The 55,620-nt window shown below is 66.4% G+C and carries 62 protein-coding genes (1 of these 62 running past the window's edge); 10 read left to right on the top strand and 52 right to left on the bottom strand.

All coding sequences use genetic code 11. The features are described 5' to 3' along the window. A protein-coding gene (locus JSQ98_RS14510; RefSeq protein ID WP_211650287.1) for an acyltransferase family protein crosses the window boundary here: on the top strand, positions 1-1,051 show its 3' portion. It extends 851 nt beyond the left edge of the window; only the last 1,051 of its 1,902 coding nucleotides appear in the window; its start codon lies beyond the left edge, outside the window; the stop codon is at positions 1,049-1,051. 103 nt (positions 1,052-1,154) lie between these two features. On the opposite strand, the gene rplQ is transcribed toward JSQ98_RS14510, so the two are convergent. The 40 genes from rplQ to rpoB all read right to left on the bottom strand — a co-directional run bounded on the left by rplQ (position 1,155) and on the right by rpoB (position 34,693). Continuing rightward, positions 1,155-1,637, bottom strand: coding sequence for a 50S ribosomal protein L17 (gene rplQ, locus JSQ98_RS14505; RefSeq protein ID WP_090147135.1), 483 nt, complete (start codon positions 1,635-1,637; stop codon positions 1,155-1,157). 45 nt (positions 1,638-1,682) lie between these two features. Then, positions 1,683-2,669 carry a DNA-directed RNA polymerase subunit alpha gene (locus JSQ98_RS14500; RefSeq protein ID WP_058594071.1) on the bottom strand — a complete coding sequence of 329 codons (987 nt, stop codon included), beginning with the start codon at positions 2,667-2,669 and terminating at the stop codon, positions 1,683-1,685. Between the two features lie 153 nt (positions 2,670-2,822). Further along, entirely contained in the window at positions 2,823-3,221 is a 399-nt protein-coding gene (gene rpsK / locus JSQ98_RS14495; RefSeq protein ID WP_010156423.1) for a 30S ribosomal protein S11, read from the bottom strand. 47 nt (positions 3,222-3,268) lie between these two features. Beyond that, a complete protein-coding gene (rpsM, locus tag JSQ98_RS14490) occupies positions 3,269-3,637 on the bottom strand; it encodes a 30S ribosomal protein S13 (RefSeq protein ID WP_090147134.1) in 369 nt (122 codons plus the stop codon). 221 nt (positions 3,638-3,858) lie between these two features. Next, on the bottom strand, positions 3,859-3,975 hold the full coding sequence (gene rpmJ, locus JSQ98_RS14485; protein WP_005050492.1) for a 50S ribosomal protein L36: 117 nt from the start codon (positions 3,973-3,975) through the stop codon (positions 3,859-3,861). Positions 3,976-4,044: 69 nt separating this feature from the next. Next, complete coding sequence (gene infA / locus JSQ98_RS14480) at positions 4,045-4,266, bottom strand: translation initiation factor IF-1 (RefSeq protein ID WP_010156420.1); 222 nt, start codon at positions 4,264-4,266, stop codon at positions 4,045-4,047. A gap of 192 nt (positions 4,267-4,458) precedes the next feature. Continuing rightward, positions 4,459-5,301: a type I methionyl aminopeptidase gene (gene map / locus JSQ98_RS14475; protein WP_211650285.1), complete on the bottom strand. Its 843-nt coding sequence runs from the start codon at positions 5,299-5,301 to the stop codon at positions 4,459-4,461. A gap of 3 nt (positions 5,302-5,304) precedes the next feature. Beyond that, on the bottom strand, positions 5,305-5,904 hold the full coding sequence (locus JSQ98_RS14470; protein ID WP_211650283.1) for an adenylate kinase: 600 nt from the start codon (positions 5,902-5,904) through the stop codon (positions 5,305-5,307). Further along, positions 5,901-7,226, bottom strand: a complete 1,326-nt coding sequence (secY, locus tag JSQ98_RS14465) for a preprotein translocase subunit SecY (RefSeq protein ID WP_090147129.1) — start codon at positions 7,224-7,226, stop codon at positions 5,901-5,903. Before secY ends, JSQ98_RS14470 begins: the two co-directional genes overlap by 4 nt. Positions 7,227-7,438: 212 nt before the next feature. Then, positions 7,439-7,900 (bottom strand): 50S ribosomal protein L15, encoded by a 462-nt coding sequence (gene rplO / locus JSQ98_RS14460; protein WP_090147125.1) that lies wholly within the window; start codon positions 7,898-7,900, stop codon positions 7,439-7,441. After that, complete coding sequence (gene rpmD / locus JSQ98_RS14455) at positions 7,897-8,085, bottom strand: 50S ribosomal protein L30 (protein WP_090147122.1); 189 nt, start codon at positions 8,083-8,085, stop codon at positions 7,897-7,899. The genes rplO and rpmD overlap by 4 nt, the downstream gene beginning before the upstream one ends. Continuing rightward, positions 8,085-8,795 (bottom strand): 30S ribosomal protein S5, encoded by a 711-nt coding sequence (rpsE, locus tag JSQ98_RS15185; RefSeq protein ID WP_090147120.1) that lies wholly within the window; start codon positions 8,793-8,795, stop codon positions 8,085-8,087. Before rpsE ends, rpmD begins: the two co-directional genes overlap by 1 nt. Next, on the bottom strand, positions 8,792-9,166 hold the full coding sequence (rplR, locus tag JSQ98_RS14445) for a 50S ribosomal protein L18 (protein ID WP_010156412.1): 375 nt from the start codon (positions 9,164-9,166) through the stop codon (positions 8,792-8,794). Before rplR ends, rpsE begins: the two co-directional genes overlap by 4 nt. A gap of 3 nt (positions 9,167-9,169) precedes the next feature. Beyond that, positions 9,170-9,706, bottom strand: coding sequence for a 50S ribosomal protein L6 (gene rplF / locus JSQ98_RS14440; RefSeq protein WP_090147118.1), 537 nt, complete (start codon positions 9,704-9,706; stop codon positions 9,170-9,172). Positions 9,707-9,712: 6 nt separating this feature from the next. Then, positions 9,713-10,111, bottom strand: a complete 399-nt coding sequence (gene rpsH, locus JSQ98_RS14435) for a 30S ribosomal protein S8 (RefSeq protein WP_010156409.1) — start codon at positions 10,109-10,111, stop codon at positions 9,713-9,715. A gap of 118 nt (positions 10,112-10,229) precedes the next feature. Continuing rightward, positions 10,230-10,799 (bottom strand): 50S ribosomal protein L5, encoded by a 570-nt coding sequence (gene rplE, locus JSQ98_RS14430; RefSeq protein ID WP_010156408.1) that lies wholly within the window; start codon positions 10,797-10,799, stop codon positions 10,230-10,232. Continuing rightward, positions 10,796-11,161, bottom strand: a complete 366-nt coding sequence (gene rplX / locus JSQ98_RS14425; RefSeq protein WP_090147116.1) for a 50S ribosomal protein L24 — start codon at positions 11,159-11,161, stop codon at positions 10,796-10,798. The genes rplE and rplX overlap by 4 nt, the downstream gene beginning before the upstream one ends. 4 nt (positions 11,162-11,165) lie before the next feature. Then, positions 11,166-11,534, bottom strand: coding sequence for a 50S ribosomal protein L14 (rplN, locus tag JSQ98_RS14420; protein ID WP_058594067.1), 369 nt, complete (start codon positions 11,532-11,534; stop codon positions 11,166-11,168). A gap of 32 nt (positions 11,535-11,566) precedes the next feature. Beyond that, positions 11,567-11,839 (bottom strand): 30S ribosomal protein S17, encoded by a 273-nt coding sequence (gene rpsQ, locus JSQ98_RS14415; RefSeq protein ID WP_010156405.1) that lies wholly within the window; start codon positions 11,837-11,839, stop codon positions 11,567-11,569. Between the two features lie 2 nt (positions 11,840-11,841). After that, on the bottom strand, positions 11,842-12,147 hold the full coding sequence (gene rpmC, locus JSQ98_RS14410; protein WP_010156404.1) for a 50S ribosomal protein L29: 306 nt from the start codon (positions 12,145-12,147) through the stop codon (positions 11,842-11,844). Further along, positions 12,147-12,566, bottom strand: a complete 420-nt coding sequence (rplP, locus tag JSQ98_RS14405; protein WP_090147114.1) for a 50S ribosomal protein L16 — start codon at positions 12,564-12,566, stop codon at positions 12,147-12,149. The genes rpmC and rplP overlap by 1 nt, the downstream gene beginning before the upstream one ends. 2 nt (positions 12,567-12,568) lie before the next feature. Then, positions 12,569-13,327, bottom strand: coding sequence for a 30S ribosomal protein S3 (gene rpsC, locus JSQ98_RS14400; protein WP_211650281.1), 759 nt, complete (start codon positions 13,325-13,327; stop codon positions 12,569-12,571). 2 nt (positions 13,328-13,329) lie between these two features. Further along, positions 13,330-13,710, bottom strand: a complete 381-nt coding sequence (rplV, locus tag JSQ98_RS14395; protein ID WP_090147112.1) for a 50S ribosomal protein L22 — start codon at positions 13,708-13,710, stop codon at positions 13,330-13,332. A 25-nt stretch (positions 13,711-13,735) separates the two neighbouring features. After that, positions 13,736-14,017 (bottom strand): 30S ribosomal protein S19, encoded by a 282-nt coding sequence (rpsS, locus tag JSQ98_RS14390; protein WP_010156398.1) that lies wholly within the window; start codon positions 14,015-14,017, stop codon positions 13,736-13,738. A gap of 24 nt (positions 14,018-14,041) precedes the next feature. After that, positions 14,042-14,878, bottom strand: coding sequence for a 50S ribosomal protein L2 (gene rplB / locus JSQ98_RS14385; protein ID WP_211650279.1), 837 nt, complete (start codon positions 14,876-14,878; stop codon positions 14,042-14,044). Between the two features lie 22 nt (positions 14,879-14,900). Continuing rightward, on the bottom strand, positions 14,901-15,200 hold the full coding sequence (rplW, locus tag JSQ98_RS14380; protein WP_010156396.1) for a 50S ribosomal protein L23: 300 nt from the start codon (positions 15,198-15,200) through the stop codon (positions 14,901-14,903). Next, complete coding sequence (rplD, locus tag JSQ98_RS14375) at positions 15,197-15,850, bottom strand: 50S ribosomal protein L4 (protein WP_010156395.1); 654 nt, start codon at positions 15,848-15,850, stop codon at positions 15,197-15,199. Before rplD ends, rplW begins: the two co-directional genes overlap by 4 nt. A 3-nt stretch (positions 15,851-15,853) precedes the next feature. Continuing rightward, the gene (gene rplC, locus JSQ98_RS14370) at positions 15,854-16,507 is read right to left on the bottom strand and encodes a 50S ribosomal protein L3 (protein WP_090147108.1); all 654 of its coding nucleotides are present in this window, start codon (positions 16,505-16,507) and stop codon (positions 15,854-15,856) included. A gap of 14 nt (positions 16,508-16,521) precedes the next feature. Continuing rightward, entirely contained in the window at positions 16,522-16,830 is a 309-nt protein-coding gene (rpsJ, locus tag JSQ98_RS14365) for a 30S ribosomal protein S10 (RefSeq protein WP_010156393.1), read from the bottom strand. Between the two features lie 363 nt (positions 16,831-17,193). After that, the gene (locus JSQ98_RS14360) at positions 17,194-18,216 is read right to left on the bottom strand and encodes an MraY family glycosyltransferase (protein WP_200329811.1); all 1,023 of its coding nucleotides are present in this window, start codon (positions 18,214-18,216) and stop codon (positions 17,194-17,196) included. Beyond that, on the bottom strand, positions 18,213-20,012 hold the full coding sequence (locus JSQ98_RS14355; protein WP_090147476.1) for an SDR family NAD(P)-dependent oxidoreductase: 1,800 nt from the start codon (positions 20,010-20,012) through the stop codon (positions 18,213-18,215). Before JSQ98_RS14355 ends, JSQ98_RS14360 begins: the two co-directional genes overlap by 4 nt. A 188-nt stretch (positions 20,013-20,200) precedes the next feature. After that, a complete protein-coding gene (tuf, locus tag JSQ98_RS14350; protein ID WP_090147100.1) occupies positions 20,201-21,394 on the bottom strand; it encodes an elongation factor Tu in 1,194 nt (397 codons plus the stop codon). Between the two features lie 162 nt (positions 21,395-21,556). Next, positions 21,557-23,671: an elongation factor G gene (fusA, locus tag JSQ98_RS14345; protein WP_090147097.1), complete on the bottom strand. Its 2,115-nt coding sequence runs from the start codon at positions 23,669-23,671 to the stop codon at positions 21,557-21,559. Between the two features lie 135 nt (positions 23,672-23,806). Continuing rightward, a complete protein-coding gene (gene rpsG / locus JSQ98_RS14340) occupies positions 23,807-24,277 on the bottom strand; it encodes a 30S ribosomal protein S7 (protein ID WP_010156386.1) in 471 nt (156 codons plus the stop codon). Next, positions 24,277-24,648 (bottom strand): 30S ribosomal protein S12, encoded by a 372-nt coding sequence (gene rpsL, locus JSQ98_RS14335; protein ID WP_010156385.1) that lies wholly within the window; start codon positions 24,646-24,648, stop codon positions 24,277-24,279. The genes rpsG and rpsL overlap by 1 nt, the downstream gene beginning before the upstream one ends. A 263-nt stretch (positions 24,649-24,911) precedes the next feature. Then, positions 24,912-25,547, bottom strand: coding sequence for a spermidine/putrescine ABC transporter substrate-binding protein (locus tag JSQ98_RS14330; protein ID WP_090147094.1), 636 nt, complete (start codon positions 25,545-25,547; stop codon positions 24,912-24,914). Positions 25,548-25,549: 2 nt separating this feature from the next. Further along, positions 25,550-26,032, bottom strand: coding sequence for a DUF6121 family protein (locus tag JSQ98_RS14325; protein WP_090147091.1), 483 nt, complete (start codon positions 26,030-26,032; stop codon positions 25,550-25,552). After that, the gene (locus tag JSQ98_RS14320; RefSeq protein ID WP_211650277.1) at positions 26,029-27,069 is read right to left on the bottom strand and encodes an ABC-2 family transporter permease; all 1,041 of its coding nucleotides are present in this window, start codon (positions 27,067-27,069) and stop codon (positions 26,029-26,031) included. Before JSQ98_RS14320 ends, JSQ98_RS14325 begins: the two co-directional genes overlap by 4 nt. 187 nt (positions 27,070-27,256) lie before the next feature. Then, positions 27,257-31,150: a DNA-directed RNA polymerase subunit beta' gene (gene rpoC, locus JSQ98_RS14315; RefSeq protein ID WP_090147087.1), complete on the bottom strand. Its 3,894-nt coding sequence runs from the start codon at positions 31,148-31,150 to the stop codon at positions 27,257-27,259. Between the two features lie 45 nt (positions 31,151-31,195). Beyond that, entirely contained in the window at positions 31,196-34,693 is a 3,498-nt protein-coding gene (rpoB, locus tag JSQ98_RS14310; RefSeq protein ID WP_200329817.1) for a DNA-directed RNA polymerase subunit beta, read from the bottom strand. A gap of 285 nt (positions 34,694-34,978) precedes the next feature. On the opposite strand from rpoB, the gene JSQ98_RS14305 reads away from it, so the two are divergent. The 4 genes from JSQ98_RS14305 to JSQ98_RS14290 are packed head-to-tail and all read left to right on the top strand — an operon-like array spanning position 34,979 to position 37,334. After that, positions 34,979-35,677 (top strand): phosphatase PAP2 family protein, encoded by a 699-nt coding sequence (locus tag JSQ98_RS14305; protein WP_211650275.1) that lies wholly within the window; start codon positions 34,979-34,981, stop codon positions 35,675-35,677. 46 nt (positions 35,678-35,723) lie between these two features. Next, the gene (locus JSQ98_RS14300; protein ID WP_200329821.1) at positions 35,724-36,011 is read left to right on the top strand and encodes a glutaredoxin domain-containing protein; all 288 of its coding nucleotides are present in this window, start codon (positions 35,724-35,726) and stop codon (positions 36,009-36,011) included. After that, positions 36,008-36,865 (top strand): spermidine synthase, encoded by an 858-nt coding sequence (locus tag JSQ98_RS14295; protein WP_346728803.1) that lies wholly within the window; start codon positions 36,008-36,010, stop codon positions 36,863-36,865. Before JSQ98_RS14300 ends, JSQ98_RS14295 begins: the two co-directional genes overlap by 4 nt. Before the next feature lie 4 nt (positions 36,866-36,869). Next, positions 36,870-37,334 carry a SprT-like domain-containing protein gene (locus JSQ98_RS14290; protein WP_211650273.1) on the top strand — a complete coding sequence of 155 codons (465 nt, stop codon included), beginning with the start codon at positions 36,870-36,872 and terminating at the stop codon, positions 37,332-37,334. A 33-nt stretch (positions 37,335-37,367) separates the two neighbouring features. Here the strand turns inward: JSQ98_RS14290 and JSQ98_RS14285 are convergent, their stop codons facing one another. After that, a complete protein-coding gene (locus tag JSQ98_RS14285; protein WP_090147474.1) occupies positions 37,368-37,943 on the bottom strand; it encodes an NUDIX hydrolase family protein in 576 nt (191 codons plus the stop codon). A gap of 116 nt (positions 37,944-38,059) precedes the next feature. Between JSQ98_RS14285 and JSQ98_RS14280 the strand changes: the two genes are divergently transcribed. Next, the gene (locus JSQ98_RS14280) at positions 38,060-38,896 is read left to right on the top strand and encodes a carbon-nitrogen family hydrolase (protein WP_211650271.1); all 837 of its coding nucleotides are present in this window, start codon (positions 38,060-38,062) and stop codon (positions 38,894-38,896) included. 20 nt (positions 38,897-38,916) lie between these two features. On the opposite strand, the gene JSQ98_RS14275 is transcribed toward JSQ98_RS14280, so the two are convergent. Beyond that, positions 38,917-40,248, bottom strand: coding sequence for a CapA family protein (locus JSQ98_RS14275; RefSeq protein WP_211650269.1), 1,332 nt, complete (start codon positions 40,246-40,248; stop codon positions 38,917-38,919). A 111-nt stretch (positions 40,249-40,359) separates the two neighbouring features. On the opposite strand from JSQ98_RS14275, the gene JSQ98_RS14270 reads away from it, so the two are divergent. After that, on the top strand, positions 40,360-41,157 hold the full coding sequence (locus JSQ98_RS14270) for a M15 family metallopeptidase (protein ID WP_211650267.1): 798 nt from the start codon (positions 40,360-40,362) through the stop codon (positions 41,155-41,157). After that, a complete protein-coding gene (locus JSQ98_RS14265) occupies positions 41,154-41,588 on the top strand; it encodes an NUDIX hydrolase (protein WP_346728802.1) in 435 nt (144 codons plus the stop codon). Before JSQ98_RS14270 ends, JSQ98_RS14265 begins: the two co-directional genes overlap by 4 nt. A 24-nt stretch (positions 41,589-41,612) precedes the next feature. Here the strand turns inward: JSQ98_RS14265 and JSQ98_RS14260 are convergent, their stop codons facing one another. From JSQ98_RS14260 to ectB, 6 genes are all read right to left on the bottom strand, one after another. Further along, complete coding sequence (locus tag JSQ98_RS14260) at positions 41,613-43,061, bottom strand: mycothione reductase (protein WP_090147066.1); 1,449 nt, start codon at positions 43,059-43,061, stop codon at positions 41,613-41,615. A gap of 62 nt (positions 43,062-43,123) precedes the next feature. After that, positions 43,124-44,038 (bottom strand): ABC transporter substrate-binding protein, encoded by a 915-nt coding sequence (locus tag JSQ98_RS14255; RefSeq protein ID WP_249290843.1) that lies wholly within the window; start codon positions 44,036-44,038, stop codon positions 43,124-43,126. 87 nt (positions 44,039-44,125) lie between these two features. Next, entirely contained in the window at positions 44,126-44,803 is a 678-nt protein-coding gene (locus JSQ98_RS14250; protein ID WP_090147062.1) for an ABC transporter permease subunit, read from the bottom strand. Next, positions 44,800-45,495: an ABC transporter permease subunit gene (locus JSQ98_RS14245; RefSeq protein ID WP_200329836.1), complete on the bottom strand. Its 696-nt coding sequence runs from the start codon at positions 45,493-45,495 to the stop codon at positions 44,800-44,802. Before JSQ98_RS14245 ends, JSQ98_RS14250 begins: the two co-directional genes overlap by 4 nt. After that, positions 45,492-46,304, bottom strand: a complete 813-nt coding sequence (locus tag JSQ98_RS14240) for an ABC transporter ATP-binding protein (RefSeq protein ID WP_211650265.1) — start codon at positions 46,302-46,304, stop codon at positions 45,492-45,494. Before JSQ98_RS14240 ends, JSQ98_RS14245 begins: the two co-directional genes overlap by 4 nt. Positions 46,305-46,457: 153 nt before the next feature. After that, the gene (gene ectB / locus JSQ98_RS14235) at positions 46,458-47,723 is read right to left on the bottom strand and encodes a diaminobutyrate--2-oxoglutarate transaminase (RefSeq protein ID WP_211650264.1); all 1,266 of its coding nucleotides are present in this window, start codon (positions 47,721-47,723) and stop codon (positions 46,458-46,460) included. A 471-nt stretch (positions 47,724-48,194) separates the two neighbouring features. On the opposite strand from ectB, the gene JSQ98_RS14230 reads away from it, so the two are divergent. Further along, positions 48,195-49,310, top strand: coding sequence for an AI-2E family transporter (locus JSQ98_RS14230; RefSeq protein WP_211650263.1), 1,116 nt, complete (start codon positions 48,195-48,197; stop codon positions 49,308-49,310). Between the two features lie 145 nt (positions 49,311-49,455). After that, the gene (locus JSQ98_RS14225) at positions 49,456-49,809 is read left to right on the top strand and encodes a DUF7882 family protein (RefSeq protein WP_090147053.1); all 354 of its coding nucleotides are present in this window, start codon (positions 49,456-49,458) and stop codon (positions 49,807-49,809) included. A 38-nt stretch (positions 49,810-49,847) separates the two neighbouring features. On the opposite strand, the gene JSQ98_RS15465 is transcribed toward JSQ98_RS14225, so the two are convergent. The 4 genes from JSQ98_RS15465 to JSQ98_RS14205 form a co-directional block, all read right to left on the bottom strand. Continuing rightward, on the bottom strand, positions 49,848-52,433 hold the full coding sequence (locus JSQ98_RS15465) for a LuxR C-terminal-related transcriptional regulator (RefSeq protein WP_211650262.1): 2,586 nt from the start codon (positions 52,431-52,433) through the stop codon (positions 49,848-49,850). 459 nt (positions 52,434-52,892) lie between these two features. Then, positions 52,893-54,371: a catalase gene (locus JSQ98_RS14215; RefSeq protein ID WP_090147047.1), complete on the bottom strand. Its 1,479-nt coding sequence runs from the start codon at positions 54,369-54,371 to the stop codon at positions 52,893-52,895. 67 nt (positions 54,372-54,438) lie between these two features. After that, positions 54,439-54,861: a Fur family transcriptional regulator gene (locus JSQ98_RS14210; RefSeq protein ID WP_090147045.1), complete on the bottom strand. Its 423-nt coding sequence runs from the start codon at positions 54,859-54,861 to the stop codon at positions 54,439-54,441. 66 nt (positions 54,862-54,927) lie between these two features. After that, a complete protein-coding gene (locus JSQ98_RS14205) occupies positions 54,928-55,578 on the bottom strand; it encodes an SDR family oxidoreductase (RefSeq protein ID WP_211650261.1) in 651 nt (216 codons plus the stop codon). Positions 55,579-55,620 lie beyond the last annotated feature (42 nt).

The following is a 55,620-nucleotide window of genomic DNA, read 5'->3' as shown; positions in this document are numbered from 1 at the left end:
CGTGTGGGCGGTGACGAGGCCGGGCGCATGGATCGGTGCGGCGCTCGACGCACGGCCTTTGCGGTGGGTCGGAGAGCGCTCGTACGGCATCTACCTCTGGCACTGGCCGTTGCTGCTGCTCGTCGCAGCGGGCCTCGGAACGGGATCGCCGTGGATCGTGGGCGCCGTGACGTTGGCGCTGACGCTCATCACGGCGGCGCTCTCGTTCCGATACATCGAGGAGCCCGTGAGACGGTTCGGCCTCAGGCGGTCACTCATGCTCCTGGCGCGGCCCGACCGAGCGTTCCGAGGCCGAAGGATTGTTCCGGCCGTGGTGGCTTCCGTGCTGGTCCTCACCGTGCCGGCCACCGTGTTCGCCGTCGCCACGGCGCCCGCGCAGACCTCAGCAGCAGATGCTGTAGAACGAGGCGCAGCCGCGCGCGATGCGTCGCAGTCGGAGGCGTCTGAGGCAGCGGGCGCCGAGGACGGACCGGACGCGAGCTCAGGTGCTGCCGCCGCAGGCGAGAGCTCGACGAAGCCCGACGAGCCGATCGCCGCCGCCGGTACCGACATGAGCGCCATCGGAGACTCGGTGATGCTGGCGAGCCTCCCCGAGCTCGAGGAGCGTTTTCCGGGCATAGCGATCGACGCATCCGTATCGCGCAGCATGGGAGCCGGCGTCGCACTCGCATCGGAGCAGGCGGGTACCGACGTCCTGCGCCCCGTGCTCCTCGTCGGCCTCGGGACCAACGGGCCCGTGCGACTCGAAGAACTCGACAGCCTGCGACAGTCGGCTGGCGACCGGCTCATCGTGCTCGTCAACGCGCACGCGGATCGCGAGTGGGTTCCCGGCGTCAATGACGCTCTCACGGCCTACGCCGACACCCATCGCGGCGTCGTCGTCGCCGATTGGGAGGGGACGATCTCCGCCGCCCCGCCGTCCGCGCTCGCGGGTGACGGGATCCACCCGAACCCGAGCGGCGGCGAGCTCTACGCCGACTGCGTGGAGAACGCTCTCGAAGAGCTGCAGCGCCCCGGCGAGGGCATCGGCTACGCGTTGCCGCGCCGCTGACCGAACCGCCGTCGCGGGAGATACGGCAACCCGCGCCCCTGCAACCCGAAAGCCCCCGGTGCGCAGAACGCAACGGGGGCTTTCGAACAGTCGAACGAGGAGGCTACTCGGCCTTCTCCTCGGCGGGTGCCTCGGTGGTCTCCTCAGCGGGCGCCTCGGTGGTGGTCTCCTCAGCGGGCTCTTCTGCAACCGGAGCGGCGGGCTTCTCAGCCTTCGGCTTCGGCGTGACCGGCTCGAGCACGAGCTCGATCACGGCGAGCGGGGCACGATCGCCCTTGCGGAATCCGGTCTTGACGATGCGGGTGTACCCGCCCTCGCGGTTCTCGACGAGCGGTGCGATCTCCGTGAAGAGCTCGTGGACAACCGACTTGTCGAGGATCTGACGCATGACGCGACGACGCGAGTGCAGGTCTCCCCGCTTCGCGAAGGTGACGAGGCGCTCGGCGACGGGCTGCAGGCGCTTGGCCTTCGTCTCCGTCGTCTGAATGCGCTTGTGCTCGAAGAGCTGCGAAGCCAGCTGGTTCAGCATCAGACGCTCGTGTGCGGGGCCGCCTCCGAGGCGGGGGCCCTTGTTGGGCTTGGGCATTATTTACTCCAGTAAGTGTGCGGTCGGGCGGACAGTGCCGAACCGTTAGTTGTTGTCGTCTTCGTAGCTGTAGAACTGCGCACCGTCGAACCCGGGCACCGCGTCCTTGAGCGAGAGGCCCATCTCGGTGAGCTTGTCGCGCACCTCGAAGACCGACTTCTGGCCGAAGTTGCGAATGTTCATCAGCTGCGCCTCGGAGAGCGCTACCAGCTCGCTCACCGTGTTAATGCCCTCGCGCTTGAGGCAGTTGTAGCTGCGCACCGAGAGATCCAGATCCTCGATCGGGATCGAGAGCTCACCCTCCGCGACGACCTCGACCGGCGCGGGGCCGATCTCGACGCCCTCGGCCGCGGTGTTCAGCTCGCGCGCGAGCCCGAAGAGCTCGACGAGCGTCGAACCTGCAGACGCGATCGCGTCGCGCGGCGAGATGGCGGGCTTCGACTCGACATCGACGACCAGGCGGTCGAAGTCGGTGCGCTCGCCGGCTCGGGTCGCTTCGACGCGGTACGTGACCTTCAGCACCGGCGAGTAGATGGAGTCGACCGGGATACGGCCGACCTCAGCGTCCTCGTTGCGGTTCTGAGCGGCCGAGACGTATCCGCGGCCGCGCTCGATCGTCAGTTCGAGTTCGAACTGAGCCGAGTCGCTGAGCGTTGCGATGACGAGCTCGGGGTTGTGCACCTCGACACCCGCCGGAGCCGAGATGTCGGCGGCGGTGACCTCGCCGGCGCCGGTCTTCCGGAGGTACGCGGTGATCGGCTCGTCATGCTCGCTCGAGACGACGAGATCCTTGATGTTGAGGATGATCTCGGTGACGTCCTCGGTCACGCCCGGGATGGTCGTGAACTCGTGGGCGACGCCCTCGAAACGCACGCTCGTGACCGCGGCGCCGGGGATGGACGACAGCAGGGTACGACGCAGCGAGTTACCGAGCGTGTAGCCGAAGCCGGGCTCAAGCGGCTCGATGGCGAAACGCGAACGGAACTCGGAGATCGATTCTTCAGTCAGAGTGGGTCGCTGTGCAATCAGCACGGTGTGTGATCCTTTCGCTGGAGTCCGCTATATGACTCATGCGGTATCGGGATTGAAGTGGGCTGAAGCACCGGGGAGAGCCGGTGCTGAATACGACGGATCGCCGCCACTGGGGCGGCAGTCGCGCCGGCTCGCGCCGGCGCGACCTTCCGATCAGACGCGGCGACGCTTCGGCGGACGGCAGCCGTTGTGCGTCTGCGGCGTCACATCGTTGATCGAACCCACCTCGAGGCCAGCGGCCTGCAGCGAGCGGATCGCGGTCTCGCGGCCCGAGCCCGGGCCCTTGACGAAGATGTCGACCTTCTTCATGCCGTGCTCCTGCGCCTTGCGCGCAGCGGACTCAGCGGCGAGCTGAGCGGCGAACGGGGTCGACTTGCGCGAACCCTTGAAGCCGACGCCGCCTGAGGAGGCCCAGCTGATCACGGCACCGGTGGTGTCGGTGATCGAGACGATCGTGTTGTTGAAGGTCGACTTGATGTGGGCCTGGCCCACGGCGACGTTCTTCTTGTCCTTGCGACGCGGCTTGCGAGCCGCGGTCTTTGGTGCAGCCATTGAGTGTTCTCCTGAAAAGCTCTGTGTGTAGGTCTAACGGACCGGCGTTACTTCTTCTTGCCGGCGACGGTGCGCTTCGGGCCCTTGCGGGTACGAGCGTTCGTCTTGGTGCGCTGACCGTGCACAGGCAGGCCCTTCCGGTGGCGGAGCCCCTGGTAGCTGCCGGTCTCCACCTTGCGGCGGATATCGGCTGCGACCTCGCGGCGAAGATCGCCCTCAACCTTGAAGTTGCCTTCGATGTAATCGCGAAGCGCGACCAGCTGCTCATCCGACAGGTCCTTGACGCGGATGTTGCCATCGATGCTGGTGTCGGCGAGCGTCTTGAGCGCGCTCGTGCGCCCGACGCCGTAGATGTAAGTGAGTGCGATCTCAACGCGCTTATCGCGTGGGATGTCGACTCCTGCGAGACGTGCCATGTTGGCTCTCCTTGCGGATCGTGGAGGTGTGGTGCGCATCGGGGGTTCGGGCCTCCGGCCCGAGGTGTCCCCTGCACGAAATGAGGTGGGCTGGTGAGCTCACCGCGGATCTCTCACGGACGCTGCGCGTTCCGATTCCATGAGATCCGCGCAGGTTCTTCGATGCGCTGGATCAGATATTCAGTTGTGTGTTCTGCAGAGCCGCCGGCGACGGCAGGGACTCAGCCCTGGCGCTGCTTGTGGCGCGGGTTGCTCTTGCAGATCACCATGACGCGTCCGTGGCGGCGAATGACCTTGCAGTGATCGCAGATCGGCTTGACGCTGGGATTGACCTTCATGATGGTTCCTTCGTGTGTATCGCTGTCCTCGTACTCGCGGAGTGCCGCGAGTCGTTACTTCCCAGCGACCTACTTGTAGCGGTAGACGATACGGCCGCGGGTCAGATCGTAGGGCGTCAGCTCAACGATCACGCGATCCTCGGGAAGGATGCGGATGTAGTGCTGACGCATTTTGCCTGAGATATGAGCGAGCACTTTGTGTCCATTGGTCAACTCGACGCGGAACATCGCGTTGGGCAGAGCCTCGACGATGTGTCCCTCGATCTCGATGACGCCGTCTTTCTTCGCCATAGCCTCACTATCGCTTGCGTAGGTGTACTGGTCATGCGAATGCTCAGCTTCTGCGTCTCCGACCGCGATCCGACTACGGTCGGCGCGAACGCAAAAGCAGGCGCAAAGCACCAAAGATCAAGAGTACTCGGCGTGTCGCCTTTTGTAAAGCTCGCCGAGTGTCGCGTCGTGGCGGACGTGATTCCTGCGTCCCTAGACGAACGGCACGGGCCGGACTCCGAGCGGCTCGAGGCCGCTCGCTCCCCCGTCGGGTGCGGTGAGCACCCAGATGCCGCGCTCGTGCACGGCGACGCTGTGCTCCCACTGCGCGCTCATGGATCCGTCGGCGATCGTCACCGTCCAGTCGTCGTCCTCGACCACGGTGTCAATCCCGCCTGCCGAGATGATGGGTTCGATCGCGACGACGAGCCCCGGCTTCACCTCCGGTCCGCGTCGGCGCGTCGGCACGTTGAACACCGGAGGATCCTCGTGCATGCTGCGACCGATGCCGTGACCGATGTAGTCCTCGAGCACCCCGAAACTGCTGTGGGCTCTGACGTAGGCGGCGACGGCTTCTCCGACCTCTCCGAGGTGGGATGCCGAAGCGAGACGCGCGATTCCCCGCCACATCGCCTGCTCGGTGACATCGCTGAGATGCTGGTTGGCCGACGTCCGCTCCGGGTCGGCGTGGTCGGGCAGCACCGCTGTGAATGCAGCGTCTCCGTGCCACCCGTCTACCACCGCCCCCGCGTCGAGAGCGACGATGTCGCCCGCTTCGAGCGGACGGTCGGTCGGGATCGCATGAACGACGTGCTCATTCACGTTCGCGCAGATCGTGTGGCGGTACCCGGGCTCCAGCATGAAGTTCGGAGATCCGCCGTGCTGCCGGACGGCGCGCTCAGCGATCGCGTCGAGCTCGAGCGGGGTGATTCCGGGAGCCACCTCTGCCCGCATCGCGGAGAGCGCGGCCGCCGTGGCGCGACCGGGAGCGACCATCTGGCGGAGCTGCGCCGGCGTCTTGTAGATCGAACGTCGCAGCAGGCCTCGACGCGCCAAGGGCTACTGCCCGACTCGCGCGTTCAGCTGCGCAGCGAGGCCCTCAGCGATCCGCTCCGACACCTCGTCGACGGAGCCGAGCCCGTCGACGGAGACGAGGATGCCCCGCTTGGAGAACAGCTCGATGAGCGGTGCGGTCTGCTCGGCGTACACGTCCTGGCGATGACGAATGACCTCTTCGGTGTCATCGGAGCGCCCCTCGACCGCCGCTCGCTTGAGCAGACGTGCCACGACCTCCTCTGGGTCCGCTTCGAGCAGCACGACGGCGTCGAGCGACGAGCCGTTGAGCATCCCGTCGAGCGCGCGCACCTGGTCGACTGTTCGCGGGTACCCGTCGAGCAGGAATCCCGAAGCCGCGTCGTCCTGCGAGAGGCGATCGGCGACAATGCGGTTCGTGAGCTCGTCTGGCACCAGCTCGCCCTGTTCGATGACGGCCTGCACCTGCTGCCCCAGTTCCGTACCGCCCTGGATGTTGGCGCGGAAGATATCACCGGTGGAAATCGCCGGAACCTGGTAGCGCGCTGCGATGCGACCGGCCTGCGTCCCCTTGCCGGCTCCGGGCGGGCCGATGATGAGCAGTCGCGCGGTCGTCTCTGCGGTCACTTGAGGAGCCCTTCGTAGTGGCGCTGCTGCAGCTGCGCGTCGATCTGCTTCACGGTCTCGAGCCCGACACCCACGATGATGAGGATCGATGCACCGCCGAACGGGAAGTTCTGGTTCGCCCCGAAGAACGAGAGCGCGACGAGCGGAAGCAGTGCGATGACACCGAGGTAGAGCGATCCTGCGCTGGTGATGCGGGTGAGCACGTAGTTGAGGTACTCCGCGGTCGGCCGACCGGCGCGGATGCCCGGGATGAACCCTCCGTACTGCTTCATGTTGTCGGAGACTTCTTCCGGGTTGAACGTGATCTGCACGTAGAAGAAGGTGAAGCCGATGACGAGGAGGAAGAAGACGAGCATGTAGAAGGGCTGGTCGCCGTAGACCAGGTTGTTCTGGATCCAGACCACCCACGGCTTCGGGTCCTCGCCGATCTGCGGTTGGTTGAACTGCGTGATGAGCATCGGCAGATACAGGATCGCCGAGGCGAAGATCACGGGGATCACGCCCGCCATGTTGACCTTGATCGGGATGTACGTGCTGCTTCCGCCGTATGTACGGCGCCCGACGACGCGCTTGGCGTACTGCACCGGGATGCGACGCTGCGACTGCTCGACGAAGACGACAGCCGCTACCACCAGCAGGCCCACCCCGAGAACTATGAAGAACACTTCCCAGCCGCGCGACTCCTTGATGACCCACATGGCGCCGGGGAAGGTTGCCGCGATCGAGGTGAAGATGAGGAGCGACATGCCGTTGCCGACGCCTCGCTCGGTGATCAGTTCGCCGAACCACATGATGAGGCCGGTACCGGCCGTCATCGTGATGATCATGATCAGCACCGCCCACCATTCCTGGGAGACGAGATTCTGGCACGCCTGGTTGGCGGCGGCGCCGAAGAGCTGTCCCGAACGCGCGACGGTGATGAGCGTCGTCGACTGCAGGATTGCGAGCGCGATGGTCAGGTAGCGCGTGTACTGCGTCAGCTTCGCCTGGCCGGCCTGGCCTTCCTTGTGGAGCGCCTCGAAGTGCGGGATCACGACGCGGAGCAGCTGCGTGATGATCGATGCCGTGATGTACGGCATGATGCCGAGCGCGAAGATCGACAGCTGCAGCAGTGCTCCACCGCTGAAGAGGTTGATCATGTCGTAGAGGCCCGAGCTGCCCTGGTTCTGGTTCGCCACCAGGCACGCTTGAACGTTGTTGAAGTCTACGAACGGTGCTGGGATGAATGACCCGAGCCGGAACAACGACACGATGGCGAGCGTGAAGACGATCTTCCGCCGCAAATCGGGTGTCCGGAAGATCCGTCCGATGGCGCTGAACAAAATCTGCCTCCTGGAACGTCGTAAGGGGCTTCGCCTACCGACGAGAACCAATTGCTCCAGCCTACACGGCGTGTGCCGCGTGACCGAGCCATCGCCGTGATTGGCGGATGAAACAAGACAGCGGGGGTGGGCGGGAACGGCATGAATGCCGTCCCCGCCGAGCCCCCGCTACTCGGGAGATCCCCGAGGGTGTTGCTGGTCCGAACGGACCGTTACTTCACTGCTCCGCCTGCGGCGACGATCTTCTGCTCAGCGGAGCTCGAGACCTTGTCGACCTGCACGTTGAGCTTGACCTGGAGGTCGCCGTTGCCCAGCACCTTGACGGGCTGGTTCTTGCGAACGGCGCCCTTGGCCACGAGATCCTCGACGGTGACGTCGCCACCCTGGGGGTAGAGCTCAGCGAGCTTCGCGACGTTCACCACCTGGTACTCGGTGCGGAACGGGTTCTTGAACCCGCGGAGCTTCGGGGTGCGCATATGCAGCGGCATCTGCCCACCCTCGAAGCCGACCTTGACCTGGTACCGAGCCTTGGTGCCCTTGGTACCGCGGCCTGCGGTCTTGCCCTTCGATGCCTCGCCACGACCCACGCGGGTCTTGGCCTTCTTGGAACCGGGAGCCGGACGGAGGTGGTGCGCCTTCAGCACCGACTCACGCTCCTCGTTGTTCTCGCTCATACGTCGATCTCCTCAACCACTACCAGGTGAGCGACCGCGCGAATGTAGCCGCGGTTGGCCTGAGTGTCTTCACGAACGACCGACTGGCCGATCTTCTTGAGACCCAAGCTCCGCAGCGTGTCGCGCTGGTTCTGCTTTTCACTGATGACGGACTTCGTCTGCGTAACCTTCAGGCTCTTCGCCATTACGCACCTGCCTTTGCCTTCGCGGCAGCGTCGGCCGCGGCCTTCGCCTCAGCGCGCACGATGCGGGCCGGAGCGACGCGGTCGAAGTCGAGGCCGCGGCGAGCTGCGACGGAGCGGGGCTCCTCGAGCTGCTGCAGTGCCTCAACGGTCGCATGCACGATGTTCAGGGTGTTCGACGAACCGAGCGACTTGCTCAGCACATCGTGGATGCCGGCGCACTCGAGTACGGCGCGCACCGGGCCACCGGCGATAACACCGGTACCTGCTGCTGCCGGACGCAGAAGTACGACACCGGCTGCGGCCTCGCCCTGCACGGGGTGCGGGATGGTGCTGCCGACGCGGGGCACGCGGAAGAAGTTCTTCTTGGCCTCTTCGACACCCTTTGCGATGGCGAGAGGCACCTCCTTCGCCTTGCCGTAGCCGACGCCGACGGTTCCGTTGCCATCGCCCACCACGACGAGCGCGGTGAAGCTGAAGCGACGGCCGCCCTTGACGACCTTCGAGACGCGGTTGATGGTGACGACGCGCTCGAGGAACTGGCTCTCGTTGCGGTCGCGGCCGCCGCGCTCGTTGCGGGTTCCGCGATCGCGGCTCCCGCGACGCTGCTCGCGCGGCTCGTTGCGGTGATCCTGAGCCGGAGCGGCCTGCCCGGCCGTCGTCTCAGACTGGGCCTCTGCAGACACTTGCTGCTCCTTCGTTTCGTTGCTCACAGGGTCAGCCCCCCTTCGCGAGCGCCATCGGCGATCGCTGCGACGCGACCGGCGTACTTGCTGCCGCCGCGGTCGAATACCACAGCGTCGATGCCGGCGCCCTTGGCGCGCTCAGCGACGAGTTCGCCGACCTTGCGGGCCTTGGCGGTCTTGTCGCCGTCGAACGAACGCAGATCGGCTTCCATGGTCGAAGCCGAAGCGAGGGTGAGACCCTTCGAGTCATCGACGACCTGTACGAAGACGTGGCGGGATGAGCGGTTGACGACGAGACGGGGGCGAACCTCCGTGCCGACGATCTTCTTGCGCAGGCGGGTGTGGCGGCGAACGCGCGCAGCCGACCGACCCTTAGCCCGGGATACTGAAGCGGCCATGGGTTACTTACCAGCCTTTCCTGCCTTGCGACGGACAACCTCGCCCGCGTAGCGAATGCCCTTGCCCTTGTAGGGCTCCGGCTTCTTCAGCTTGCGGATGTTGGCTGCGGCCTCGCCGACAGCCTGCTTCGAGATCCCGCTGACGGTGATCTTGGTGTTGCCCTCGACCGCGAGCGTGATGCCCTCGGGGGCGTCCACGTTGACCGGGTGCGAGAAGCCGAGCGCGAGCTCGAGGCCGGTGCCCTTCTGCTGCACGCGGTATCCCGTGCCGACGACCTCGAGCTGCTTGGTGTAGCCCTCGGTGACGCCGATGATGTTGTTGTTGATGAGCGTGCGGCTGAGGCCGTGCAGCGCTCGGGAATCGCGCTCGTCGTTCGGGCGGGTGACGAGCACCTGACCGTCCTCGAGTGCGACGCGGATGGGATCTGCGACGACGAGCGAGAGCTCGCCCTTCGCGCCCTTGACCGTGACCTTCTGGCCGTCGATCTTGACATCTACACCGCCGGGAACGGCGATGGGAAGCTTACCAATACGTGACATGACGCCTTACCACACGTAAGCGAGGACTTCCCCGCCAACGCCCTTCTGCTCAGCCTCGCGGTCAGTCAACAGACCCGAGGAGGTGGACAGGATCGCGATGCCGAGTCCGCCGAGCACGCTCGGGATCTCGGTCGAGCCCGCGTACACGCGAAGGCCGGGCTTGGAGACCCGCTTGATGCCCTCGATCGAACGCTCGCGGTTCGGGCCGTACTTCAGCGACATGGTGATGGTCGTGCCCACGCGTGCGGCCTCGACCTTCCAGTCCTGGATGTAGCCTTCGCGCTTGAGGATCTCAGCGATCCGCTCCTTCAGCTTCGAGCCGGGGAGCGAAACGTCGTCATGATGCGCAGAGTTTGCGTTGCGCAGCCGGGTCAGCATATCTGCTACCGGATCAGTCATCGTCATGAGTGACTCTTTCTTTCTCGCCTGGTTTCATACGCCGGTACACCGACGCATGACCTGGGTGACACACGGATTGGGTGCCCGGGGATTCCCGAGCACCCTCGCCGTTTGGACTATTCAGTTATTCCGACTTGAAGGGGAAGCCGAGCGCGCGAAGCAGCGCACGGCCCTCATCGTCGGTCTTCGCGGTGGTCACGACAGTGATGTCGAACCCACGCACGCGATCAATCTTATCCTGATCGATCTCGTGGAACACACTCTGCTCGGTCAAACCGAAGGTGTAGTTGCCGTTTCCATCGAACTGGCGCGGCGAAAGGCCACGGAAATCGCGGATACGGGGCAGAGCCAGGTTCACCAGGCGGTCGAGGAACTCCCACGACCGATCGCCACGGAGCGTGACGTGAGCACCGATCGCCTGGCCCTCGCGCAGCTTGAACTGCGCGATGGACTTGCGAGCCTTGGTGACCATGGGCTTCTGACCGGTGATCTTCACGAGATCGGCGATCGCGCCCTCGATCACCTTGCTGTCGCGAGCGGCTTCACCGACACCGGTGTTCACGACGACCTTGACGACGCCGGGAACCTGCATGATGTTGGCGTAGCCGAACTCTTCGCGCAGCTGCGGAACGATCTCGGAGCGGTACTTCTGCTTCAGGCGGGGCTGAGCGGTGGTCGCTGCAGTCTCGGTCATGCGAGATCCTTCCCGGACTTCTTCGCGAAACGAACGCGAACAGTCTTCTTCTTGCCGTCTTTCTCGACTTCCTCGACGCGGAACCCGACGCGAGTCGGCTTCTTCGTCTCGGGGTCGACGACTGCGACGTTGGACACGTGGATCGGAGCCTCGACGGTCTCGATGCCACCCTCGCGGGTGCCACGGTCCGACTGGCCGACGCGCACATGCTTGGTGACGAAGTTGACGCCCTCCACCACGATGCGATCGGTTTCGGACAGGACCTCGATTACTCGACCCTGCTTGCCCTTGTAGCCGCCGCGTTCCTGCGACGGGCCAGAGATGACCTCGACGAGGTCACCCTTCTTGATCTTTGCGCCCATAGGACTAGATCACCTCCGGTGCGAGCGAGACGATCTTCATGAACCGCTTGTCGCGGAGTTCACGTCCGACCGGCCCGAAGATGCGGGTGCCGCGGGGCTCCCCGTCGGCCTTGAGGATAACGGCGGCGTTCTCGTCGAACGCGATGTACGATCCGTCACCACGACGGGTCGACTTGCGCGTCCGGACGATGACGGCCTTGACCACATCGCCCTTCTTGACGTTGCCACCGGGGATCGCGTCCTTGACGGTCGCGACGATCGTGTCGCCGAGACCGGCGTAACGACGCTTCGAGCCACCGAGGACACGGATCGTGAGCAACTCCTTGGCGCCGCTGTTGTCGGCCACCTTGAGTCGGGATTCCTGCTGAATCACTTGCTACTCCTTCACTGAGTAAGCCCGAGGGCTTACTTCGCCTTCTCGAGGACCTCGACCAGACGCCAGCGCTTGGAAGCGCTCAGCGGCCGGGTCTCGTGGATGAGCACGAGATCGCCGATACCGGCCGTGTTCTGCTCGTCGTGGGCCTTGACCTTCGACGAGCGGCGGAGCACCTTGCCGTACAGCGGGTGCTTCACACGGTCCTCGACCTCGACAACGATGGTCTTCTCCATCTTGTCGCTGACGACATAGCCGCGGCGGGCCTTACGGTAGCCGCGCTGTTCCTTCTCGACCTCAGCCATGTCTAGGCCTCCTTCGTCTCAGCGGCGGCATCCGCCTGCTCGGTCTTCTTGCTGCTCTTCTTCGCCTTTGCGGGCGCAGCAGCAGGGGTGGCACGAATGCCGAGCTCACGCTCGCGCAGCACGGTGTAGATGCGAGCGATGTCGCGCTTCACCTGACGAACGCGGCCGTGGCTTTCCAGCTGGCCGGTAGCCGACTGGAAGCGAAGGTTGAAGAGTTCGCCCTTCGCCTTCTTGAGCTCTTCGGCCAACCGCTCGTTCTCGAAACTATCGAGCTCGGTGATGGCCAGTTCTTTGGTACCGATCGCCATTACGCGTCGCCCTCCTCGCGCTTGATAATGCGGGCCTTGAGGGGCAGCTTGTGGATGGCGCGGGTGAGCGCCTCGCGTGCGAGCTCCTCATCGACACCGGCGACCTCGAAGAGGACGCGGCCCGGCTTGACATTGGCAACCCACCACTCGGGCGAGCCCTTACCCGAACCCATGCGGGTTTCCGCAGGCTTCTTGGTCAGGGGACGATCGGGGTAGATGTTGATCCACACCTTGCCGCCACGCTTGATGTGACGCGTCATGGCGATACGAGCGGACTCGATCTGACGGTTGGTCACGTAGGCGGGGGTCAGTGCCTGGATACCGAACTCGCCGAAGGCGATCTCGTTACCGCCCTTGGACTGACCGGTGCGGCTCGGGTGGTGCTGCTTGCGGTACTTGACTCGACGGGGAATCAGCATGCTTACTTCTCCGCTCCTGCTGCAGCGGGTGCAGCCTCGGCCTGTGCACTACGGGGTGCACGGCGGCGGTCGCCGCGGTCGCGCGACGGCTTCTGGGCCGCCTGCTCACGAGCGAGTTCCTTGTTGGTCAGGTCGCCCTTGTAGATCCAGACCTTCACGCCGATACGACCGAAGGTGGTCTTCGCCTCGTAGAAGCCGTAGTCGATGTTCGCGCGGAGCGTGTGCAGCGGCACACGGCCTTCGCGGTAGAACTCCGAACGGCTCATCTCGGCGCCGCCGAGGCGGCCGGAGACCTGGATGCGGATGCCCTTGGCGCCGGCGCGCTGAGCGCCCTGCAGACCCTTGCGCATCGCACGGCGGAACGCCACGCGAGCAGCGAGCTGCTCGGCGATGCCCTGTGCGACGAGCTGAGCGTCAGCCTCGGGGTTCTTGACCTCGAGGATGTTGAGCTGGATCTGCTTGCCGGTGAGCTTCTCGAGGTCAGCGCGGATGCGCTCGGCCTCGGCGCCGCGACGACCGATGACGATACCGGGACGTGCCGAGTGGATGTCCACGCGAACACGGTCACGGGTGCGCTCGATCTCCACGCGGGACACGCCCGCACGGTCGAGCTGCTTCGTCAGGTGCTGACGGATCTTGATGTCCTCGGCGAGGTAGTCAGCGTAGCGCTGCCCGGCCTTCGTCGAGTCCGAGAACCAACGCGACACGTGATCGGTGGTGATCCCGAGGCGGAAGCCATAGGGATGAATCTTCTGGCCCATACCTAGGCTCCCTTCTTCACGGCGGCGAGCTCATCAGCCGTCTGCAGCACGACAGTGATGTGGCTGGTGCGCTTGTTGATACGGAATGCGCGGCCCTGAGCACGGGGGCGGAAACGCTTGAGCGTTGCGCCCTCGTCCACGAATGCACGAGCTACGACGAGCTCGTCCTCGTTGAGACGCAGGTTCTCCTTGTCGGCCTTGACGCGCGCATTCGCGATCGCCGAAGCGACGAGCTTGAAAATCGGCTCCGCTGCGGCCTGCGGGGCGAACTTCAGGATGGCGAGTGCCTCCTGAGCGTTCTTCCCACGGACCAGGTCAATGACACGACGGGCCTTCTGGGGGGTGATGCGGATGTGACGCAGACGTGCGGTCGACTCCACCATTTCTCTTCCTCCTTCACGTCACCGCTTAGCGGCGACGGCCCTTCTTGTCGTCTTTCACGTGACCGCGGAAGGTACGCGTGGGCGCGAATTCGCCCAGCTTGTGACCGACCATGGTCTCCGTTACGAACACGGGGATGTGCTTCCGACCGTCGTGCACCGCGATGGTGTGTCCCAGCATCGCCGGGATGATCATCGAGCGGCGCGACCAGGTCTTGATCACGTTCTTGGAGCCAGCTTCGTTCTGGACAATCACCTTGTTCAACAGGTGGTTATCGACGAAGGGGCCCTTCTTGAGACTACGAGGCATCTTCTACTCTCTCCTACCTGTCGACTAACGCTTCTTGCCAGCGTTGCGGCGACGCACGATGAGCTTGTCGCTTTCCTTGTTCGGATGGCGCGTACGGCCTTCCTTCTGGCCCCAGGGGCTGACCGGGTGACGACCACCGGAGGTGCGGCCTTCGCCACCACCGTGGGGGTGATCCACCGGGTTCATGACGACACCACGCACGGTCGGGCGGACGCCCTTCCAGCGCATGCGGCCGGCCTTGCCCCAGTTGATGTTCGACTGCTCGGCGTTGCCCACCTCGCCGACGGTCGCGCGGCAGCGCGCGTCGACGTTGCGGATCTCGCCCGACGGCAGACGCAGCTGGGCGTAGGGGCCGTCCTTCGCCACGAGGCGAACCGACGCACCTGCGGAACGAGCGAGCTTCGCTCCCCCGCCCGGCTTCAGCTCGATCGCGTGGATGACCGTACCGGTGGGGATGTTGCGCAGCGGCAGGTTGTTGCCGGGCTTGATGTCAGCACCGGAACCCGACTCGACGACGTCGCCCTGCTTGAGCTTGTTCGGCGCGATGATGTAGCGCTTCGTGCCGTCCACGAAATGCAGCAGCGCGATGCGCGCCGTGCGGTTCGGGTCGTACTCGATGTGCGCGACCTTGGCATCCACGCCGTCCTTGTCATGACGACGGAAGTCGATGACGCGGTACTGGCGCTTGTGGCCACCACCGATGTGACGGGTGGTGATCCGGCCCTGGTTGTTGCGGCCGCCGGTCTTGGAGAGCGGACGGAGCAGCGACTTCTCAGGCGTCGAGCGGGTGATTTCAGCGAAATCAGCAACGCTCGACCCACGACGACCCGGGGTCGTCGGCTTGTACTTGCGAATTGCCATGATGTGTTCCTCTTCGCCCCTTCTACAGCGCAGCCGTGAAGATGTCGATGGAGCCCGACTTCAGGGTGACGATGGCGCGCTTCGTGTCCTTGCGCTTGCCCAGACCGAACTTCGTTCGACGGGACTTGCCCTTGCGGGTCAGCGTGCGGACCTTGGCGACCTTCACATTGAAGACCTCCTCGACGGCGAGCTTGATCTCGGTCTTGTTCGACTCGGGCTGCACCTCGAAGGTGTACTGGCCGTTGGCGTCGATGAGACCGTAGCTCTTCTCCGAGACGATCGGGCGGATGATGACGTCGTGTGCGGACTTGTTCAAGCTCACTTCGTGTCCTCCTGAGCGGCACGGCCATCGACGAATGCGTCGAAGGCGGCCTTGGTGAAGACGAGATCGTCGCTGACGACCACGTCGTAGGCGTTGAGCTGATCCTGGAACAGCACGTGAACGTGCGCCAGGTTGCGAACGCTAAGCGCCGTCAACTCATCTTCACGGGTGATGACCACGAGCACGCGCTTGCCCGGCGCGACCGACGCGAGGAACTCGCGAGCAGCCTTCGTGCTGGGCTTGTCGGCGATGCCGAACGTCTCGACGACGTGCAGACGGTTCGCGCGGGCGCGATCCGACAGCAGGCCGCGAAGCGCAGCGGCGATCATCTTCTTCGGGGTGCGCTGAGCGTAGTCGCGCGGCACGGGGCCGTGCACGACGCCGCCGCCGCGGTGCTCAGGAGCGCGAACCGAGCCCTGACGAGCGCGGCCGGTGCCCTTCTGCTTGAACGGCTTGACACCCGAACCGGAGACCTCGCCGCGGTTCTTGGTCTTGTGCGTACCCTGACGCGCAGCTGCGAGCTGAGCGGTGACCACCTGGTGGATCAGCGGGATGTTGGGGTCGACACCGAAGATGGTCTCGGGAAGGTCAACCGACCCGGCCTTCTTGCCCTGAGCGTCGAACACCTCGAGCTTGGTAGCGGTAGCCATGAACTACGCCCCCTTCACTGCGTTGCGAACGAATACGAGACGACCGCGCGCTCCGGGAACCGCACCCTTGACCAGGATGAGACCCTTCTCGGCGTCGACCGCCTGAACGGTGAGGTTCTGCACGGTGACGCGCTCGCCACCCATGCGACCGGGCATGCGCTGGCCCTTGAAGACACGACCGGGAGTGGCTGCGCCACCGATCGAGCCGGGCTTGCGGTGGTTGCGGTGCGCGCCGTGCGACGCGCCAACGCCCTTGAAGTTGTGACGCTTCATGGCGCCGGCGAAGCCCTTGCCCTTCGAGGTGCCGACGACGTCGATCAGCTGACCGGCTTCGAAGGTGCCGTCGACGGTGAGCTCCTGACCGAGCGCGTACTCCGACGCATCGGAGGTGCGGACCTCGGTGAGGTGACGGCGCGGCGTGACGCCGGCCTTCTCGAAGTGACCTGCGGTCGGCTTGTTCACCTTGCGGGGGTCGATCTGACCGGCGGCGATCTGCACGGCGCTGTAGCCGTCGACCTCTGCGGTGCGGATCTGGGTGACGACGTTCGGTGCCACCTCGATGACGGTCACGGGAACGACGTTCCCGTTCTCGTCCCATACCTGCGTCATACCGAGCTTGGTGCCCAGAAGACCCTTCACGTTACGTACTACTGACATGTCCGGATCCCCCCTTAGAGCTTGATCTCGATGTTGACGTCGGCAGGCAGGTCGAGACGCATGAGCGAATCGACAGCCTTCGGGGTGGGATCGACGATGTCGATGAGACGCTTGTGCGTGCGCTTCTCGAAGTGCTCGCGGCTGTCCTTGTACTTGTGGGGCGAACGGATCACTGCGATCACGTTCTTCTCCGTCGGGAGCGGCACGGGGCCGATCACGGTCGCACCCGCGCGGGTCACCGTGTCGACGATCTTGCGCGCGGAGCTGTCGATGACCTCGTGGTCATACGACTTCAGTCGGATGCGGATCTTCTGTCCCGCCATGTGACTCTCTACTTTCTACTTGCGTCGTACCACCACCCGGAGGTCGTGGCATTGGACGTCTTACGTACCAGCGCCCTGGCTGCAGCGCTTTCGCGCTTCGTGCTGGGTCTCTGTTCACCTGTCAAAACCGGCCGGCCCGTATGGACGGGCGAGGCGGCCCCGCGCGCACGAAAGCGGCCGGACTCACGTCTGGCCGCCGAACGGCGTGCAGGTCTCGTTCGCTACCCGCGGCCTAACCGGAACCCCGAGCGAGCGGGGCGGTTATGCACTGCCTGGCAGTGATCCGCACCGAGGCGCGGAGTACTGAACCTGTCTATTCTCGCACGGGGGACGCCGCCGTGCAACCCGGGCGTGTCGCGCTCGTCAGCCGCGACGCGGCAGGAGTCTCGGGAGCAGCAGGTAGAGCACCAGGACGGCGAGACCAGCACCGAACAGCGCGATCGCACCCGCCGTACTGGTGAACACGGACCCGAGTCCGAGCAGCGAGGTGGCGAGTGTTGCGCCGGCCGTCATCGCAGAGGCCTGCACGTGCGAATATCCCAGCTGCTGAATCCGCTGGTACGTGTGCTCCTTGTGCGGTTCATCCCAGCGGCGCCCGGCCCGCACGCGCTTCACGAGCGTCACCGCGACGTCGCCGAAGTAGATCACCATGGGCCCGATCGTCGCCAGCAGCGGAACCCCGGCCACCAGCGCAGCGAAACTCGTGATCGCCGTCGCACCGCCGAGCAGATAGCTCCCGACATCGCCCAGGAACGCTCCGGGTTTCGTCAGGTTCCACGGGAGGAAGCCGCCGAATCCGGCGGCGAGCACGAGGCCGGCCGCGAGTAGCCAGGGAAGCCCGAGGAACCAACCTGCTGCCGCGAACGTCAGACCTGCGATGACGCCGTGGAACCCGCTGATGCCGTTCAATCCGTCCATGAAGTTCGCGACGTTGATGTAGCTCGAGATGAAGAGCACCGCGTAGATCGCCAGGAGCAGCGCTCCCCAGAGCGGGAGGCCGGGACCGGCGAGAACGAGGATCGCGACCGCTGAAGTGAGTGCGATCACCAGCAGCAGGACGCTGCGGACCCCCACGCTCAGCCCCCAGAGATCTTCGGCGAATCCGAGCAGCCCTGCAGCGAACGAACCGACGACGACCGTCAGCAGGAGCCGCGTGTCCCCCGCTCCGGTGTGCTGCGCGACCACCGCGAACCCGCCGGCCGCGCCCATCGCGATGAGCACGGCCAACCCGAGGCCGCGCAGCACCGGGCGCTCGTGAGAGGAGCGCTCGTTGGGGACGTCCATGATGCCGAGCCGCACGAGCAGGGGCCGCACGAGGTACGGCAGCAGGATGCTCAGGACGAGTGCGAGAACGCCCGCCACCAGGGCGATCGCGAACGGTGTCACTGCACCCGCTCCTCAGCCGCCGCGGTCAGGTCCATTCGCGCGACCCATCCCTCGTGATCGAGCACCGCAGGCGAAATGGAATCGACCCTCGCGTGGGAGATCTTCGGGTGATAGGGGCGCTCATCGCCCTCTCCCTCCCCGACCAGCTCCTCGTGCAGCTTCTCGCCGTGCCGGAGTCCGGTGAAGACGATGTCGACGTCGCGGCCGGACTGCGCGATCATTCGCTTCGCCACGTCGAGAATGCTCACCGGCTCCCCCATGTCGAGGATCAGCACTTCTCCGGGGCGACCGATGCCGCCCGCCTGCACGACCAACTGGCACGCCTCAGGGATCGTCATGAAGAACCTGGTCACGTTCGGATGCGTCACGGTCACGGGGCCACCGGCCTCGATCAGCTTCCGGAATGTCGGAAGCATCGATCCGCGGCTGCCGATCACGTTCCCGAAGCGCACCGAGAGGTACCGCTGACCCGTGTGCTCCGCCATCCAGGCGGTGAGCTTCTCCGCCACGCGCTTCGAGTGTCCGAGCACGCTCGTCGGATTCGCAGCCTTGTCCGTCGAGATGTTGACGAACGTCCCGACCTCTGCCGCCTGCGCCGCGCGCAACACGTTCAACGTTCCGAGCACGTTCGTCTTCCAGGCCTCATCCGGGTACTGTTCGAGCATCGGCAGATGCTTGAGGGCCGCGGCGTGGAAGACCACCTCCGGTCGCCGTTCGCGAAACAGGCGCTCGAGGGCTCCGGCGTCTCGGATGTCGGCGAGCACCACGTCCTGGGTATCGAGCAGACCGTGACCGCTGATCGACAGCTGCGTCTCCTGCAGCGCCGTCTCGTCTCGGTCGAGCATGATGAGTTCCCGCGGCGCGAATCGAGCGAGCTGCCGGCAGAGCTCGGACCCGATCGACCCGCCGGCCCCGGTGACCAGCACCCGCCGATCCTGGAGGTACGAGGCGATCGACTCGGTCTCGAGCCGCACCGGGTGCCGGCCGATGAGATCCTCGATGGAGAGCTGCCGCACGTCGGAGATCACCGAGTTGTTTCGGAGGATCTGGTCGAGCGGCGGCAGCACCATCGCCGTCATCCCAGCGCGGTTCGCGGCCTCATCGACGCGGCGCATCAGTCCCGCGTCGGCGTCGCCGATGCAGATGATGAGCTTCGTGGCACGCGTGAGCCGTGCGACCTCCGCCAGGTCGTCGAAGCCGCCGAGTACCCGCACGCCGCGCACTTCCTGCCGACGCTTCTTCGGGTCGTCGTCGATGAAGCCCACCGGGAGCGCCGAGCCCTTCGCGTCCGTGAGCAGGCGCTTCGCGGTCTGCACGCCGAGATATCCCGCGCCGTACAGCAGTGTGCGCTCCGCCTCCGAGCCGGGCAGCATCTGGCGCTCCTGGTACAGGCGCATCACGTATCGCGCGACCCCCATCAGGCTGAAGGTGATCGGCGCTGCGATGAAGAGCGTGCTGCGCGGGATGCCGTTTCCGTACCCGACCAGGTACGCGAACAGCCAGGCGACGACCATCACCGCGGTGATGTCGAGCACGAGCACCCGCACCTCGTCGAAGCTGCCGATCTGGTATCGGTTGCGGTACAACCAGGAGAGCCAGCCGACGACGAGCTGGAGCAGCACCGTGACGCCGATGACGACGAGCGTCCACCCCCAGTGGATCCTCATCAGGTTGAAATCGAACCGCAGCACGAGCGCTGCAAGGATTCCGACACCCCACGCTCCGGCGTCGGCGAGGAACAGGACGCCGTACTGCCGGGCGAAGTGGCCGATTCGGCCCGCGGCGGACTGCGGCACGTGGGCTCCCTTCGTTCCGCCCGAATCCGGTGACATCGGGCGTGGATCAGCTTCGAGAATACCGCGCGGCACCTGCGCAGAAGCGGAGGCCGCGCGGGCGGGCGGGAACGGCAGAACCCCCGGGGACGGATCCCCGGGGGTTCTGGTACTCCACGGTCAGACCATGGGTACGGGTAGTTCTACGAGACTTACTCGACGACCTTGGTCACCGTGCCGGCGCCGACGGTGCGGCCACCCTCACGGATCGCGAAGCCGAGGCCCTCTTCCATAGCGATCGGCTGGATCAGCTCGACCGACATGTCGGTGGTGTCACCGGGCATGACCATCGGCTTGTCCTCGGGAAGGGTGATGACACCCGTCACGTCCGTGGTACGGAAGTAGAACTGCGGACGGTAGTTCGTCTCGAACGGGTTGTGGCGGCCACCCTCATCCTTCTTGAGGATGTAGGCGGTGCCCTCGAACTTGGTGTGCGGGGTAATCGAGCCCGGGGCCACGACGACCTGGCCGCGCTCGACATCTTCGCGCTTCGTGCCGCGGAGCAGCAGGCCACAGTTCTCGCCGGCCCATGCCTCGTCGAGCTGCTTGTGGAACATCTCGATGCCGGTGACCGTGGTCTTCTGCGTCGGGCGCAGACCCACGATCTCGACCTCGGAGTTGATCTTCAGCGTGCCGCGCTCGGCGCGACCCGTGACGACGGTGCCACGACCGGTGATCGTGAAGACGTCCTCGACGGGCATCAGGAACGGCTTGTCCTTGTCGCGCACGGGATCCGGGATGCTCTCATCGACGGCTTCCATGAGCTCGACGATCGAGTTGACCCACTTCTCGGTGCCCTGAAGCGCCTCGTAGCCCGACACGCGGACGACGGGGACGTCGTCTCCCGGGTAGCCCTGCTTGGAGAGCTCCTCGCGGACCTCCATCTCGACGAGCTCGAGGATCTCCTCGTCGTCGACCATGTCGCTCTTGTTGAGGGCGACGAGCAGGTAGGGAACGCCGACCTGCTTGGCGAGCAGGATGTGCTCCTTGGTCTGAGCCATCATGCCGTCGGTCGCTGCAACCACCAGGATCGCGCCGTCCATCTGGGCGGCACCGGTGATCATGTTCTTGATGTAGTCAGCGTGACCGGGTGCATCGACGTGAGCGTAGTGACGCTTGTCGGTCTCGTACTCAACGTGCGAGATGTTGATGGTGATGCCGCGCTGGCGCTCCTCGGGAGCCGAGTCGATCGTGTCGAAGTCGCGCTGCACGTTCACGTCTGACGGGAACTTGTCGGCGAGGGTCTTCGAGATCGCCGCAGTAAGAGTCGTCTTACCGTGGTCGACGTGACCGATCGTTCCGATGTTTACGTGCGGCTTGGTCCGCTCGAACTTGGCCTTCGCCACTATGGTCCTCCTCAGGACGTCGAGTACCGTTTTCCTCCGACGGTTTCGGAGGACACGAATACGGGGTTGGTGTCACTATGTTACAAGCTCAGCGCTGTGATCGCGACCTGAGCGGGCCGGCCGGCGGTGATGCGAGGCACCTCCGCCGACCGGCGGGCGAAATTACTCGCCCTTAGCCTTCTGGATGATCTCTTCGGAGACGGCCTTCGGAACCTCGGCGTACGAGTCGAAGGTCATCGAGAACACCGCACGACCACTGGTCTTCGACCGGAGGTCGCCGATGTACCCGAACATCTCGGAAAGCGGGACGAGGGCGCGCACGACCTTGACGCCGCTCGCATCCTCCATCGACTGGATCTGACCGCGACGCGAATTCAGATCGCCGATGACGTCGCCCATGTACTCCTCGGGAGTACGCACCTCGACCGCCATGAGCGGTTCCAGCAGGACGGGCTGCGCGAGACGCGCGGCCTCCTTGAACGCCATCGAACCGGCGATCTTGAACGCCATCTCCGAGGAGTCGACGTCGTGGTACTGGCCGTCGAGCAGCTGCGCGCGCACGTTCACGACCGGGAAGCCGGCCAGGATGCCGTACTGCATCGCGTCCTGGATGCCCGCGTCGACCGACGGGATGTACTCGCGAGGAACGCGACCACCGGTCACCTTGTCCTCGAAGAGGTACACCTTGTCGTCTTCGTTCTCGAGCGGAGCGAGCGAGATCTGCACCTTGGCGAACTGACCCGAACCACCGGTCTGCTTCTTGTGGGTGTAGTCGTACTTCGGCACCTCGCGACGGATCGTCTCGCGGTACGCGACCTGCGGCTTGCCGACGTTCGCCTCGACGTTGAACTCGCGCTTCATGCGATCGACGAGGATGTCGAGGTGGAGTTCGCCCATGCCCGCGATGACGGTCTGGCCGGTCTCGGCGTTGAGGCTCACGCGGAACGTGGGATCCTCTTCGGCGAGCTTCTGGATGGCGACGCCGAGCTTCTCCTGGTCGCTCTTCGTCTTCGGCTCGATCGCGACCTCGATGACGGGCTCGGGGAACGTCATCGACTCGAGGACGACCTGGTTCGCGGAGTCCGACAGCGTATCGCCCGTCGTGGTGTCCTTGAGACCGATCACCGCGTAGATGTTTCCGGCGGTGAGCTCGTCGACCGGGATCTCCTTGTTGGCGTGCATCTGGAAGATCTTGCCGATGCGCTCCTTCTTGCCCTTGGTCGAGTTGACGACCTGGGTGCCAGAGGGAACGTTGCCGGAGTACACGCGGACGTAGGTCAGACGACCGAAGAACGGGTGCACGGCGATCTTGAAGGCGAGCGCCGAGAAGGGCTCGCTGGCCGACGGCTTGCGCTCGATGACGATCGACTCGTCACGCGGGTCGTGCGCCTCGATCGAGCCCACGTCGAGCGGGTTCGGCAGGAAGTCGACGACCGCGTCGAGCATCGGCTGGATGCCGCGGTTCTTGAACGCCGAGCCGCAGTACACGGGGTAGATCTCGTTGTTCACGACGAGCTTGCGGATTCCCGCCTTGATCTCGTCGATGCTGAGCTCTTCACCCGCGAAGTACTTCTCGAGGAGAGCATCGTCAGCTTCGGCGACTGCCTCGACGAGCTGAGCGCGGTACTCCTCGGCCTTCGCCTGCAGATCGGCGGGGATCTCCTGCGTCTCGTAGGCAGCGCCCAGCGAGACGTCGCCCTTGGCGTCGCCTTCCCAGACGAATGCCTTCATCGAGAGGAGATCGACGACGCCGATGAAGTCGGACTCGGCGCCGATGGGCAGCTGCATGACGAGCGGCTTCGCGCCGAGTCGGCTGACGATGGTGTCGACCGTGAAGTAGAAGTCGGCGCCCATCTTGTCCATCTTGTTGACGAAGCAGATGCGGGGCACGCCGTACTTGTCTGCCTGACGCCAGACGGTCTCCGACTGGGGCTCGACGCCCTCCTTGCCGTCGAACACGGCAACGGCGCCGTCGAGCACGCGGAGCGAGCGCTCCACCTCGACGGTGAAGTCGACGTGGCCCGGCGTATCGATGATGTTGATCTGGTTCTTGTTCCAGAAGCACGTGACGGCAGCGCTGGTGATGGTGATACCGCGCTCCTTCTCCTGCTCCATCCAGTCAGTCGTCGAGGCGCCGTCGTGCGTCTCACCCAGCTTGTGGTTCACACCCGTGTAGAACAGGATGCGCTCGGTGGTGGTGGTCTTGCCGGCATCGATGTGCGCCATGATGCCGATGTTGCGGACCTTACTCAGGTCGGTGAGCACGTCTTGTGCCACAGGGTTCTCCTCCGGGGTGGGGGTGAAGTATCGGGAGATGTCGACTCGGCTGCCGAACTGCGCCGTCCAAGTCGCGGGGCGAGGCCCCGGGTGCGGCGGAGGGATGCGCACGCGCATCCCTCCGCCGCGAGGGTTCTACCAGCGGTAGTGAGCGAACGCGCGGTTCGACTCGGCCATCTTGTGCGTGTCCTCACGGCGCTTCACAGCGGCGCCGAGGCCGTTGGAAGCGTCGAGGATCTCGTTGGTGAGGCGGTCGGTCATCGAGTTCTCACGACGAGCCTTCGCGTAGCTGGTGAGCCAGCGGAGAGCGAGCGTGTTCGCACGGTGAGGCTTGACCTCGACGGGCACCTGGTAGGTGCTGCCGCCGACGCGGCGCGAGCGGACCTCGAGGGTCGGGCGCACGTTGTCGAGCGCCTTCTTGAGGACCGTCACGGCATCCTGACCGGACTTCTCGGCAACGGTCTCGAGTGCACCGTAGACGATGCGCTCGGCGAGACCCTTCTTGCCGTCGAGGAGGATCTTGTTGACGAGCTGGCTGACTACGGGCGAGCCGTAGACGGGATCAGCGACGACGGGGCGCTTGGGAGCGGGACCTTTACGGGGCATTACTTCACCTTCTTTGCACCGTAGCGGCTACGAGCCTGCTGGCGATCCTTGACCGCCTGCGTGTCGAGCGCGCCGCGCACGATCTTGTAACGAACACCGGGGAGGTCCTTCACACGACCACCGCGCACGAGCACCAGCGAGTGCTCCTGCAGGTTGTGGCCCTCGCCCGGGATGTAGGCGGTGACCTCGGTGCCGTTGCGGAGCTTCACACGGGCAACCTTGCGCATTGCCGAGTTGGGCTTCTTCGGAGTGGTGGTGTACACACGCGTGCATACGCCAGCCTGCTGCGGGTTCGCCTTCAGAGCGGGCGCTTTGGTCTTAGTGACCTTCGGCGACCGGCCCTTGCGAACCAACTGCTGAATGGTAGGCAATAGTTCTCCTCATTTGTCCTGCACGGTGACAGGAATGCTTCAATGGATGAGCATGTGCGACCGCTTGCGCGCCCGCTGACCTGCTGTTCCGCAGAGCGGAACCGAGTGCAGGTATGCCGTGGGGGCCCACTTCTCGCGAAGCGTCCGACCCTGTGGCGCAGTCCCCCGAAACCTCCGTGCAGGCACGACTGAGTCGGTGGAACACACCAGCACACAACTATACGCCGAGGATCCTGCTTTGGCAATGAGTGAGAGCCGGGACCTCAACTCGGCGGTTCGAGGTTGCGACTCAGATCGTCGAGCATGCTCTGGACCTGCGGCTCGACGAAGCGATGCACCGCCGTCTCGATCCGTGCGCGATGCGCGACGAGCGCGAAGCAGACCTCCTGGCCGACCGCATCAGCCTGCGCATCGGCGAGTTCGATCTCCCGGCGCAGCCGAAGCTTCTCATCCGGGTTCAACGGCGGCCTCGGCAACGGGGGCGCCGGGCGCGATTCCTCTGCGAGGCCGGCGAGGGTGAAGAGGAACGGCTGCGCATCGTCGCCTGGCTCCGGATCGGGATCGAGCCCGTCGTACTCCGGTTCGAGCCCGTCGGCCGGATCGTACCCGCCCGCTTCCCAAATTTCAGCGCCCTCCAGCTCCGCGTGCAGAGCGGGGAGCCGCGCCGCTGTGAACTCCTCGACGCGCTTGTCGATGATGCGCTGGAGGCGCGATACCAGCGCGTGCGCGACCTGGTGCGGGACGTCGTCGGTGAGCCCCGCAGCGGCGAGCATGGGCGACCCGGTGCAGCGCCGGCAGACCCGTGAACGGCCGCGGTGCGTGCCGGGGCTCCACCGCGGCACCCAGCGCAGCCAGGAGTCGACGGCGGCGTCGACTCGGTTCTCGATGCTCGTCGCCACGATCAGTCGGTCTCCTCGTCGCGTTCCCAGGGCCACCGAGGCGGAGGCCGGTCCGTGTAGACCCGCCTCGCGAGCACTGCCCAGAACAGCAGCGCAGCAGCGGCCCAGATGACCGGAAGCGCGGCGGCGAACGGGCTGAGCCAGGTCTCCGCCACCGTCATCCCGGCGAGCATGCCGAGCAGCCCCCACCAGAGATAGATGCCGGCGGCGACGGCGATGATCGACGACCAGGCGGGCTCTCGCCTGCCACGCAGCAGCGTGATCGCGTGACGCCACAGCCCGACGGCGAGCAGCGCGAGACCGCCGACCAGCATGAGCGGCGCGATGGAGGACGGGACGCCGGGCGAGGTCACGGGGTCTCGGTCGAGCATCAGCGCGAGACCACCCCATACGGCGACGAGCAGCGCGGTCGCGACGATGACCGCTGCGCCGATCAGCGCCGCGACGTAGCCGCGGGTCACTCCGCGACGCGGCTCGTGGGTCATGCCTGAGCGGAAGCCTTCGACTCTGCGAGGGAGGCCTCGTAGTCGGCGAGCTCACGAGCATTGCGCTGCTTCATCCGGCGTCCACGACCGCCGATCCAGGCCCCGAACCACACCGTGACCTCGCGGGCGACGAGTGCCGCACCGAGGGCGGGAACGGTCAATCCGAATCGCGTGACGAGGGTGTGCAGGTCGCCCGACCACCCGCGCGTCCCGCCGAGCATCTCTCTCGGGCTCTCGAACGGCGTTCCGAAGTATGCGAGACCGAGGGTGACCGCCGCCCAGACGAGCGCAGCGACGAAGAATCCGCCCAGCACGTACGCCCACCAGCCGGCACGGCCCGCGATGAGCACGAGCAGCACGAGACCCACGAAGAACGCGACGGCCCCGGCGATGACCGGCCACGAGGTCAACCACGGGACGAGGCCGTCAGTGAGGAACGACGAGGGCGGGAACATCGGCGCCAGCCAGAGCGCGAGCACACCGGCCAGCACGGCGGCGAAGCCGACCGTCGCGAGGATCGCGATGAGTACGCCGGCGCCGCGATTCCCCTTGATGTCCGGAGGCATCGGCGTCTGCACGTAGAGCCCGGCCATGGGATGGTCGGAGCTGATCCGAATCTCGCCGTCGCGCTCGCGCGTCGTCGACTCGTCGGCCGCGGTGGGGAGGTCGTCGAGTGCCGGCAGCGCCGCGGTCTCCTCCCGCGTGAGCGTCGCCGATGAGGCTGCCCGCTCCGTTGGCGGCTCCATGTCGAGTTGCGTGTCTACCAGCGATGCCTGCTCGCGGCGAGCTCGCTCGGCGTCCTCCTCGACCCCAGGAGTCGACTCAGGCTCCCCGGCTTCGCGCGCGACGACGTCTGTCTGCGTGGACACGTGCTGCTCCCCCGCACCCTCGTCAGTGCTCGAGGTGCGCGAGCGCTGCACGGCGCGGAGCACCTCCGTGCGGCTCGCCTCCGTCTCTTCAACCGGCGCCCCCGGATTGCCGGCGGTCTCTGGGGTTTCCGCCGCCCTCGACGCGGATCCCTCGCGCTCGTCGCTCATCGCTTCACCTCTCGTAGCGGATCGGGATGTCCGGCGCAGATTTCGCGCCTGACACGATCATGTGCGGCAACAGTACAAGGTGGAGGGGCCCATGCGGGTTTCCCGCGCCGCGATGCGGGAAGACGCGGAATGCGAAACGGGCGCCCGCACCCGGAGGTGCGGACGCCCGTGACGCTGGCCGAGCCGACTAGCTGTAGTTGCCCGGGTTGAACTCGTCAGCCGTGAAGCTGTCGAAGTCCACGAACGAGAGGTCGTTCTCGTCGAAGGTGCCCTCGGTCGCGAAGAGGCGATTCGGGTAGCGCTCCGCCTTCGCTTCCTCGGTCGCAGCCACGTCGACGTCGCGGTAGACGCCGAGGCCGGTACCGGCGGGGATCAGCTTTCCGATGATCACGTTCTCCTTCAGACCGATGAGCGGATCTCGCGATCCCTCCATCGCAGCCTGGGTGAGCACGCGCGTCGTCTCCTGGAAGGAGGCGGCGGAGAGCCACGACTCGGTCGCGAGCGACGCCTTGGTGATACCCATGACCTCAGGTCGCGCCGTTGCCGCACGCTTCGTGTCGAGCAGCGCTTCGCGGTTGATCCGCTGGTAGCGCGCACGATCGACGAGCTCGCCCGGGAGCAGCTCCGTCTCGCCGTGATCGACGACGGTGACCTTGCGCAGCATCTGGCGCACGATGACCTCGATGTGCTTATCGTGGATCGGCACGCCCTGCGAGCGGTAGACGCCCTGCACGCCCTCGACGAGGTACTTCTGCACCGCGCGCTCGCCCGGGATGTGCTTGCCGCCCTCGGTGGAGCCGACCTGGAGGATGTCCTTCGGGTCGAGCGTTCCCGCGAGGAAGGGCTGACCCAGCTCCACGTGATCGCCGTCTTCGACGAGCAGCGTCGAGCGCTTCAGCACCGGGTATGCCTTCTCCTCCGTGCCGTCATCCGGCGTGAGGAGAATGCGACGGCTCTTCTCGGAATCGTCGATGACGACGCGACCCGCAGCCTCGGCGATCGGCGACGCACCCTTCGGGGTACGAGCCTCGAAGAGCTCCTGCACACGGGGCAGACCCTGCGTGATGTCGTCCGCCGATGCGGAACCACCGGTGTGGAAGGTGCGCATCGTCAGCTGCGTGCCGGGTTCACCGATCGACTGCGCCGCGATGATGCCGACGGCCTCGCCGATATCGACGCGCTGACCGGTCGCGAGCGAGCGGCCGTAGCAGGTCGCGCAGACGCCGACAGCCGACTCGCAGGTGAGCACGGAGCGCACCTTGATCTCGGTGACTCCGCCATCGACGAGCTTCTCGATGAGCACATCGCCCACGTCCTCGCCCGCCTGGGCGACGACTGCGCCCTCGCCGTTCACCGCGTCAGCGGCGAGCGTGCGGGCGTAGACCGAGTTCTCGACGTTCTCGTCGCGCACCAGCACGCCGTTGGCGTCAGGGGCGGCGATCGGGAGATCGAGACCGCGACGGGTGCCGCAATCCTCTTCGCGGATGATGACATCCTGCGACACGTCCACCAGACGACGGGTGAGGTATCCCGAGTCGGCGGTGCGGAGCGCGGTGTCGGCCAGACCCTTTCGAGCACCGTGGGTCGCGATGAAGTACTCGGCGACCGACAGGCCCTCGCGGTACGAGTTGATGATCGGGCGAGGAATGATCTCACCCTTCGGGTTCGACACCAGGCCGCGCATACCGGCGATGTTGCGGATCTGCAGCCAGTTACCACGAGCACCGGAAGACACCATGCGGAAGATCGTGTTGTCCTCCGGGAACTGCTCGCGCATGGCGGCGGCCACCTCATCGGTCGCCTCCGTCCAGATCTCGGTCAGCGCCTTCTTGCGCTCGCTGTCCTGGATCATGCCGCGCTCGTAGTCGCGCTCGACCTTCGCCGCGCGCTTCTCGTGCTCGGCGATGATCTCACCCTTGTTGGAGGGCGTCACGACGTCCGAGAGCGAGACGGTCACACCGGAGCGCGAAGCCCAGTGGAAGCCCGCGTCCTTGATGCGGTCGAGCGTCGCCGCGACCTCCACCTTGGGGTAGCGCTCGGCGAGATCGTTGACCAGGCTCGAGAGCGTTCCCTTGTCTGCGACGCGCTCGAAGTAGGCGTAGTCGGCCGGCAGCGCCTCGTTGAAGATCGCTCGTCCGAGCGACGTCTCCACGAGCACCGGCTTCTCCGACGTCACGCCGTTCTCGTCGGTGTACCCGATCAGACGGATCTTCACGAGCGCGCCGAGGTCGAGGGTGCCCTCGTCCATCGCGAGAATCGCTTCGGCGATCGATCCGAACGCACGGCCGGTGCCGACGGAATCGCGCTTGATCGTCGTCAGGTGGTGCAGGCCGATGATCATATCCTGCGACGGCAGGGTCACCGGGCGCCCGTCGGAGGGCTTCAGGATGTTGTTCGACGCGAGCATGAGCACGCGCGCTTCGGCCTGGGCCTCCACCGAGAGCGGCAGGTGGACTGCCATCTGGTCGCCGTCGAAGTCCGCGTTGAACGCAGCGCAGACGAGGGGGTGCAGCTGGATGGCCTTGCCCTCGACGAGCTGCGGCTCGAACGCCTGGATACCCAGGCGGTGGAGCGTCGGTGCGCGGTTGAGCAGCACGGGGCGCTCGCGGATGATCTCCTCGAGCACGTCCCACACCTCGGAGCGCGCGCGCTCGACCATGCGCTTCGCGGCCTTCACGTTCTGCGCGTGCGACAGATCCATGAGGCGCTTGATGACGAACGGCTTGAACAGCTCGAGCGCCATCTGCTTGGGCAGACCGCACTGGTGCAGCTTGAGCTGCGGGCCGACGACGATGACCGAACGCCCCGAGTAGTCGACGCGCTTGCCGAGCAGGTTCTGACGGAAGCGACCCTGCTTGCCCTTGAGCATGTCGCTCAACGACTTGAGGGCGCGGTTGCCGGTGCCCGTCACGGGGCGACCGCGACGGCCGTTGTCGAACAGTGCGTCGACGGCCTCCTGCAGCATGCGCTTCTCGTTGTTCACGATGATCTCCGGCGCGCCCAGGTCGAGCAGGCGGCGCAGGCGGTTGTTGCGGTTGATCACGCGACGGTAGAGATCGTTGAGGTCGGAGGTCGCGAAGCGACCGCCGTCGAGCTGCACCATCGGGCGGAGCTCGGGCGGGATCACGGGAACCACGTCGAGCACCATCGCGGCCGGGCTCGCACCCGTCTGCAGGAAGGAACTGACCACCTTGAGGCGCTTGATCGCGCGGATCTTCTTCTGGCCCTTGCCCTCGGCGATCTGCAGGTGCAGGGTCTCCGATTCGGCGGCGAGGTCGAACGACTCGAGACGCTTCTTGATCGCCTCGGCGCCCATGTACGCCTCGAAGTAGTCGCCGTAGCGATCCTGCAGGTCCGCGAACACCGCGTCCTCGGGCTTGAGGTCGCCGACCTTCAGGTTGCGGAAGTCCTCCCACACGCGCTGCAGACGAGCGATGTCGTCGTCGAAGCCCTTGCGGATGGCGGTCATCTCCTTCTCGGCCGAAGCCTCGGCGCGACGGCGCTGATCGGCCTTCGCCCCTTCGGCTTCGAGCGCTGCGAGGTCGGATTCCGCCTGCTGCTGACGCTGCGCGATCGAGATGTCGCGCTGATCCTCGAGCGCCTTCAGCTCGAGACGCAGCTCGGCTTCCAGTTCGCCCAGGTCCTCGTGACGGCCCTCTTCATCAATGTCGATGATCATGTACGCCGCGAAGTAGATGACCTTCTCGAGGTCCTTCGGCGCCATGTCGAGCAGGTAGCCGAGACGCGACGGCACGCCCTTGAAGTACCAGATGTGCGTCACGGGCGCAGCGAGCTCGATGTGGCCCATGCGCTCACGACGGACGCTGGACTTCGTCACCTCGACGCCGCAGCGCTCGCAGACGATGCCCTTGTAGCGGACGCGCTTGTACTTGCCGCACGCGCACTCCCAGTCGCGGCTCGGCCCGAAGATCTGCTCGCCGAACAGACCGTCCTTCTCGGGCTTCAGCGTGCGGTAGTTGATGGTCTCCGGCTTCTTGACCTCGCCGAACGACCAGCTGCGGATGTCTTCAGCCGTGGCGAGACGGATCTGCAGCTCGTTGAAACTCGTACCCTCGAGCAAAATGTTCTCCTTGGGGATTTCAGTAAAAGTGAAGGTGACGCCGGCTTAGATCTCGTCGATCGACGAGGATTCGAAGCGGGTGGAGAGATTGATGCCGAGCTCTTCCGCGGTGCGGTGCGCCTCGTCGTCGTTGTCGCGCAGGTTGACGGCGTTGCCGTCAGCGTTGAGCACCTCGACGTTCAGGCAGAGCGACTGCATCTCCTTCATGAGCACTCGGAAGGACTCGGGCACACCGGGCTCGGGGATGTTCTCCCCGCGCACGATCGCCTCGTACACTTTCACGCGCCCGAGGATGTCATCGGACTTCACGGTGAGCAGTTCCTGCAGCGCGTATGCGGCGCCGTACGCCTCGAGCGCCCACACTTCCATCTCACCGAAGCGCTGTCCGCCGAACTGCGCTTTGCCGCCCAGGGGCTGCTGGGTGATCATCGAGTACGGGCCGGTCGAGCGCGCGTGGATCTTGTCGTCGACGAGGTGGTGCAGCTTCAGGATGTACATGTAGCCGACCGAGATCGGGTACGGGTACGGCTCGCCGGAGCGTCCGTCGAACAGGCGCGTCTTGCCGGAGGAGTCGATGAGGCGATCGCCGTCACGGGTGACGAGCGTCGAATCGAGCAGGCCGGCGATCTCCGCCTCGGAAGCGCCGTCGAACACCGGCGTTGCCACCTTGGTGTTCGGTGCTGCCTCGAGCGCCTGCTGGGAGAGCTTGGCGGCCCACTCAGGGGTGCCCTCGACCTTCCAGCCCTGCTTCGCGATCCAGCCGAGGTGGACCTCGAGGACCTGACCGAAGTTCATGCGGCCCGGGATGCCCAGCGGGTTCAGGATCACGTCGACGGGCGTGCCGTCTTCGAGGAACGGCATGTCTTCGACCGGGAGGATCTTCGAGATGACGCCCTTGTTGCCGTGACGACCGGCCAGCTTGTCGCCCTCGGTGATCTTGCGCTTCTGAGCGATGTAGACGACCACGCGCTGGTTCACGCCGGAGCCGAGCTCGTCGTCGTTGTCGTTCTCGGCGTCGAACACCTTGACGGAGGTGACGGTGCCCGAGACGCCGTGCGGCACCTTGAGCGACGTATCGCGCACCTCGCGGCTCTTCTCGTTGAAGATCGCGCGGAGCAGGCGCTCTTCGGCGGAGAGCTCGGTCTCGCCCTTCGGGGTGACCTTGCCGACGAGGATGTCGCCGGGGGTGACCTCGGCGCCGATCCGGATGATGCCGCGCTCGTCCAGATCCTTCAGCGCCTCCATGCTGGCGTTCGGGAGGTCACGCGTGATCTCCTCCTTGCCGAGCTTGGTGTCGCGGGCATCGACGTCGTACTCCTCGATGTGGATCGACGAGAGCGTGTCGTCCTTCACCAGGTTCTGGCTCAGGATGATCGCGTCCTCGAAGTTGTGACCCTCCCACGACATGAACGCGACGAGCAGGTTCTTGCCGAGCGCGAGCTCGCCGTTCTCCGTCGCGGGACCGTCTGCGATGACCTCGCCGGCCTCGATGCGCTCGCCTGCCTTGACGATGACCCGGTGGTTGTAGTTCGTGCCCTGGTTCGAGCGGTCGAACTTGCGCATGAAGTAGCTCTTCGAGCCGCCTTCGTCCTCCTGGATCGTGACGAAGTCCGCAGAGACCTCCTCGACGACGCCGGACTTGGCCGCGGTGATCACGTCACCGGCGTCGATGGCCGCATAGCCCTCCATACCGGTTCCGACCACGGGCGACTCGCTGCGCACGAGCGGAACGGCCTGACGCTGCATGTTGGCGCCCATGAGCGCGCGGTTCGCGTCGTCGTGCTCGAGGAAGGGGATCAGCGAGGTCGCGACCGACACCATCTGACGGGGCGAGACATCCATGTAGCCCACGCGCTCGGCGTCGACCATGATGACCTCTGAGCCGCGGGGGCGCGCGAGCACCTGCTTCTCGGCGAACGTTCCGTCCTGGGTGAGCGGTGCGCCGGCCTGCGCGATGAGGTACTCGTCCTCTTCGTGCGCGGTGAGGTAATCGACCTGGTCGGTCACCTTGCCGTCAACGACCCGGCGGTAGGGCGTCTCGATGAAGCCGAACGCGTTGATGCGCGCGAACGTCGCGAGGGCGCCGATCAGGCCGATGTTCGGGCCTTCAGGGGTCTCGATCGGGCACATGCGGCCGTAGTGCGACGGGTGCACGTCTCGCACCTCGACGCCTGCGCGGTCGCGGGAGAGACCGCCCGGGCCCAGCGCGGAGAGACGGCGCTTGTTGGTCAGGCCCGCGAGCGGGTTGTTCTGATCCATGAACTGCGAGAGCTGCGACGTTCCGAAGAACTCCTTGATCGCGGCCAGCACGGGTCGCGTGTTGATCAGGGTGTTCGGCGTGATCGCCTCGATGTCCTGCGTCGTCATGCGCTCGCGCACGACGCGCTCCATCCGGCTGAGGCCGGTGCGCACCTGGTTCTGGATCAGCTCGCCGACAGCGCGGATGCGACGGTTGCCGAAGTGATCGATGTCGTCGGTCTCGAGGCGCAGATCGACCGGCTTGCCCTCGCGGGTGCCGGGGAGGGTCTCGGTGCCGGCGTGCAGTCCGACCAGGTACTTGATCGTCGCAACGATGTCTTCGAGCGACAGCACCGAATCGGTGATCGGCGCATCGACGCCGAGCTTGCGGTTGATCTTGTACCGGCCGACCTTCGCGAGGTCGTAGCGCTTCGAGTTGAAGTAGCTGTTGTCGAGCAGTGCACGCGCGGCCTCGATGGCCACCTGCTCGCCCGGACGCTGCTTGCGGTAGATGTCCTTGAGCGCCTCTTCCTGCGTGACGATCGCGTCCTTCTCCAGGGTGAGTGCGATCGACTCGTAGCCGGCGAACTCCTCGAGGATCTCCTCGCTCGTCATGCCGAGCGCCTTCAGGAAGACCGTGACCGACTGCTTGCGCTTGCGGTCGATGCGCACGCCGACCTGGTCGCGCTTGTCGACCTCGAACTCGAGCCACGCACCGCGGCTCGGGATCACGCGGGCGGTGAAGACATCCTTATCGCTCGTCTTCTCCTGCGCGCGCTCGAAGTACACTCCGGGGCTGCGGACGAGCTGCGACACGATGACGCGCTCGGTGCCGTTGATGATGAAGGTGCCCTTGCCGGTCATGATGGGGAAATCGCCCATGTAGACCGTCTGGCTCTTCAGCACCTGCGTCTCGGTGTTGTAGAACGCCGCCTCGACGTACAGCGGCGCGGCGTAGGTCTTGCCGCGCTCCTTGCACTCCTCGATGGTGAACTTCTGCTCGTCGAGAATCGGGTTCTCGAACGAGAGCTGCATCGTTCCGGCGTTGTCTTCGATCGGCGAGATCTCATCGAAGATCTCCTCGAGGCCGCTCTTGAGCGCGATGTCATCGCGCCCCTGAGCTTGCGCCTCGACGACACGTGATTTCCACGTGTCGTTGCCGACGAGCCAGTCGAAGCTCTCGAGCTGCAGTGCCAGCAGGTTCGGCACCGACAGCGTGTCGGAAATCTTGGCGAAGGAGAGCCGCTGGTGATCGCGGCCGTTCTTCGGGTTCTGGGTGGACGATGCGTTGCGCGCAGCAGCCAAGGAAACTACCTCCGTGGGCCCCGTCGGGCCGGTTGACCTGGTCTTGCGAGAATTGCTTCAGGATCACGCAATCGAGGCTCATCTGCGCTTTCGCGCCAGCTCCCGGGGCCTACCGATATATGCAGGCACACTCGTGTCCGTAGTGCAACTGTCAACTGTAACAGCATCGTTATCGCATGTCCAGTGCCACATTCCGAATCGCGACGGCATGGGGATCACGCCTCGGATTCGCCTCGGTCGGCCGTTCGCGGAGGCGCTCACAGGCGCCTCGATTACCGTATCGGAATGGCCCCCTCCGACAGCGCTCCCGCTCCTCGACCGCAGCCGTCGGCAGCAGCCCGACGCACTCCCCCGCCCGCCGCAGTGGCGGCGTCCATCGCCACCGTGCTCCTGATCGCGGCCTTCGGCGCTTACCAGCGCTTCGCACAGACGAGCGTCTTCGCGATCGACACCTGGTGGGCCGACACGGTGTCGATCGAGCGCGGATCGGCCCTCTTCGCGGTCGCCGTGTTCCTCGCACAGGTCGGCGACGGGATCGGAGCGGCGGCGTGCGCCGCGATCCTCGGAGCGCTCTGCTTCGCGCTCCGCAGACCGAGAGACGGGGCCGCGATCCTCACCGCGGCGGTACTCGGCGTCATCGCGTCGGAGGCCGTCAAAGCGCTCACCCTGCGCACGAGACCGACCGGCCAGCTCTTCGAGAGCTTCGGCGCCTCATACCCGTCCGGGCACTCCATGGGCGCCGCCGCGCTGGCCGTCTCGGTCGTGCTGGTCGTCATCGGCTCCGAACGCATCGATGCGCGACTACGAAACTGGATCATCGCCGCGGCGGCGCTCTGGATCGTCGCCATGATGTGGAGCCGCACGGCGCTGCACGTGCACTGGCTCACCGACACCATCGCCGGCGCTCTGCTCGGTATCGCCGCCGCGGTCATCGCCCGCCGGCTCTGGTTCGACCCGGCATCCGCTCCAGCGATCCGTCGTTGACATGGCGCCGAAGCCGGTGCCTCCGACGGGGCGTAGGCTGGACCGCATGAGCGACGCGCCGGCCGACCACCCGCAATCCGCAACGGAGACCGTGATCTTCGGAGCCGACTGGTGCGGGGACTGCCGCCGCGCCAAGCTCATCTTCGATCGCTCGTCGGCGCCGTATCGCTACATCGATCTCGTGCAGGATCCGGCTGCCGCGGAGGTGGCCCGAGATATCAGCGGGCGCACCAACATTCCCGTCATCCTCTATCCCGACAGCAGCCACCAGGTCGAGCCGTCCAACGCCGACATGCTGCAGAAGATCGCCGAGCTCCGTCTCGGGCAGCCGTGACCCAGCTTCCGGCTGCGGTCACCCTGTCGTCGGGCCTGCGAGCCGAAGTCGAGGAGGATCGCTGGGTGCCGGGAGCCGTGCAGCTGCTCGTCGACGGCACGCCGCAGTCCCATGTGAACCTGGGCGATCCCTCGGAGCTGTTCTTCGAGTACATCCGGCGCATCGGCCATGTCATCGACCTGTTCCGCCCCGGCGGGAACCCCGTCTCCGCCCTCCACCTGGGCGGAGGAGCATTCACCCTGCCCCGCTACATCGAAGCCACGCGGCCCGGAAGCCGCCAGCAGGTCATCGAGCTCGAAGGCGCGCTCGTCGATCTCGTTCGCGAGGCGGCCCCGCTGCCGAAACGAGCGAGCATCCGGGTGCGCCGCGGTGATGCGCGCGAGGTGCTGGGTCGGCTGCCAGACGGGATGCGGGGAGCGATGGACCTCGTCGTCGTCGACATCTTCGCCGGCGCACGCACTCCGGCGCACGTCTCGAGCACCGAGTTCTACTCCTTGCTGCGGCCGTTTCTCGCTCCCGACGGCCTCATCGTGGTCAACGCCGCCGACGGAGCCGGTCTCCCGTTCGTGCGCGGGCAAGCGGCGACGCTCGCGGGCCTCTTCGCGTCGACGGCCGCGGTGGCCGAGCCGCAGGTGCTGAAGGGCCGCCGCTTCGGCAACGTCGTCTTCATCGCCTCCGACACCGACCTCGAATCCCTCGATTGGCTGCCGCGGCTGCTCGCGGGCGGCCCGCATCCCGCGCGCATGCTCGTCGGGCGGGAGTTCGACGACCTTGCACGCGGCACGTCCCCGGTGACGGACGAGACGGCGGTCGACTCCCCCGAGCCGGCGCGGGCGCTCTTCGAGCGGAACTGAGCGCATGGCGGATCTCGCGCGCGTGCGCGTGTGGGCGGACGCGCTCATCAGGATGCACCTCTCGTCGGCAGATCGCACCGAGCAGCGGTGGTCTTTCGCGTTCGACAACGCCAAGCGGCGCGCCGGCCTCTGCAATTACACGGAGCGGCGCATCACGGTGTCGCGGTATCTGGCGGAGAAGTTCGACGACGACGAAATCCACCAGGTGCTGCTGCACGAGGTCGCGCACGCGCTCGCGGGGCCCGCGGCTGGCCACGGCGCCGCCTGGAAGACGATCGCGCGGGAGATCGGGTACGTCGGCGGCGTCACCCATCACGGCGAGATCGCCCACGAGCGAGCCCCGTGGCTAGGGCTCTGCTCAGCGGGGCACGAGCACTTCAGATTCCGCAAGCCCACGCGCGTGCACTCCTGCGGCAAGTGCGCGAAATCGTTCTCGCCCAGCCACGTCATCACCTGGCGCAGACGCTGAAGCTGACGACGCAGGATCGGGGGCGAGCCAGAGTCAGCAGCTGATCGAAGACAGCGCCTGACGCAGCAGCGCGCCGCGGCCGTTCGAGAATTCCTCCAGCGTCGCCGGAGCCGTCGCCTCCTCGGGCGCCATCCACGTCACCTCGAGCGCATCCTGACGGGGGTTGCACGTGCCGGTGACCGGTACGACGTAGACGAGCGAGACAGCGTGCTGCCGATCATCGACGAAGGGCGAGATCCCAGGCATCGGGAAGTACTCCGCCACCTGTGCCGGCACGAGCGCGGCCGGCATCTGCGGGAAGGCCATCGGCCCGAGATCATTCTCGAGGTGGCGGAAGAGCGCTTCGCGCAGCGTCTCGCCGTATCGGACCCTGCCGGACACGAGCGATCTCCGCATCACGCCTTCGGGGGTGCTGCGGAGGAGGAGACCGACTTCGACCACCTGACCGAGCCCGTCGAGCCGCACCGGAACCGCCTCAACGTACATGATCGGCATCCGGCCGCGCACGAAGCTCAGCTCGTCCTCACTGAGCCACCCGGGGTTGCCCGGCGGCGTCGGACGATCCTCTGGGCCATCGGGATCGGGGAACTCGGCCGTGTCGATCGTCATTCCTTCACCCGTCCCGTCGTGGTCGCCGCCCGGGTCGCGGCGCGACCGAGCACGTCCCATCCTGCCACGCCGGTCTCTCCTGACGTACGTGGCGCGCCTCGCCTAGGCTGTGAGACATGCAATCGCACCCCGACTCCGCGCACTCCGGCTCCCGACGCGTCGCCATCGCTCAGATCGCGAGCCCCGACGACGAGACGCCGCAGGAACGCGTCGAACGCGTCGAAGAGCTGCTGCGGCGATTGGAGCACGTCGATCTGGTCACGCTGCCCGAGCTGTGGAGCGCCGGGTACTTCGCGTTCGACCGGTACGCCGAGCGCGCTGAGTCCCTCGATGGTCCGACGGTTCGGATGGTGCAGCGGGTGGCCCGCCATCTCAGCAGCGAGGTTCATCTGGGGAGCATCGTCGAGCGGGGCGCCGATGGGCAGCTGCACAACACGGCCGTGCTGGTCGACGCGAACGGCCGTGTCGTTCAGACCTATCGCAAGATCCACGTGTTCGGCTATCAGTCGCAGGAATCTCAGCTGCTCACGCCGGGGCACTCGCTGAGCGTGACCGCAGCAGCACTCGGCGCCACAGCGAGCACGACGTGCTACGACCTCCGATTCCCCGGGCTCTGGCAGGAGCTCAGTGCACGCGGAGCGGAAACTGCCATCGTTCCAGCGGCTTGGCCCGCCGCGCGACGCGAGCACTGGCGGCTCCTCACCCAGGCGCGAGCCGTGGAGCACCAGCTCTGGGTCATCGCCACCAACGCGTGCGGCAGTCAGGCCGGAGTGGAGCTCGGAGGATTCAGCCGGGTCGTCGACCCTTCAGGGCGCGTCGTCGCCGAGTGCGGCGACGGTGAGGAGGTGCTGATCGTCGATGTCGACCCTGCGCAGGTCGGCACGGTGCGCGCCGAGTTCCCGGTGATCGACGATCGACTCGGCATCGACGACTACCGCGCGCTCTCCGACTGACGCGGGGCGCGCGAGCGCCGCTACTCGGGAACGATGGCGACGTCGGGACCGAGGATCGCCGCCGACGCCTCCATCTGCTGCTCGGCCGTCACCCCGAAACGCGTCGTCGCGAGAAGCTCGCCCGATTGGGCGAGTGGCGTGATCGAGAGGTTCGTCCGCGCGAGCAGGTCGCCGGCGGCCTCCTGCTCCGCGCTCCAGTCGTAGTGCATGTACGTGAGGATCGCCGTGGGATTCTCGATGGCGACCGCCCCCGATGCCGGATCGCGCACCGCTTCGAAACCCGCGATCACACCGGTGCGCTGGGCGAGTTCGAGCTGGGTGTTCAGCATGTTGCCGACCGAGTACCACACGAGTGCGCGCCCGCCGTCGGACCGGTCGAGCCAGGCGACCGGCTGCAGCACGTGGGGTCCGGTGCCGATGATGACGTCGGCGCCGAGATCGGCGACCCGCTGCGCGAACGCGGTTTGCTGATCATTTACCTCGTGCGAATCCTCCGTACCCCAGTGAGCCGACACGACCACGACATCGGCGAGCTCGTTCGCCTGCGTCATCAGATCGCTCACGAGGGCGTCATCGCTCATCATGTTCAGCGACACCCCGTCGATGGGTGCGTTCGAGTACTCGGCGAAAGAGACCAGTGCGAACGTCATCCCGCCCTGTTCGAATACCGGAACGGCGCGCTGCTCCTCGGCGCTCCGGTTCGCACCGTCGACGGCGGCGGGCGTCAACCCGTCCCAGACGCCTCGGGTGCCGGCGATGCCAGCAGCGCCGAGATCGGCACTGTGGTTCGTCGCGAGATTCACGAGGTCGCAGCCCGCCACTCCGTGCAGTGCTCCGGCGAACTCCGGGGGCGCGTTGAACGTCGGGTAGCCGCTGACGCCGAAGTCTGCTCCGGCACTCGGCACCTCCTGGTTGCAGAACGCGACGTCTGCGGCTTCCAGCTGCGGGGCGATGCCAGAGAAGAACTGTCCGTAGTCGTATGCGCCATCGGGCTGGAGGGCATTCGCATTGACGGAATCGTGCGGAAGCATGTCGCCCATGGCGATCACACGCACGCGCCCGTCCTCCTCTTCCCCTGCGGCGGGATCCGGTTCGGTCGCCCCCTCCGGCTCGACGGTCGGTGACGGGTCAGGGGTCGGCGACGCATCCTCGGCGGTGCTGGGTGCACCGGGTTCGCGATCGGGGCCCCAGACGAGCGCCGCCGCGGTGCCGCCGAGCCCGAGCACGACCACCACGACGGCCGAGATGGCGATGATGCGGCGCGTGCGACGGGGGAAGCGTCGCTTTCCGGTGACCGCGATCGGGGTGTATGCCGCCGGCATGCCCGCCTGATTCTCCCTGCCGTCCTGCATGGCACCAGCGTAGCCGGGACGAGCCGGGCCTCCTCCGCGCCGCTCCGGGCGAAACGAGTCAAGGCTATGCGCCGCGGCAGTCGGCGGCACCCGCCCCGGTAGCATGAACGCATGGCCCCGAGACAGTTCAGCACGGTCCTCGCGGTGCTCTCCATCTCAGCGGCAGCGATCGCACTCGCGGGTTGCGCACCCGAGCCGGAGAGGTCGCCGCAGACGGATGCTGGTGATTCCCCGGCCCCGACGGCGTCCCGGGAGCCGAGTGCCGACGGATCGGGTGCGCCCGAATCCGCCGCATCCGAGTTCGATGCGAGCGCGCACTCGCTCGATGACCCCGCCTCGATCTGGGTCGTCACGAACAAGACGCGCCCGCTCCAGCCGATCGATTTCGCGCCCGACGATCTCGTGATGCCTGCGGGGGTGGAGAACGAGTTCGCCCAGCCCTTGCGCGAACCGGCCGCGCGCGCCGTGGAGTCTCTCGTCGCCGCGGCCGCCTCGGCCGGCATCGATGTGCGCATCATCAGCGCGTACCGGGACTACGCCACGCAGGTCGCGCTCTACGACGGATACGTGTCGCGCGACGGGGCGGATGCAGCGGATACCTATTCCGCACGCCCCGGGCATTCCGAGCATCAGACCGGTCTGGTCGTCGACTTCGACGATCACGGGGAGTGCTACCTCGCCGGGTGCTTCGGCGATACGCCGGCCGGCGTCTGGCTCGCCGAGCACGCCGCCGAGCACGGGTTCATCGTGCGCTATCCCGATGGCAAGCAAGACGTCACGGGGTTCATGCCGGAGCCCTGGCACTTCCGGTACGTCGGCACCGAACTCGCCGCAGAGATGCGCGAGAGCGGTGTCACCACGCTCGAAGAGTTCTTCGGTCTCCCGAGCGCACCGGGGTACGTCCCGTGAACGGCGCGGAGGCCCGCACGATCCGGGTGAGCGCCGTCGTCATGCGCGACGCCGACGGCCGCGTGCTCAACGTGCGCAAGCGCGGCACCGCCTCGCTCATGCTCCCGGGAGGTAAGCACGAGCCGGGCGAACTCGCGATCGACACAGCTGTGCGGGAGTTCGGTGAGGAACTCGGTGTCTCGCTCGAGCGCGATGCCCTGCGTCTGATCGGCGTGTTCCGAGCACGTGCGGCGAACGAACCGGGGCACGTCGTCGAGGCGACGGTGTTCGAGCACCCCTTCGTAGCCCCAGCAGGCTCAGCGAAACCTCACGCCGAGATCGAGGCGCTCGAGTGGGTCGATCCACGGGATCAGCGATCCGACATGGCTCCGCTCAACACCGACATCATCTTTCCGAAGCTGATCGGCGATACGGCACCCGGCTCGTCCTGAGCCCTCTGGCTCCGCAGCAACTGATCACCGCGCGCTGGAGGGCGTCGCGACGTCGAGTCCGAGGAGCGCATTCTCGGCGACCTCCATGAGCGCCGGATGAATCCAGTACTGGCCTCGCGCCGCGGTGTGCGCATCGATGCCGAAGCTCATCGCCGAGATCACCACCTGAATCAGGTTGGACGCCTGGTACCCCATCACGTGGGCTCCGAGAATGCGCCCGTCCCTGCGGTCGGCGATCACCTTGAACACGCCAGAGCTGTCCTCGAGCGCCCAACCATAGGCCGTGTCGCCGTACGCCTGCAGATACGAGGTGACGTGCTCCGCTCCGAGAGCGGTGACGGCCTCCGCCTCCGTGAGTCCGACCTGCGCAACCTCCGGGTCGGTGAAGACTGCGGACGGAACGGCGTCTCGCCGCGACTCGCGGAGATCGTCCGGGTGCTCGAGATTGTGCGCCACCACGCGCGCCTCGTGATTCGCGACATGCTTGAGCTGAGCAGCCGAGCTGATGTCGCCGAGCGCGTAGAGCCCCCGCACCGGCTTGCCGCCGGAGAGCACGCGCTGGAAGGAGTCGACGGCGATGCGGCCATCGGGGTGCAGATCGAGGCCGGCCTCGGCCGCTCCGACACGGTCGGAATTCGGCCTGCGGCCCGTGGCGACGAGCACGATGTCGGCAGCGACGCGCTCTGCACTGCCGGGCTCTGCGTGGAGTGCAGGCGAGCCGCTCGGAGCGAGGTCCGCGATCACACCGCCGTCATCGGCGTGACGGATCGCGGTGACATCTCGATCGAGCCTCAGATCCCACTGCCGCGCCGCTTCCGCGGTGAAACGCGAGGCGATATCCGCATCCGCCCGCTTGAGCAGCTGGGCACCGCGGTGCACCTGCACGACCTCGGAGCCGAACGCCGAAAACACGTTCGCGAACTCGGCGGCGATGTATCCGCCGCCGATCACGAGCACGCGTTTCGGCAGCTCCGCCAGCCGCATCACCGTGTCCGAGGTGTGCACGTGCGGCAGATCGATGCCGGGGATCTCCGGCAGGACGGCGCGGGACCCAGCCGCGATGACCAACTGCGCGGCGTCGACGCGTGCACCATCGGAGCTCTCGAAGCTGTGCGTGCCCGTGAGCCGCACCTGCTGGGAGATCAGCTCGACATGGTCGAGGTCGTCGCGACGATAGCGCTCTCCGGCCGCGGAGATCGCGTCGATGCGACCGAAGATCCGGTCCCGCATGCCGGGCCAGTCGACGGACTCCGTGCGCTGCACGACCCCCAGACGGGCAGCCTCCTCCGGCACCCGGGCGAGGGCTGCGGGCCGCACGAACATCTTCGTCGGGATGCAGCCGACGTTCAGGCAGGTCCCGCCGAAGACGCCCGCTTCTGCGATGACCACGCGGCGCGAGTCCCAGAACGGCGTGATGAGGGAGTTGCCCGACCCGGAGCCGATGATCGCCAGGTCAGCCGCAGAATTCTCCATACCGAGATCCTACGGCTGACCCGGTGAGCCCCGTGCCGCCGCCCCGCGCCGGAGCATCGACCTTAGAAGGACTGGCCGTCGAGCCATTCCTTCGCGATGTCGGCAGCCGAACGCTCATCGTTCACGCTCTGCCCGTTGAGTTCGACGAGGTCCTCCGGGCTCAGCGCCGCGTCGACCTCGTTGATCACGCTCTCGGCCTGATCATCGATCTTCTCGCTCGCGATCGGCACGACATGCGAGGCGAGGAAGATACCCTTCGTGTCTTCGAGGGTGACGAGGTCGTTCGCGGCGAGCGACGGATCCGCGGAGTAGATGTTCGCGAACTGGATCGCGCCGTCCTTGAGGGCCTTCACCGTCAGCGGCCCACCGCTGTCCTCGATCGGCGTGAACTGCACGCCTTCGATGCCGTAGGTCTCGGCGAGCCCGGCCGGACCGTAGGGCCGCGTCTCGGCCTCCGAGTTGGAGCCGAACGTCAGCGGGTCGGTGACGTTCCCCAGGTCCTCGACCGTCTCGAGATCCCACTTCTCTGCGAACTCGCGAGTCACGACGTACGTGTCCTGATCCGTGGCGGGAGACTGCTCGAGCACGCGCAGACCCTCTGGCATGGCTTCCACCAGCGCGTCGTAGACCTCGTCCGATACGCGCTCCGGCGCGTCGGCCTCGAAGTACTGGAGCAGGTTTCCGCTGTACTCGGGGAACAGGTCGATCTTGCCGCTCTCGATCTCGGGCAGGTAGACCTCGCGCTGCCCGATGCGGAACTGGCGGTCGACGTCGAACCCGTCGGCTTCGAGCGCCTGTGCGTAGATCTCAGCGATGATCTCGTTGGAGTAGTAGTCCTGCGAGCCGACGACGATCGTGCCGCCCTCGGCGGAAGCGGTGTCACCTGCACCCCCGTCCTCGGAGAGCGGGTCGCTGCTCGAGCAGCCGGTGAGGCCGCAGTGAGCGCGATGGCTCCTGCGGCGAAGGCGGCGCCCCATCGGGCGGAGCGCAGTGCGGGTCGACGTTGCATGGTCGGTTCCTCTCGGTCGGGAGTGCGTTCGGTGGGGTGGGGAGTCGTGGGCGGGTCAGCCCGTGGCTTCGGGCACGCGTGCGATCCGGCGACTCGCCATGCGTTGGAACAGCGCCAGCAGAATCTCGAGCAGGAGCGTCAGCGCGATGACGAGGAGCGCACCGGCGAGCATGAGCCCGTAGTCCCGCGACTTCAGCCCGGAGAACAGATACCGGCCGAGGCCGACGTCGGAGGTGTACGCGGCGAGCGTCGCCGTCGACACCACCTGCAGGGTCGCGGCGCGCACGCCGCCGATCATCACGGGCAGCGCGAGCGGGAGCTCGACCCGCAACAGCACCTGCACCGGGCTGAACCCCACGGCTTTCGCGGCTGACGGGATCGATGGCTCGATCGCGCTCACTCCCGCGTACGCCCCGGCCAGCAGGGACGGGATTGCGAGCACGATCAGCGCGAGCACGGGCGCGGTGATGCCGATCCCGAGCGCGAGGCCGAACAGGGTGAGCACGCCGAGCGTCGGCAGCGCGCGCGCCGCGCCCGCGAGTGCTCCGACGGCGCCGGCCCCGCGACGGGTGTGCCCGATGACGGCGCCGAGCGGGAGCGCGATGATACTCGCGAGCAGGAGCGCTCCGAGGGCGAGGGCGAGGTGCTGCAGCAGTCGCGCGGGGATGCCCCCGTTTCCGCTCCAGTTCGCGGGATCGGTCAGCCAGGCGATGGCGTCGGCGAAGAGGTTCACGCGCGCTCCCCCGCCTCTGCCGCGGCAGCCGGACGGTGCCGATCAGCCGAGCGCTGCGATACCCGGCGGGTCCACGGCGTCAAGGCCCGACCGATCGCGAGCACCACGACGTCGAGCAGCAGCGCGAGCAGCACGGTCGCGATGACGCCCGTCCAGATCTCGGCGAAGATGCCGCGCTGAAACCCATCGGTCAGCAGGGTGCCCAGGCTCTGCACCCCGATGAGCGCACCGAGCGTGACGAGACTGATCGTCGACACCGACACCACGCGGATGCCTGAGATCAGCACGGGCACCGCGAGCGGCAGATCGACCCGCCAGAACAGCCCGCGAGGCGCGAACCCGATCGCCAGCGCAGCGTCGCGGAGCTGGCCGTCGACCGAGGCGAATGCGTCGCACGCCGTGCGCACGAGCAGGGCGACGCCGTACACGCTCAGAGCGGCGACCATCGTCTGCCACGAGCGCAGCGAAGTGCCGATGACCGCCGGGATGATGATGAGCAGGGGAAGCGCGGGAATCGCGTACGCGAGGGAGGCGACCGAGAGCAACGGGCCGCCGAGCCGTGGCTTGCGGAACGCCAGGCGCCCGATCGGCACCGCGATGATCACGCTGATGAGGATCGCCGGAACACTGAGCAGGAGGTGCTTGACGGCGAGTTCGAGCACGAACTCCCAGTTCGCAATCGGCCAGTTCACGGTTCGAGCACTCCGACGGGACGACCGGTCGCGTCGACGGCGAGGCGCTGACCTCCGTCCTCGACGACGTGCAGGCGGCGCTCGCCGCGGTCAGCGCCCACGAAATCGCGCACGAAGTCGTTCGCCGGGCTGCCGAGAATCTCGGCGGGAGTGCCGCGCTGCGCGATCCGGCCGCCGGCTTCGAGCACGACGACCTCGTCTCCGAGCAAGAACGCTTCGTCCACATCGTGCGTGACGAAGAGGATGGTCTTGCCCAGCTCGGCCTGCAGTCTCAGCAGTTCTTGCTGCAGCTCGCGACGCACGATCGGGTCGACGGCCCCGAACGGCTCGTCCATGAGCAGGATATTCGGATCGGAGGCCAGTGCGCGGGCGACGCCGACGCGCTGCTGCTGGCCGCCGGAGAGCTGAGCCGGGTATCGCTCGGCGAGCGCCGGATCCAGCCCGACTCGTTCGAGGAGCGCACCCGCAGCCCGTCGCGCTTCGCGGCGCGAGGTCCCGGTGAGCACGGGGACCGTCGCGACGTTGTCGGCGACGGTGCGATGCGGCAGCAGGCCGCCCTGCTGCAGTACGTACCCGATGGAGCGCCGCAGATCGACGGCGTTGCGGTCGCGCACGTCTTCACCGTCGATGAGCACCCGGCCGGAGGTCGGATCGACCATCCGGTTGACCATGCGCATGAGCGTGGTCTTGCCCGATCCGGAGGAACCGACCAGCACCACCGCGCGATGCGACGGGATGGTGCACGAGAACTCGTGAACGGCGGTCGCACCGCCTGGGAACACCTTCGAAACCCGTTCGAACTCGATCACGTGGCCCCCTCGGTGACTCGCGCCGAAGGCGGCGCCGTGCTTAAACCCTAGTCCTCCAGGGTCGGAGGTGTACAAGCCCTTGTGATCGAATCGTGCTCTCCGTTATGCGCCCCGACGGCCTGCGGCTGGAGCGAGACCAGTGCTCGGCTCGCTTCAGGCCGCGAGGGCGGCGGCGAGCGCTTCGCGCACCCGGGCGATACCGCGGTCGAGCTCCTCCGCTGTGATGGTGAGCGCCGGCAGGAACTTGAGCACCTCGTCTCGGGCACCGGACGTCTCGATGACCACCCCCCGAGCGAACGCCTCCTGGGAGACGGCGCCGGCGAGCTGCGGTCGAGACGGCGACGCGAGCCCGTACATCAGCCCGCGGCCACGCACGGTGAACCCGGCCGCCGGGAATTCCTCGGCGATGCGTTCCAGCGCTGCGCGCAGTTGCGTTTCGCGCTCGGCGATCGCGTCGGTGAAGGCGGTGTCGGCCCAGTACGTTTCCAGAGCAACCCGTGCAGAGACGAAGGCGAGATTGTTCCCGCGGAACGTGCCGGTGTGGGCGCCCGGCTTCCACACGTCGATCTCCGGCCGCATCAGCAGGATCGCCATCGGCAGGCCCGACGCCGAGATCGACTTCGACACGGTGACGAGGTCGGGCACGATGCCCGCCTGCTCGAAGCTGAAGAACGCACCGCTGCGCCCCACGCCCGACTGGATGTCGTCGACGATGAGCAGAATGCCGCGCTCCTCGGTGATCGCGCGGAGACGCCGCAACCACTTGGCACGTGCGACATTGATGCCGCCCTCCCCCTGAATGGTCTCGACGATCACCGCAGCGGGGAGGTCGAGACCCGACCCCGGATCGTCGAGCATGCGCTCGAGCAGGTCGAGGGTGTCGACGTCGTCGCCCAGGTACCCGTCGTACGGCAGTCGTGCGACGTCGCCGAGCGAGACACCGCCCGCTGCACGGTACTTCTCGTTCCCGGTTGCGGCGAGCGCACCGAGGCTGAGGCCGTGGAAGCCATTGGTGAAGGCCACCACATTGTGTCGCCCGGTCGCCTGGCGCGCGAGTTTCAACGCTGATTCCACCGCGTTCGCCCCCGTCGGGCCGGTGAACTGGATCTTGTAGTCGAGGCCGCGCGGTGCGAGCACCAGACGCTGGAACGCTTCGATGAAGTCGCGTTTGGCGGATGTCGCCATATCGAGGCCGTGGATGATCCCACCGCTCTGCAGGTACTCGACCAGCGCACGCGTGAACGCCGGATTGTTGTGCCCGTAGTTGACGACGCCGGCGCCGCTGAAGAAGTCGAGGTACTCGCGGCCGTCTTCTGCGGTGAGCACCGAACCCTGCGCGCGTTCGAAGACGACGGGGAATGAACGAATGTACCCGCGCACCTCGGACTCGTACTGATCGAACACTGCAAGGTCGCTCATGGATCCAGCTCTCTCTTCTACCTTCGCGATGCGCGGGGGTACCGCGCCGGCCTCGATCCGGCGCGGGGTGAAGCGCCGGTCTCTTCCTACCGAGGATAGGCGGTTTCCCGAGCTCTGCGGGCCAGGCGGGCGGCGAGAGGTGCGAACCTCTGAAATGAGTGGAGGATTGGCCGCGTCTTCGCGTACGGGCGTGAACCGAGGTTCTCGAGCGGCCAATCCTCCAGCGAGGTGCAGGACACCTCGGCAGCTGCATGCTCCCAGTCGCTAGGGGGGGGTGGGTGGTCCTGCGAGCATGTGCTGCACTGCAATACTCGCTCGCCGGTGCACTCATGAGACGCCAGTGCCTCCACAACCCGGAGCGCAGGCCTGCTTTGCAGTATCCGGAGCGGTGGGCTCCGCATTCGTCGAGTCCTTCGACAGCATCCGCCTGGCGTGCCTGCGCATCGTCCGTGTCGCGGGTTATCATGCAGAATGCTCTCATTCGGCTCGGGCAACGACGATGCGGTCCCCGCTCGTGCGACGCTGTCTGAGCGAGTGCAGCGTCTGGGGACGTTCAGTTGGGCGGCCCTCGGCGCGATCCTCCTCGCCCTCGCGATCGCGTGCGGAATCAGTGCACTCAGCGGCATTCTGGCGCCGCTGCTGATCGCGGTGGTCCTCGGCGCAGTCTTCGAACCCATGATGGTCGCGTTGCGGCGTCTTCGGCTCCCGGCTTCTGCGGCGGCTGCCATCACCCTTCTGGCCGCCGTCACCGTCGCTGTGGGCCTCGGCTTCGTGATCTTCCTCGGCTTCACCCAGCAGCTGCCCGAGATCTCTCAGCAGCTGTGGGAGAGCTGGCGTCGTCTCCTTGCGACCCTGAGATCGTCCGGTCTCGACGTCTCGTGGATGAACCAGGTGCGCGAGTCGGCGAATCACTCCTTGCCGCAGCTCGGATTCGGACTGCTCGGAGCGTTCACGAGCGCGTTCTACGGATTGGTCACCTTCGTCGTGAGCACGTTCCTAGCCCTGTTCTTCCTGTTCTTCACGTTGCGCGACAGCAGCGTGTTCCCCGAGTGGCTTGCACGGCGGACGGGCGTTCGGGAACGCATCGTGATCGAACTCGACGGCATCACACGCCGTTCGCTCCGTCAGTACTTCAAGGGCGTGGCGGTCACCGCTCTCATCACCGCCCCGATCTTCATCGTGCCGTTGCTCCTGCTCAGAGTGCCGCTGCTCGTACCCATCACCATCCTGTACTTCGCACTCTCCTTCATCCCGTACATCGGAGCCTGGATCACCGGCGCGTTCGCCGTGCTGGTGGCGTTCGGATCGGGTGGCGCGTTCGCCGCGCTGATCGTCGCAGCGAGCCTCATGGTCTCCAACGGCACTGTCCAGAGCATCGTGAGTTCGTGGGCCCTCGGCGCGACGTTGCGGCTCCACCCGGCAGCGGTGCTGCTCGCCACGCTCGTCGGGGGCACCGTCGCCGGTGTCCTCGGAATGGTGCTCGGGCCTCCGCTGATCGCGATTGCGCGGCAGGCGCAGGGAATCGTGCGGGCTCCACGCGCGAACGGGCAGGGAAGGGACGGCGATCCGGGGCCCGCGCCGTCCTGATGCGCGCGCAGCACGCAGGGATCGCACCCTTCCCTGGGTTGTCAAGGGGTGCTGGAAAATGTCCGACTGCGTTTGACTGAGACGACTTGGGCATTTCTTGTCAGGGGACCTTCCTCCGCTACCTGAGGTGAATTCAGGAGCTGGTATGGGATCGATACGCTACGACGGACTCACGACCCACTTCGAGGATCGACTCCTCTCCCACTTGCAGATCGTCATCGTGCAGAAACTCATGCGCGAAGAGTCTTTCCTCATGTCGTGGAAGGACAGCGCGAACGCCGGGGACGGGCGGAGTTCGATCTGGCTCTCGCCGGACGTCTCCATCACATTCAAGTTCTTGGGAAGTCGCGTTCCCGAAATCAACACGGACTGGCTCCTGCGTCTCGGTGAATCCGCCAATGCCACCACGGGTCTCCTCGTGACCAAGGAGGATGGCTCGCTCGCGGAAGCGGAAGCGGAGGGGAACCAGTACCCGGGGAACCTGCGCGAGCATCGGTAGGCACTCACGGGGCGGCGGTGCCGCGTCGGTGGGACCCGTCAGTGCAGGAGTGCGCTGGCGCCGAGTTTCGCCTCGAGCGAGTCTCGACTCGTCACGCCCAGTTTGCGCATGATTCGATACATGTGGCTGTCCACGGTGCGGACGCTGACGACCAGTCGCGACGCGATCTCGTGGTTGCTGAGGCCGTTCACCGCGAGCGTCGCGACTTCTTTCTCCCGCTTGGAGAGGGCCATGCCCATGCCCCCGAACCGGGTGGTGTTGAAGACCCGGCCACTGAACCGAGCGCGGAGCTTCCGTTCGTCTCCCAAGGCTTCATCACGACGCTCGAGCCGCTGCTCGTCGGCGAACAGTTCAGCGGCCCGCCCGTAGGCGGCCAGCGCGATGCCGGTTCGGCGGTACCGCTCGAGAGCGCGTGCGGCTTCGAGCATGGCATCGGCGTCGCCCTGCAAGCCTGCCTCGAGATACCGCCCCTGCGCTGCGAGCACCACCGCCTCGGGGTGCTGATCGAGCAGGTGCAGCGCCTCAGCGAGGCGATCGGCGTCCATTTTCATCTCCAGCGAGGCGAGCATGCCGATCTGCGCAGCGAACACCGCCCCGCGATCGCGCAGCGCTGTCGAAGCTTTCCACAGCGCATTGGCCGCGCTCTCGGCGTCGCCGTCGAGTATCTTGACCTGCGCTTCGGCCCAGGCAGCGCTCTGCATCGGCAGCGCAAGATCGTCGGTATGCCCCGACCGCAAGAGATCAGCGTACTTCGTGCAGAGCGCCACCTGGCCGCGCGCCGCCGCGAGGATGCAGGCCGAGATGAGAACGGTGGCGCGGCTTCCCGGCGGCAGCGGAGCGAGCTCACCCGTCGAGAGCGCGACGTCCAGGAGCTCTCCATGCGCCCGCATATCTCCGCTGTGCAGATGCGAGAACGCGACAGCACCGGCGAAGGTGCGAAACGAGTGCACGTCGAGGTTTCCACGCGCCTCGTCGAGCCCGTTGTTCAGATCTCGACTTCCGGCTTCGTACGCCCCCTGCGCGAGCAGGCTGATGCCCTGCACCGAGCGAGCCGCGGCGCGTTCACCCTGTGGATCGAGGCGACGAAGTTCGTCGTACACGCGATTTCCGTCTGACAGTCGACCGGCGATGATCAGGACGCGGAGCTGCGTTTCGAGGAGCGCGGTCTGCACCGGCACCGGCAGGTCATCGGTGACTTCGAGTACGATCTCGAAGCCGTCGGGAACGGACCGGAAATCGGCGAGGATGCTGATGCGCTTCGCGTCGAGCATCCTGCCGTAGCTGGCGAGTTCGCGGGCGTGCGCGTCCAGGTACACGAGGGCTTCATCGATCTGACCACGGTTGTAGGCGAGCCAATCCGCCCGGCGGGAACAGTACTCGGCCCTGGCCGCGATATCGCCGCTTCTCTCATCGGTCTCGGCGAACACTCGCGCGATGCTCGGCTCTGAGGCGGCCATTCCGGCCTGCGTCAGGATGTCGACGTATGCGTTCGCGGTGTGAACGTCTGCGTTCTTCTCCCACTCGTACCCCGCCACGAGCTGCCGGGTCTTGAGTGATTCGCGCAGCATTCCGGCGAAAAGGGCGTCCTGTTTCTCGCCGGCGCCGTCCAGGTCGTTCCAGGTGCGCTCGAGCTCGAAATTGAGCGACGCACTTCCGAGGGCTGAGAGAATCTTCTCCGTCAGCCGGATGCGTCGCGCTGACAGCGGGTCATGCCTGAAGTAGCTGGTGAACAGCGGCGGCACGACGGAGACGTAGTTGTTCCGCGTCCCCTGCGCGAAGGCGATCATCGCCCGTTCCTCGAGCACCTCGAGCGTCGACCAGTCCACGAGCGTGCGCACCGTCTCGACGTCGGCAAGACCCACCATCGCGATGGTCTCCAGAGCATCTCGAGATGCCGCGTCGAGGCTCTCCAGGTGCATCTCCATGACGGCGCGGAGCGCTGGGCTCCACAGCTCACCGGTCGCGGTCCAGAGCCGACCATCGATCTGCACCAAGCGGTTCTCGCGCACGGTCACGTCGACCAGGGAAAGCGCGAGCCCCACGTTGCCGCCGGTCTTCGTGTAGAGACGTCTCGAGGTCCCGGGTTCGATGTCGGCACCGAGGTATTCACTCATGACCGCGTCGAGATCTTCGAATCGCAGTGGGAGCATGTCGATGACGTACGTCGGCGACAGCGTCGAAGCCGGAAGCCCGCTCGGAGTGTGCCGGGCTCGGAGACCCTGCAGGCGAGAGATGACGATGGGCACCCCGGTCGTGCGCCGCACGTATTCGATCACGCCCCACGAGACCTCGTCGAGGTCGTCCCAGTCGTCCAGGAAGTACGCGCTTCGCGCGTTCGCGACCTGCTCGGTCAGCTGGCGCCCGACGTCTTCGATGACCGCATCGATGCGTCGCGTCGGCGACAACTCGGCGATGCCGGACAGCGCGATCGCCGCAAATGGGTTCTGCTTGAGCGAGGCGACCCCGCGAATGCGATGCACCGTCCATCCGGCGTCTTCGAGCCTCGTCGCGAGGGCCTCCATGAACGCCGTGCGCCCACTCCCCCTGCTGCCGACGATGTCCACGCTCAAGCCGTTCTCGACCAGGCTCTGCGCCTTCGCGAGGCTGCGATCTCGACCTTTCACCGGGAGATCCCCTCTCCTCATCGACCACACCGTCCGCGGCCAACGGTAACACGCGAGCGGTCTCCGGCGTGAGGGAGAACATCGAAGTTGAAATTCGAGTGCATGCCGAGGACGGGGGCGAGCCAGCGGAACGATCGCGATGTGATCCGTGAATGTCTCGTGCGACTGGCGTGCATGACTCCCCCTACGTTCCCTAGGCGAAATTGAAGCCTATGATTCCGAAGACGGGCGCTCGCGCAATAGCGCTGAGTTCCAGCGTCAGACGGAATGTTTCACGCGCGAAGCAACCGGTCGATAGGTAGCCGGCTCAGCCGATGCAGTACTGAAGCCTCGCGGGAAGTACTGGGAGTGCTCCCTCGTTGCGCCAGGAGGGAGGACGACGAAGGCCGGCGAGAGGAGTCCTCTCGCCGGCCCGTGAGGCGCGCTGACTACGAGCGCCAGCGCGTCACCGTCGCAGAATCAGGCGTCGACCGTCGCCGCTACCGCCTCGACTCCAGCCTCCAAGTTGCGACGCAGGGCAGCGCCGAGCTCGGCGTCGACCTGGCTCCAGTATCCGATCGCCCGCTCCCGAATCTCGGGGCTCTGCACACCGCCGACCGCGCCGGTGATGGTTTCGAGGAAGCGCGCTCGAGCTGCAGCGTCGAACACCTCGCGGTACAGCGTCCCGGCCTGGCCGAAATCGTCGTCCTCCGCGTGCAGGGTCGCCGCCGTGCGCACGAGCTCGCCGTCAGATTCCCATGAACCGACGCCAGCAGCAGCCGCATCTGCACGCGGTCCGCCCTTCGAGTTGGGGGCGTAGACCGGCGTGCTCGGCGAGTTGAAGCCGTGGCGCTGCGCGCCATCCTGCGAGTAGTTGGCCACCGGGGCGATCGGGGCGTTCACCGGGATCTGGTTGTAGTTCGTGCCGACGCGGTACCGCTGCGCGTCGGGGTACGAGAAGACACGAGCCTGCAGCATGCGATCGGGGCTGATGTCGATGCCGGGCACGGTGTTCGCCGGCGAGAAGGCGGCCTGCTCGATCTGGGCGAAGAAGTTCTCTGGGTTGCGGTTGAGCGTGTGCACACCGACCTCGATCAACGGGTAGTCCGCGTGCGGCCACACCTTGGTGAGATCGAACGGGTTGAATCGGTACGTCTTCGCTTCCTCGTACGGCATCACCTGGACCGACACCTTCCAGGACGGGAACTCGCCGCGCTCGATCGCGTCGAACAGGTCCCTGCGGTAGTAGTCGGCATCTGCGCCGGCGATCGCCTCGGCCTCCTCGCTCGACATCTCGACATTGCCCTGCAGCGCTTCGAAGTGGTACTTGACCCAGAAGCGCTCGCCGGCCGCGTTGATCCACTGGTAGGTGTGCGAGCCGAAGCCCGGCATGTGGCGCCAGGAGCGAGGCAGACCGCGGTCGCCCATGAGGTAGGTGACCTGATGAGCCGACTCCGGCGAGAGCGTCCAGAAGTCCCACTGCATATCGGCGTCGCGCAGGCCCGAGCCGGGCAGGCGCTTCTGCGAGTGGATGAAATCGGGGAACTTGATGCCGTCGCGGATGAAGAACACCGGAGTGTTGTTCCCGACGATGTCGTAATTGCCCTCCGACGTGTAGAACTTCACCGAGAAGCCGCGAACGTCGCGCCACGTATCCGGCGATCCCTGCTCACCCGCGACCGAGGAGAAGCGCTGCACGGTCTCCGTGCGGGCGCCGGGCTGGAACAGCGCGGCACGCGTGTAGGCCGAGACGTCGCCGGTGACGACGAACTCGCCGAACGCGCCGCCTCCCTTCGCATGCACGATGCGCTCCGGAATGCGCTCCCGGTTGAACTGCGCGAGCTTCTCGACGAGGTAGCGATCATGCAGAGCGATCGCGCCGTCTCGCCCTGCGGCGAGAGAGTGCTCGTCGCTCGCGACGGGCGTTCCGGTTTGGGTCGTGGTGTCGGGTGTACTCATGTTGCTCCTCGGGAGTTTCGCGCATGACGAACGGTGCCCCGAACTCGAGGCGATCCTGCGTATTCGACTATGCGGCCGAGGCGGCGCAGCCGGGGCAGATGCCCCAGAACGTCACCTCGGCGGTCTGTACGGTGAAGCCCCCCGTCTCCGACGGGGAGAGGCACGGCGTGTGACCGACGACGCAATCGACGTCGGCGATGGCTCCGCACTGGGAGCACACGACGTGATGATGGTTGTCGTTCACGCGCCGCTCATAGAGCGCCGCCGATCCTGCCGGCTCCACGCGTCGGGTCAGCCCCGCCGCAGTCAGGTCCGCCAGGATGTTGTGCACTGACTGGATCGATGTCGTCGGCAGCGCACTCGCGACCACTCGGAACACATGATCCGCGTCCGAGTGAGGCATGGAGGCGAGCGCATCGAGCACGGCCAGGCGGCCTGCGGTCGCTCGCAGACCGACGCCGCGCAGCGCTTCCTCGGTGCTCGTCTCCATACCGATCACCCTACGCGCCTGTTTTGAGTTATTCAAATAAAGGGTCGCGTGTCGCGCGGTTCGCGGTCAGGAACGGTCTCGAACGGCCTCGGCGATGGGAGTTGTTCCGGTATTGAAGCGGATCGTGCGGCGAATGGTCGTGTCATCGGCCAGCACTGCAGCGATCGTCGCGGCGACGTCGGCTCGTGCCACCGTCTCGCCATTCTCGGCGTCGACGTCAATGGCGCCCGCCGGCGGATCGAGCGTCAGACCGCTCGGTCCGAGCACGGTCCAGTCCAGTTCAGACTCCCGGAGATGCTCGTCAGCCTGGGACTTCGCCTCCGCGTAGGTGTAGAAGGCGTTCTCCGGGTCGACGCCGTGGTCGCGAGACGCGCCGAAGTAGGACACCATCACGTAACGCGGCACTCCAGCGCGAGCCGCGGCATCCATCGTGCGGATCGCCGCATCCCGGTCAACGGCCATGGTGCGCGCGGCGTCGCCGCCCCCGGCCCCGGCCGACCACACCACCGCGTCATGGCCCCGGACGACGTCGACGAGCGCGTCCACGTCGAGGTGCTCGATGTCGGCGACCCGCGGCTCGGCGCCGGCAGCGCGCACATCCTCCGCCTGATCCGGATTGCGTATCACCGCCGTCACCGCGTCGCCTCGCTCCGCGAGGAGCGGCTCCGTCAGAAGCGCGATCTTGCCGTGTCCGCCGAAAATAATGATGCTTGCCATGCTCCCCACACTACGCTCGCCGGCACACGGTTTCTCCAGGAG

The organism is Leucobacter manosquensis (assembly GCF_018304845.1).
GTDB lineage: Bacteria > Actinomycetota > Actinomycetes > Actinomycetales > Microbacteriaceae > Leucobacter > Leucobacter alluvii.
The sequence above is the reverse complement of the archived record's forward strand: the minus strand, read 5'-3'. Positions and strand labels throughout refer to the sequence as shown.

What these genes read in the sequence shown, in the direction of transcription:
- rplE (WP_010156408.1), bottom strand. Translation starts at nt 10,799, where the DNA reads ATGACCGAGACTGCAGCGACCACCGCTCAGCCCCGCCTGAAGCAGAAG.
- JSQ98_RS14285 (WP_090147474.1), bottom strand. Translation starts at nt 37,943, where the DNA reads ATGACGATCGACACGGCCGAGTTCCCCGATCCCGATGGCCCAGAGGAT.
- rpmJ (WP_005050492.1), bottom strand. Translation starts at nt 3,975, where the DNA reads ATGAAGGTCAATCCCAGCGTCAAGCCGATCTGCGATCACTGCAAGGTC.
- rplR (WP_010156412.1), bottom strand. Translation starts at nt 9,166, where the DNA reads ATGGCCGCTTCAGTATCCCGGGCTAAGGGTCGGTCGGCTGCGCGCGTT.
- JSQ98_RS14320 (WP_211650277.1), bottom strand. Translation starts at nt 27,069, where the DNA reads ATGAGCGACGAGCGCGAGGGATCCGCGTCGAGGGCGGCGGAAACCCCA.
- rpsS (WP_010156398.1), bottom strand. Translation starts at nt 14,017, where the DNA reads ATGCCTCGTAGTCTCAAGAAGGGCCCCTTCGTCGATAACCACCTGTTG.
- rpmD (WP_090147122.1), bottom strand. Translation starts at nt 8,085, where the DNA reads ATGGCGAAGAGCCTGAAGGTTACGCAGACGAAGTCCGTCATCAGTGAA.
- JSQ98_RS14300 (WP_200329821.1), top strand. Translation starts at nt 35,724, where the DNA reads ATGAGCGACGCGCCGGCCGACCACCCGCAATCCGCAACGGAGACCGTG.
- JSQ98_RS14230 (WP_211650263.1), top strand. Translation starts at nt 48,195, where the DNA reads ATGCTCTCATTCGGCTCGGGCAACGACGATGCGGTCCCCGCTCGTGCG.
- rpsC (WP_211650281.1), bottom strand. Translation starts at nt 13,327, where the DNA reads ATGGGCCAGAAGATTCATCCCTATGGCTTCCGCCTCGGGATCACCACC.
- JSQ98_RS14275 (WP_211650269.1), bottom strand. Translation starts at nt 40,248, where the DNA reads ATGCAGGACGGCAGGGAGAATCAGGCGGGCATGCCGGCGGCATACACC.
- JSQ98_RS14270 (WP_211650267.1), top strand. Translation starts at nt 40,360, where the DNA reads ATGGCCCCGAGACAGTTCAGCACGGTCCTCGCGGTGCTCTCCATCTCA.
- rpsG (WP_010156386.1), bottom strand. Translation starts at nt 24,277, where the DNA reads ATGCCCCGTAAAGGTCCCGCTCCCAAGCGCCCCGTCGTCGCTGATCCC.
- rpsK (WP_010156423.1), bottom strand. Translation starts at nt 3,221, where the DNA reads ATGGCTGCACCAAAGACCGCGGCTCGCAAGCCGCGTCGCAAGGACAAG.
- rpsQ (WP_010156405.1), bottom strand. Translation starts at nt 11,839, where the DNA reads ATGGCTGAGGTCGAGAAGGAACAGCGCGGCTACCGTAAGGCCCGCCGC.
- JSQ98_RS14290 (WP_211650273.1), top strand. Translation starts at nt 36,870, where the DNA reads ATGGCGGATCTCGCGCGCGTGCGCGTGTGGGCGGACGCGCTCATCAGG.
- JSQ98_RS14325 (WP_090147091.1), bottom strand. Translation starts at nt 26,032, where the DNA reads ATGACCCACGAGCCGCGTCGCGGAGTGACCCGCGGCTACGTCGCGGCG.
- JSQ98_RS14255 (WP_249290843.1), bottom strand. Translation starts at nt 44,038, where the DNA reads ATGGGGCGCCGCCTTCGCCGCAGGAGCCATCGCGCTCACTGCGGCCTC.
- rplO (WP_090147125.1), bottom strand. Translation starts at nt 7,900, where the DNA reads ATGAGCGAGAACAACGAGGAGCGTGAGTCGGTGCTGAAGGCGCACCAC.
- rpsH (WP_010156409.1), bottom strand. Translation starts at nt 10,111, where the DNA reads ATGACGATGACTGATCCGGTAGCAGATATGCTGACCCGGCTGCGCAAC.
- rplQ (WP_090147135.1), bottom strand. Translation starts at nt 1,637, where the DNA reads ATGCCCAAGCCCAACAAGGGCCCCCGCCTCGGAGGCGGCCCCGCACAC.
- rplP (WP_090147114.1), bottom strand. Translation starts at nt 12,566, where the DNA reads ATGCTGATTCCCCGTCGAGTCAAGTACCGCAAGCAGCACCACCCGAGC.
- infA (WP_010156420.1), bottom strand. Translation starts at nt 4,266, where the DNA reads ATGGCGAAGAAAGACGGCGTCATCGAGATCGAGGGACACATCGTCGAG.
- rplD (WP_010156395.1), bottom strand. Translation starts at nt 15,850, where the DNA reads ATGGCTACCGCTACCAAGCTCGAGGTGTTCGACGCTCAGGGCAAGAAG.
- rplV (WP_090147112.1), bottom strand. Translation starts at nt 13,710, where the DNA reads ATGGTGGAGTCGACCGCACGTCTGCGTCACATCCGCATCACCCCCCAG.
- rplB (WP_211650279.1), bottom strand. Translation starts at nt 14,878, where the DNA reads ATGGCAATTCGCAAGTACAAGCCGACGACCCCGGGTCGTCGTGGGTCG.
- JSQ98_RS14225 (WP_090147053.1), top strand. Translation starts at nt 49,456, where the DNA reads ATGGGATCGATACGCTACGACGGACTCACGACCCACTTCGAGGATCGA.
- rpmC (WP_010156404.1), bottom strand. Translation starts at nt 12,147, where the DNA reads ATGGCGATCGGTACCAAAGAACTGGCCATCACCGAGCTCGATAGTTTC.
- JSQ98_RS14210 (WP_090147045.1), bottom strand. Translation starts at nt 54,861, where the DNA reads ATGGAGACGAGCACCGAGGAAGCGCTGCGCGGCGTCGGTCTGCGAGCG.
- JSQ98_RS14205 (WP_211650261.1), bottom strand. Translation starts at nt 55,578, where the DNA reads ATGGCAAGCATCATTATTTTCGGCGGACACGGCAAGATCGCGCTTCTG.
- rplF (WP_090147118.1), bottom strand. Translation starts at nt 9,706, where the DNA reads ATGTCACGTATTGGTAAGCTTCCCATCGCCGTTCCCGGCGGTGTAGAT.
- JSQ98_RS14260 (WP_090147066.1), bottom strand. Translation starts at nt 43,061, where the DNA reads ATGGAGAATTCTGCGGCTGACCTGGCGATCATCGGCTCCGGGTCGGGC.
- ectB (WP_211650264.1), bottom strand. Translation starts at nt 47,723, where the DNA reads ATGAGCGACCTTGCAGTGTTCGATCAGTACGAGTCCGAGGTGCGCGGG.
- rplC (WP_090147108.1), bottom strand. Translation starts at nt 16,507, where the DNA reads ATGTCAGTAGTACGTAACGTGAAGGGTCTTCTGGGCACCAAGCTCGGT.
- rplX (WP_090147116.1), bottom strand. Translation starts at nt 11,161, where the DNA reads ATGGGCGCAAAGATCAAGAAGGGTGACCTCGTCGAGGTCATCTCTGGC.
- JSQ98_RS14305 (WP_211650275.1), top strand. Translation starts at nt 34,979, where the DNA reads ATGGCCCCCTCCGACAGCGCTCCCGCTCCTCGACCGCAGCCGTCGGCA.
- JSQ98_RS14280 (WP_211650271.1), top strand. Translation starts at nt 38,060, where the DNA reads ATGCAATCGCACCCCGACTCCGCGCACTCCGGCTCCCGACGCGTCGCC.
- rpsM (WP_090147134.1), bottom strand. Translation starts at nt 3,637, where the DNA reads ATGGCACGTCTCGCAGGAGTCGACATCCCACGCGATAAGCGCGTTGAG.
- rpsJ (WP_010156393.1), bottom strand. Translation starts at nt 16,830, where the DNA reads ATGGCGGGACAGAAGATCCGCATCCGACTGAAGTCGTATGACCACGAG.
- JSQ98_RS14215 (WP_090147047.1), bottom strand. Translation starts at nt 54,371, where the DNA reads ATGAGTACACCCGACACCACGACCCAAACCGGAACGCCCGTCGCGAGC.